Annotated in this window: 62 protein-coding genes and 1 tRNA gene (2 of these 63 cut by a window edge); 38 read left to right on the forward strand and 25 right to left on the reverse strand. The window is 62.3% G+C overall.

The genetic code is table 11. The features are described 5' to 3' along the window. Window positions 1-308, reverse strand: partial view of a M48 family metalloprotease gene (locus AC58X1_RS16240; protein ID WP_101317440.1) — the 5' end (the start) only. The gene continues 1,126 nt to the left of window position 1, outside the view; the window shows 308 of its 1,434 coding nt (coding positions 1-308); its start codon is at window positions 306-308; the stop codon falls past the left edge of the window. A gap of 121 nt (window positions 309-429) precedes the next feature. On the opposite strand from AC58X1_RS16240, the gene AC58X1_RS16245 reads away from it, so the two are divergent. Continuing rightward, on the forward strand, window positions 430-669 hold the full coding sequence (locus AC58X1_RS16245) for a sulfurtransferase TusA family protein (protein ID WP_150571996.1): 240 nt from the start codon (window positions 430-432) through the stop codon (window positions 667-669). A gap of 22 nt (window positions 670-691) precedes the next feature. Next, window positions 692-1,762 carry an AI-2E family transporter gene (locus AC58X1_RS16250; RefSeq protein WP_101317444.1) on the forward strand — a complete coding sequence of 357 codons (1,071 nt, stop codon included), beginning with the start codon at window positions 692-694 and terminating at the stop codon, window positions 1,760-1,762. 121 nt (window positions 1,763-1,883) lie between these two features. Here AC58X1_RS16250 and AC58X1_RS16255 read toward each other — a convergent pair whose 3' ends face one another. Continuing rightward, entirely contained in the window at window positions 1,884-2,357 is a 474-nt protein-coding gene (locus tag AC58X1_RS16255; RefSeq protein ID WP_101317446.1) for a peroxiredoxin, read from the reverse strand. 10 nt (window positions 2,358-2,367) lie between these two features. Continuing rightward, window positions 2,368-2,928 (reverse strand): glycine cleavage system transcriptional repressor, encoded by a 561-nt coding sequence (locus AC58X1_RS16260; RefSeq protein WP_101317448.1) that lies wholly within the window; start codon window positions 2,926-2,928, stop codon window positions 2,368-2,370. 260 nt (window positions 2,929-3,188) lie between these two features. On the opposite strand from AC58X1_RS16260, the gene dapA reads away from it, so the two are divergent. From dapA to mqo, 7 genes are all read left to right on the forward strand, one after another. Next, window positions 3,189-4,067, forward strand: coding sequence for a 4-hydroxy-tetrahydrodipicolinate synthase (dapA, locus tag AC58X1_RS16265; protein WP_101317450.1), 879 nt, complete (start codon window positions 3,189-3,191; stop codon window positions 4,065-4,067). Between the two features lie 17 nt (window positions 4,068-4,084). Then, the gene (gene bamC / locus AC58X1_RS16270; protein ID WP_101317452.1) at window positions 4,085-5,200 is read left to right on the forward strand and encodes an NlpB/DapX family lipoprotein; all 1,116 of its coding nucleotides are present in this window, start codon (window positions 4,085-4,087) and stop codon (window positions 5,198-5,200) included. Further along, entirely contained in the window at window positions 5,201-5,959 is a 759-nt protein-coding gene (locus AC58X1_RS16275; RefSeq protein WP_101317454.1) for an MBL fold metallo-hydrolase, read from the forward strand. It abuts the gene before it with no gap. A gap of 29 nt (window positions 5,960-5,988) precedes the next feature. Further along, window positions 5,989-6,699 (forward strand): phosphoribosylaminoimidazolesuccinocarboxamide synthase, encoded by a 711-nt coding sequence (gene purC, locus AC58X1_RS16280; RefSeq protein ID WP_103436385.1) that lies wholly within the window; start codon window positions 5,989-5,991, stop codon window positions 6,697-6,699. A 92-nt stretch (window positions 6,700-6,791) separates the two neighbouring features. Beyond that, window positions 6,792-6,881 (forward strand) — tRNA-Ser (locus AC58X1_RS16285). 573 nt (window positions 6,882-7,454) lie between these two features. Beyond that, a complete protein-coding gene (locus AC58X1_RS16290) occupies window positions 7,455-7,646 on the forward strand; it encodes a DUF4223 family protein (protein ID WP_101317458.1) in 192 nt (63 codons plus the stop codon). 348 nt (window positions 7,647-7,994) lie between these two features. Next, window positions 7,995-9,632: a malate dehydrogenase (quinone) gene (gene mqo, locus AC58X1_RS16295; protein WP_101317460.1), complete on the forward strand. Its 1,638-nt coding sequence runs from the start codon at window positions 7,995-7,997 to the stop codon at window positions 9,630-9,632. A gap of 317 nt (window positions 9,633-9,949) precedes the next feature. Here the strand turns inward: mqo and AC58X1_RS16300 are convergent, their stop codons facing one another. Then, window positions 9,950-10,285, reverse strand: a complete 336-nt coding sequence (locus AC58X1_RS16300; protein WP_101317462.1) for an ArsR/SmtB family transcription factor — start codon at window positions 10,283-10,285, stop codon at window positions 9,950-9,952. A 50-nt stretch (window positions 10,286-10,335) separates the two neighbouring features. Here AC58X1_RS16300 and xenA point away from each other — a divergent pair, with 50 nt between their 5' ends. Continuing rightward, window positions 10,336-11,427: a xenobiotic reductase XenA gene (gene xenA, locus AC58X1_RS16305; RefSeq protein ID WP_150571994.1), complete on the forward strand. Its 1,092-nt coding sequence runs from the start codon at window positions 10,336-10,338 to the stop codon at window positions 11,425-11,427. A gap of 97 nt (window positions 11,428-11,524) precedes the next feature. Here xenA and AC58X1_RS16310 read toward each other — a convergent pair whose 3' ends face one another. From AC58X1_RS16310 to AC58X1_RS16325, 4 genes are all read right to left on the reverse strand, one after another. Continuing rightward, window positions 11,525-12,409 (reverse strand): LysR family transcriptional regulator, encoded by an 885-nt coding sequence (locus AC58X1_RS16310; protein WP_181106050.1) that lies wholly within the window; start codon window positions 12,407-12,409, stop codon window positions 11,525-11,527. A gap of 81 nt (window positions 12,410-12,490) precedes the next feature. Then, on the reverse strand, window positions 12,491-13,390 hold the full coding sequence (locus AC58X1_RS16315) for a bestrophin family protein (protein ID WP_497429151.1): 900 nt from the start codon (window positions 13,388-13,390) through the stop codon (window positions 12,491-12,493). 21 nt (window positions 13,391-13,411) lie between these two features. Beyond that, window positions 13,412-14,416: a GTP 3',8-cyclase MoaA gene (gene moaA / locus AC58X1_RS16320; RefSeq protein ID WP_497429152.1), complete on the reverse strand. Its 1,005-nt coding sequence runs from the start codon at window positions 14,414-14,416 to the stop codon at window positions 13,412-13,414. Between the two features lie 147 nt (window positions 14,417-14,563). Further along, complete coding sequence (locus AC58X1_RS16325) at window positions 14,564-15,022, reverse strand: Lrp/AsnC family transcriptional regulator (RefSeq protein ID WP_101317474.1); 459 nt, start codon at window positions 15,020-15,022, stop codon at window positions 14,564-14,566. Between the two features lie 160 nt (window positions 15,023-15,182). Here AC58X1_RS16325 and AC58X1_RS16330 point away from each other — a divergent pair, with 160 nt between their 5' ends. Next, window positions 15,183-16,364: a trans-sulfuration enzyme family protein gene (locus AC58X1_RS16330; RefSeq protein WP_497429183.1), complete on the forward strand. Its 1,182-nt coding sequence runs from the start codon at window positions 15,183-15,185 to the stop codon at window positions 16,362-16,364. Window positions 16,365-16,428: 64 nt separating this feature from the next. Here AC58X1_RS16330 and AC58X1_RS16335 read toward each other — a convergent pair whose 3' ends face one another. Further along, window positions 16,429-16,665, reverse strand: a complete 237-nt coding sequence (locus AC58X1_RS16335) for an HP1242/YdcH family protein (protein WP_101317476.1) — start codon at window positions 16,663-16,665, stop codon at window positions 16,429-16,431. A gap of 262 nt (window positions 16,666-16,927) precedes the next feature. On the opposite strand from AC58X1_RS16335, the gene AC58X1_RS16340 reads away from it, so the two are divergent. The 4 genes from AC58X1_RS16340 to AC58X1_RS16355 all read left to right on the forward strand — a co-directional run bounded on the left by AC58X1_RS16340 (window position 16,928) and on the right by AC58X1_RS16355 (window position 21,091). After that, the gene (locus AC58X1_RS16340; protein ID WP_401179651.1) at window positions 16,928-18,568 is read left to right on the forward strand and encodes a phosphoethanolamine transferase; all 1,641 of its coding nucleotides are present in this window, start codon (window positions 16,928-16,930) and stop codon (window positions 18,566-18,568) included. A gap of 85 nt (window positions 18,569-18,653) precedes the next feature. After that, window positions 18,654-19,787 carry a ribonuclease D gene (gene rnd, locus AC58X1_RS16345; protein ID WP_188035562.1) on the forward strand — a complete coding sequence of 378 codons (1,134 nt, stop codon included), beginning with the start codon at window positions 18,654-18,656 and terminating at the stop codon, window positions 19,785-19,787. Continuing rightward, window positions 19,784-20,077, forward strand: coding sequence for a YcgL domain-containing protein (locus AC58X1_RS16350; protein ID WP_101317482.1), 294 nt, complete (start codon window positions 19,784-19,786; stop codon window positions 20,075-20,077). The genes rnd and AC58X1_RS16350 overlap by 4 nt, the downstream gene beginning before the upstream one ends. Window positions 20,078-20,158: 81 nt before the next feature. Continuing rightward, on the forward strand, window positions 20,159-21,091 hold the full coding sequence (locus AC58X1_RS16355; protein ID WP_150571990.1) for a D-2-hydroxyacid dehydrogenase: 933 nt from the start codon (window positions 20,159-20,161) through the stop codon (window positions 21,089-21,091). A 49-nt stretch (window positions 21,092-21,140) separates the two neighbouring features. Here the strand turns inward: AC58X1_RS16355 and AC58X1_RS16360 are convergent, their stop codons facing one another. Further along, complete coding sequence (locus AC58X1_RS16360) at window positions 21,141-21,734, reverse strand: nitroreductase family protein (RefSeq protein WP_150571483.1); 594 nt, start codon at window positions 21,732-21,734, stop codon at window positions 21,141-21,143. A 145-nt stretch (window positions 21,735-21,879) separates the two neighbouring features. Here AC58X1_RS16360 and AC58X1_RS16365 point away from each other — a divergent pair, with 145 nt between their 5' ends. Together AC58X1_RS16365 and AC58X1_RS16370 are read left to right on the forward strand one after the other, a co-directional pair. Further along, window positions 21,880-22,329 carry a YcgN family cysteine cluster protein gene (locus AC58X1_RS16365; protein ID WP_103436475.1) on the forward strand — a complete coding sequence of 150 codons (450 nt, stop codon included), beginning with the start codon at window positions 21,880-21,882 and terminating at the stop codon, window positions 22,327-22,329. Between the two features lie 41 nt (window positions 22,330-22,370). Beyond that, window positions 22,371-23,579 carry a M61 metallopeptidase family protein gene (locus tag AC58X1_RS16370; RefSeq protein WP_497429153.1) on the forward strand — a complete coding sequence of 403 codons (1,209 nt, stop codon included), beginning with the start codon at window positions 22,371-22,373 and terminating at the stop codon, window positions 23,577-23,579. A 148-nt stretch (window positions 23,580-23,727) separates the two neighbouring features. Here the strand turns inward: AC58X1_RS16370 and AC58X1_RS16375 are convergent, their stop codons facing one another. The 3 genes from AC58X1_RS16375 to AC58X1_RS16385 form a co-directional block, all read right to left on the reverse strand. Then, entirely contained in the window at window positions 23,728-24,075 is a 348-nt protein-coding gene (locus AC58X1_RS16375; protein WP_312388815.1) for a DUF2892 domain-containing protein, read from the reverse strand. A gap of 84 nt (window positions 24,076-24,159) precedes the next feature. Further along, window positions 24,160-24,630 carry an RNA methyltransferase gene (locus AC58X1_RS16380; protein ID WP_101317494.1) on the reverse strand — a complete coding sequence of 157 codons (471 nt, stop codon included), beginning with the start codon at window positions 24,628-24,630 and terminating at the stop codon, window positions 24,160-24,162. 59 nt (window positions 24,631-24,689) lie between these two features. Then, entirely contained in the window at window positions 24,690-25,055 is a 366-nt protein-coding gene (locus AC58X1_RS16385; protein WP_101317496.1) for a YajD family HNH nuclease, read from the reverse strand. A 132-nt stretch (window positions 25,056-25,187) separates the two neighbouring features. On the opposite strand from AC58X1_RS16385, the gene AC58X1_RS16390 reads away from it, so the two are divergent. Next, window positions 25,188-25,466, forward strand: coding sequence for a hypothetical protein (locus AC58X1_RS16390; protein WP_497429154.1), 279 nt, complete (start codon window positions 25,188-25,190; stop codon window positions 25,464-25,466). Here AC58X1_RS16390 and AC58X1_RS16395 read toward each other — a convergent pair. Further along, window positions 25,463-25,930, reverse strand: coding sequence for a cyclic nucleotide-binding domain-containing protein (locus AC58X1_RS16395; protein ID WP_101322960.1), 468 nt, complete (start codon window positions 25,928-25,930; stop codon window positions 25,463-25,465). The genes AC58X1_RS16390 and AC58X1_RS16395 overlap by 4 nt on opposite strands. Window positions 25,931-26,021: 91 nt before the next feature. Beyond that, window positions 26,022-28,061, reverse strand: coding sequence for a S9 family peptidase (locus tag AC58X1_RS16400; RefSeq protein WP_497429155.1), 2,040 nt, complete (start codon window positions 28,059-28,061; stop codon window positions 26,022-26,024). 124 nt (window positions 28,062-28,185) lie between these two features. On the opposite strand from AC58X1_RS16400, the gene AC58X1_RS16405 reads away from it, so the two are divergent. From AC58X1_RS16405 to AC58X1_RS16430, 6 genes are read left to right on the forward strand one after another with little or no spacing between them, the layout of a single operon-like run. Beyond that, on the forward strand, window positions 28,186-28,683 hold the full coding sequence (locus AC58X1_RS16405) for an MFS transporter (RefSeq protein ID WP_101317502.1): 498 nt from the start codon (window positions 28,186-28,188) through the stop codon (window positions 28,681-28,683). A 15-nt stretch (window positions 28,684-28,698) separates the two neighbouring features. Further along, window positions 28,699-29,472: a class II glutamine amidotransferase gene (locus tag AC58X1_RS16410; RefSeq protein WP_101317504.1), complete on the forward strand. Its 774-nt coding sequence runs from the start codon at window positions 28,699-28,701 to the stop codon at window positions 29,470-29,472. 9 nt (window positions 29,473-29,481) lie between these two features. Next, entirely contained in the window at window positions 29,482-30,003 is a 522-nt protein-coding gene (locus AC58X1_RS16415; protein WP_101317506.1) for a DUF2937 family protein, read from the forward strand. Window positions 30,004-30,062: 59 nt separating this feature from the next. Next, window positions 30,063-30,815 (forward strand): 5-oxoprolinase subunit PxpA, encoded by a 753-nt coding sequence (locus AC58X1_RS16420; protein ID WP_497429156.1) that lies wholly within the window; start codon window positions 30,063-30,065, stop codon window positions 30,813-30,815. Beyond that, complete coding sequence (gene pxpB, locus AC58X1_RS16425) at window positions 30,812-31,507, forward strand: 5-oxoprolinase subunit PxpB (protein WP_497429157.1); 696 nt, start codon at window positions 30,812-30,814, stop codon at window positions 31,505-31,507. Before AC58X1_RS16420 ends, pxpB begins: the two co-directional genes overlap by 4 nt. After that, complete coding sequence (locus AC58X1_RS16430) at window positions 31,504-32,418, forward strand: 5-oxoprolinase subunit C family protein (RefSeq protein ID WP_497429158.1); 915 nt, start codon at window positions 31,504-31,506, stop codon at window positions 32,416-32,418. Before pxpB ends, AC58X1_RS16430 begins: the two co-directional genes overlap by 4 nt. A 15-nt stretch (window positions 32,419-32,433) precedes the next feature. Here AC58X1_RS16430 and AC58X1_RS16435 read toward each other — a convergent pair whose 3' ends face one another. The 3 genes from AC58X1_RS16435 to AC58X1_RS16445 form a co-directional block, all read right to left on the reverse strand. Continuing rightward, a complete protein-coding gene (locus AC58X1_RS16435; protein WP_497429159.1) occupies window positions 32,434-33,612 on the reverse strand; it encodes a vWA domain-containing protein in 1,179 nt (392 codons plus the stop codon). Between the two features lie 12 nt (window positions 33,613-33,624). After that, window positions 33,625-34,470, reverse strand: coding sequence for an AAA family ATPase (locus tag AC58X1_RS16440; protein WP_101317515.1), 846 nt, complete (start codon window positions 34,468-34,470; stop codon window positions 33,625-33,627). A gap of 134 nt (window positions 34,471-34,604) precedes the next feature. Next, on the reverse strand, window positions 34,605-35,678 hold the full coding sequence (locus AC58X1_RS16445; protein WP_220633240.1) for a DUF748 domain-containing protein: 1,074 nt from the start codon (window positions 35,676-35,678) through the stop codon (window positions 34,605-34,607). A 124-nt stretch (window positions 35,679-35,802) separates the two neighbouring features. On the opposite strand from AC58X1_RS16445, the gene cysK reads away from it, so the two are divergent. Both cysK and AC58X1_RS16455 read left to right on the forward strand, forming a co-directional pair. Next, window positions 35,803-36,777 (forward strand): cysteine synthase A, encoded by a 975-nt coding sequence (cysK, locus tag AC58X1_RS16450; protein ID WP_103436487.1) that lies wholly within the window; start codon window positions 35,803-35,805, stop codon window positions 36,775-36,777. A 229-nt stretch (window positions 36,778-37,006) separates the two neighbouring features. Continuing rightward, a complete protein-coding gene (locus AC58X1_RS16455; protein ID WP_101317521.1) occupies window positions 37,007-37,942 on the forward strand; it encodes an aspartyl/asparaginyl beta-hydroxylase domain-containing protein in 936 nt (311 codons plus the stop codon). A 1-nt stretch (window position 37,943) separates the two neighbouring features. Here AC58X1_RS16455 and AC58X1_RS16460 read toward each other — a convergent pair whose 3' ends face one another. Further along, window positions 37,944-38,414 carry a DUF4265 domain-containing protein gene (locus AC58X1_RS16460; RefSeq protein ID WP_497429160.1) on the reverse strand — a complete coding sequence of 157 codons (471 nt, stop codon included), beginning with the start codon at window positions 38,412-38,414 and terminating at the stop codon, window positions 37,944-37,946. Beyond that, a complete protein-coding gene (locus AC58X1_RS16465; RefSeq protein WP_101317525.1) occupies window positions 38,411-39,307 on the reverse strand; it encodes a DMT family transporter in 897 nt (298 codons plus the stop codon). Before AC58X1_RS16465 ends, AC58X1_RS16460 begins: the two co-directional genes overlap by 4 nt. Before the next feature lie 114 nt (window positions 39,308-39,421). On the opposite strand from AC58X1_RS16465, the gene aceK reads away from it, so the two are divergent. After that, window positions 39,422-41,140, forward strand: a complete 1,719-nt coding sequence (gene aceK, locus AC58X1_RS16470) for a bifunctional isocitrate dehydrogenase kinase/phosphatase (protein ID WP_497429161.1) — start codon at window positions 39,422-39,424, stop codon at window positions 41,138-41,140. A 3-nt stretch (window positions 41,141-41,143) separates the two neighbouring features. Here aceK and AC58X1_RS16475 read toward each other — a convergent pair whose 3' ends face one another. Further along, window positions 41,144-42,013, reverse strand: a complete 870-nt coding sequence (locus AC58X1_RS16475) for a DUF6279 family lipoprotein (RefSeq protein WP_101317530.1) — start codon at window positions 42,011-42,013, stop codon at window positions 41,144-41,146. A 129-nt stretch (window positions 42,014-42,142) separates the two neighbouring features. Between AC58X1_RS16475 and AC58X1_RS16480 the strand changes: the two genes are divergently transcribed. After that, window positions 42,143-42,979, forward strand: coding sequence for a CvfB family protein (locus tag AC58X1_RS16480; protein WP_103436493.1), 837 nt, complete (start codon window positions 42,143-42,145; stop codon window positions 42,977-42,979). Here AC58X1_RS16480 and AC58X1_RS16485 read toward each other — a convergent pair whose 3' ends face one another. Beyond that, window positions 42,980-43,360 carry a hypothetical protein gene (locus tag AC58X1_RS16485; RefSeq protein ID WP_150571494.1) on the reverse strand — a complete coding sequence of 127 codons (381 nt, stop codon included), beginning with the start codon at window positions 43,358-43,360 and terminating at the stop codon, window positions 42,980-42,982. A gap of 255 nt (window positions 43,361-43,615) precedes the next feature. On the opposite strand from AC58X1_RS16485, the gene AC58X1_RS16490 reads away from it, so the two are divergent. The 3 genes from AC58X1_RS16490 (at window position 43,616) to def (ending at window position 45,600) form a co-directional block, all read left to right on the forward strand. Continuing rightward, entirely contained in the window at window positions 43,616-43,795 is a 180-nt protein-coding gene (locus AC58X1_RS16490; RefSeq protein WP_101317536.1) for a CsbD family protein, read from the forward strand. Between the two features lie 312 nt (window positions 43,796-44,107). Then, a complete protein-coding gene (locus AC58X1_RS16495) occupies window positions 44,108-45,064 on the forward strand; it encodes a YihY/virulence factor BrkB family protein (RefSeq protein WP_497429162.1) in 957 nt (318 codons plus the stop codon). Continuing rightward, window positions 45,064-45,600, forward strand: a complete 537-nt coding sequence (gene def, locus AC58X1_RS16500) for a peptide deformylase (protein ID WP_497429163.1) — start codon at window positions 45,064-45,066, stop codon at window positions 45,598-45,600. The genes AC58X1_RS16495 and def overlap by 1 nt, the downstream gene beginning before the upstream one ends. Here def and AC58X1_RS16505 read toward each other — a convergent pair. Then, window positions 45,555-45,923, reverse strand: a complete 369-nt coding sequence (locus AC58X1_RS16505; RefSeq protein WP_497429184.1) for a GNAT family N-acetyltransferase — start codon at window positions 45,921-45,923, stop codon at window positions 45,555-45,557. The genes def and AC58X1_RS16505 overlap by 46 nt on opposite strands. A 329-nt stretch (window positions 45,924-46,252) precedes the next feature. Between AC58X1_RS16505 and AC58X1_RS16510 the strand changes: the two genes are divergently transcribed. Beyond that, window positions 46,253-46,510 (forward strand): DUF2790 domain-containing protein, encoded by a 258-nt coding sequence (locus AC58X1_RS16510; protein ID WP_101317542.1) that lies wholly within the window; start codon window positions 46,253-46,255, stop codon window positions 46,508-46,510. Here the strand turns inward: AC58X1_RS16510 and AC58X1_RS16515 are convergent, their stop codons facing one another. After that, window positions 46,511-47,857, reverse strand: a complete 1,347-nt coding sequence (locus AC58X1_RS16515; RefSeq protein ID WP_497429185.1) for an aminotransferase-like domain-containing protein — start codon at window positions 47,855-47,857, stop codon at window positions 46,511-46,513. It abuts the gene before it with no gap. Between the two features lie 89 nt (window positions 47,858-47,946). Between AC58X1_RS16515 and AC58X1_RS16520 the strand changes: the two genes are divergently transcribed. After that, on the forward strand, window positions 47,947-48,900 hold the full coding sequence (locus AC58X1_RS16520; RefSeq protein ID WP_101317544.1) for a threonine dehydratase: 954 nt from the start codon (window positions 47,947-47,949) through the stop codon (window positions 48,898-48,900). A 140-nt stretch (window positions 48,901-49,040) separates the two neighbouring features. After that, the gene (locus tag AC58X1_RS16525; protein ID WP_101317546.1) at window positions 49,041-49,679 is read left to right on the forward strand and encodes a LysE family translocator; all 639 of its coding nucleotides are present in this window, start codon (window positions 49,041-49,043) and stop codon (window positions 49,677-49,679) included. Here AC58X1_RS16525 and AC58X1_RS16530 read toward each other — a convergent pair. After that, a complete protein-coding gene (locus AC58X1_RS16530) occupies window positions 49,649-50,440 on the reverse strand; it encodes an AraC family transcriptional regulator (protein WP_101322963.1) in 792 nt (263 codons plus the stop codon). The genes AC58X1_RS16525 and AC58X1_RS16530 overlap by 31 nt on opposite strands. Before the next feature lie 160 nt (window positions 50,441-50,600). Here AC58X1_RS16530 and AC58X1_RS16535 point away from each other — a divergent pair, with 160 nt between their 5' ends. The 4 genes in view from AC58X1_RS16535 to AC58X1_RS16550 are tightly spaced (at most 57 nt apart) and all read left to right on the forward strand, a layout consistent with a single transcriptional unit that may run on beyond the window. Beyond that, window positions 50,601-51,026 carry a YybH family protein gene (locus AC58X1_RS16535; RefSeq protein ID WP_220633246.1) on the forward strand — a complete coding sequence of 142 codons (426 nt, stop codon included), beginning with the start codon at window positions 50,601-50,603 and terminating at the stop codon, window positions 51,024-51,026. A 57-nt stretch (window positions 51,027-51,083) separates the two neighbouring features. Continuing rightward, window positions 51,084-51,428: a YciI family protein gene (locus AC58X1_RS16540; RefSeq protein WP_497429164.1), complete on the forward strand. Its 345-nt coding sequence runs from the start codon at window positions 51,084-51,086 to the stop codon at window positions 51,426-51,428. Between the two features lie 18 nt (window positions 51,429-51,446). Continuing rightward, window positions 51,447-51,938: an SRPBCC family protein gene (locus tag AC58X1_RS16545; protein ID WP_150571501.1), complete on the forward strand. Its 492-nt coding sequence runs from the start codon at window positions 51,447-51,449 to the stop codon at window positions 51,936-51,938. Continuing rightward, window positions 51,938-52,826, forward strand: the 5' portion of a protein-coding gene (locus tag AC58X1_RS16550) for an RNA polymerase sigma factor (protein WP_497429165.1). Its footprint extends 350 nt past the window's final position; the window shows 889 of its 1,239 coding nt (coding positions 1-889); it begins with the start codon at window positions 51,938-51,940; its stop codon lies beyond the right edge, outside the window. Before AC58X1_RS16545 ends, AC58X1_RS16550 begins: the two co-directional genes overlap by 1 nt.

The following is a 52,826-nucleotide window of genomic DNA, read 5'->3' on the forward strand; positions in this document are numbered from 1 at the left end:
CCCCCGGGAGCCGCGAAGGCGTTCAGCTCGCGGCTGTCGATAAGCACGAATTCCAATCGGCGGTCCTGCAGCTGGCTGGTCTCGGCCAGGCGATAGACGCTGGTTTCGACGTAGTCCTTGAGCTGCGGATCATTCAGCTGGCGCACTTGCCCGCGCAGCAGGCTGAGCCAGGCGCGGCCGAGTTCATGTTCTTGCTGCGGGGAAACGATTGCAGAACTGGCATCGCCCAGCGACGGCAGGTCATCGGCATGCCCGGGCAGGGCCATCAGGCAGGCCAGCGTCAGCAGGGTAGGGCGCAGTAGATTCATGCACGAAGCTCGCGTCGGATCAAAGACCCGTACTGTAGCCCGCTCACACCTTGACGACCAGTGGCGGTATCCTACCAGGCTTGTCTGCCATGCACCGTTGCCACCGCCAGGAGCCCCTTGGATGATCGATACCCTGACCTGCGACGCCGAACTCGACGCCAGCGGGCTTAACTGCCCATTGCCGCTGCTCAAGGCAAAAATGCAGCTTAACCAGATGGCAGCGGGCGCAGTGCTCAAGGTGATTTCCACCGACGCCGGCTCGCAGCGCGACTTCAGCACTTTCGCCCGTTTGTCCGGTCATAGCCTGCTGCAACAAAGCGCCGAAGCCGGCGTGTATACCTACTGGCTGCGCAAGGCCTGAGTTTTCCGCCCAAGGATCGTCAATGTTCAAAGTGCTTCGTGACTGGATGCAGCGCTACTTCTCCGATGAAGAAGCCGTAGTCCTGACAGTCCTGCTGGTTCTGGCCTTTACTGCCGTGCTCACCCTCGGCGGCATGCTCGCGCCGGTGCTGGCGGGGATGGTCCTGGCGTATCTGATGCAGGGCCTGGTCAACGCCTTGGAGCGGATGCGGGTGCCCAGTGGTGTTGCCGTGGGCGTGGTGTTCGCCTTGTTCATCGGCGCGCTGGGGGTATTTCTGCTGGTGCTGGTGCCGCTGCTCTGGCACCAGTTGATCACCCTGTTGAACGAGCTGCCGGGAATGCTCGGTAAATGGCAGTCGCTGCTGTTGCTGCTGCCTGAGCGCTATCCGCACCTGGTCTCTGACGAGCAGGTGCTGCGCGCCATCGAATCGGTGCGCGGTGAGATTGGCAAGTTTGGCCAATGGGCGCTGACCTTCTCGCTGTCGAGCCTGCCGCTGCTGGTCAGCGCCATGATCTACCTGGTGCTGGTGCCGATTCTGGTGTTCTTCTTTCTCAAGGACCGCGAGTTGATCGGGCGCTGGGTCAGCGGCTACTTGCCGCGTGAACGCAGGCTGCTGACCCGGGTCGGTGACGAGATGAACCGGCAGATCGCCAATTACATTCGCGGCAAGGGCATCGAGATTCTGATCTGCGGGATCGCCACCTACATCGCCTTCATCAGCCTGGGGCTCAACTACGCCGCGCTGCTGGCGCTGTTGGTCGGGCTGTCGGTGGTGGTGCCGTACGTGGGGGCGGTGGTGGTCACCGTGCCGGTCACCTTGATCGCGCTGTTCCAGTGGGGCTGGGGCGATCAGTTCATCTACCTGATGGCGGTATACGCGATCATTCAGGCGCTGGACGGCAACGTGCTAGTGCCGCTGCTGTTCTCTGAGGCGGTCAGCCTGCATCCAGTCGCGATCATCTGCGCGGTGCTGCTGTTTGGCGGGCTGTGGGGCTTCTGGGGGATCTTCTTCGCCATCCCGCTGGCGACCCTGTTCAAGGCCGTACTGGATGCCTGGCCCAGGCAAGAGCCGGCTGTAGCACCGTTGCTGTAAGAACTGGGGCCGCTTTGCGACCCTTCGCGGGTAAACCCGCTCCCACAGGTTTAGTCGGCGCTGCAGACCCTTGTGGGAGCGGGTTTACCCGCGAAGGGTCGCAGAGCGGCCCCATACAGTTTCAGGCCTGATTCAATGCCTGCGCCGCTGCAAGCACGGCATCGACATGTCCTGGCACTTTCACGCCGCGCCATTCCTGGCGCAGAACACCGTCCTTGTCGATCAGGAAGGTGCTGCGGTCAACACCCATGTATTCCTTGCCGTAGAGCTTCTTCAGCTTGATCACGTCGAACAGCTGGCAGAGCGCCTCGTCCTTGTCGCTGATCAGCTCGAAGGTGAAGCCTTGCTTGGCCTTGAAGTTCTCGTGCGACTTCAAGCCGTCACGCGAGACGCCGAACACCACGGTGTTGGCCGCGGCAAACGCGTCGAGTTGATCGCGAAAGCCCTGGCCTTGAGTGGTGCAGCCGGGGGTGCTGTCCTTGGGGTAGAAATACAGCACCACCTGCTTGCCCTTGAGCTCAGCCAGGCTGACGCTCTGGCCGCTGGTGGCCTGGGCCTGGAAGTCGGCGACAGGTTGATCGAGGGTTACCGCCATGTGAGGCTCCTTACACCGGGTTTTGAGGGCGCCATGGTTCGATCAGGGCATCCAGGTTCAGCGCATCGGCAAAGTCCAGGAACTGATCGCGCAGCCAGCTGATCTGGGTGCCAGCCGGCAACACCACGGTGAACTGGGCGTTGAGCATGCTGCTGCCGGTCTGCGGCGCCAGGTAGGTATCGCAGGTCATGGCTTCGAGCTCGACGTTGTGGTCGAGGAAGAACTGGCACAGCTCGTTGATGATGTCCGGGCGATAGGCGGCGCTGACATAGGCCACATAAGGCAGGGCCTGCGGGCGCACTTCCTGATCGGCGCTGCGCACCACATCAAGGGTCAGGCCGTGCTTCTTGCCCAGGCCCGGCAGGGTGGCTTCAAGGCGGGCAAGGGCATCCCAGCTGCCACCGACTTGCAACACCAGGGCGCTGGTTTCGCCGTGGCGCGACAGGCGCGAGGTGACTACCGCGCAACGATTGTCGACGGCGGCGCGGCTGAGAACGTTGGCCAGCTCCATGGGATTGGGGCCCAGGGCACTGATGACAAGGAATTGTTCGCGGACTGTGGGGGTGGACATGCAGCGTTCCTAAAACGATGAGCGGTCGGTGCAGGACCTGGGACAGCCTCCGTTACAGCAAGGTTCTGAGCCGATTGCAGCGGCTGTAGACACCCGCGGGAGGCACTGTCGACGGCCCGGCGGGCCGCTCTGCACTGATCAAAGGATCAAGGGTAGCGAAAAGCAGCGCCGAGGGGAATGCTCCGCCCGCCAGCTTTGCTTGTGCAAGGCCGATGGCGCCAGTACCATTACCGCTCTCTTTTTCCGGCAGGAGCAGTTACATGATTGCGGGCAGTATGGTGGCACTGGTCACTCCCATGGATGCACAAGGGCGTCTGGACTGGGACAGCCTCGGCAAGCTTGTAGACTTCCACCTGGAAAAAGGCACTCATGCGATCGTCGCCGTCGGTACCACCGGCGAGTCGGCCACCCTCGATGTCGAAGAGCACATCCAGGTCATCGAATTTGTAGTCAAGCGTGTCAACGGCCGTATTCCGGTTATCGCCGGCACCGGTGCCAACTCCACCTCCGAAGCCGTGCACCTGACCCAGAACGCCAAGAACGCCGGTGCCGACGCCTGCCTGCTGGTGGTGCCGTACTACAACAAGCCGACCCAGGAAGGCCTGTATCAGCACTTCAAGCTGATCGCCGAGTCGGTCGACATCCCGCAGATTCTGTACAACGTGCCCGGCCGCACCTCCTGCGACATGCAGGCCGAGACCGTGATCCGCCTGTCCACCGTGCCGAACATCATCGGTATCAAGGAAGCCACCGGCGACCTGGTCCGGGCCAAGGCCATCCTCGATGGCGTCAGCAGCGACTTCATCGTGCTGTCGGGTGATGATCCGACCGCGGTCGAGCTGATCCTGCTCGGCGGCAAGGGCAATATCTCCGTTACCGCCAACGTCGCCCCGCGCGAAATGGCCGATCTGTGCGAGGCCGCACTGGCCGGCGATGCCGACAAGGCCCGCGCAATCAACGAACAACTGATGCCGCTGCACAAAGACCTGTTCTGCGAAGCCAACCCGATTCCGGTGAAGTGGGCGCTCGTGGAAATGGGCCTGATGCACAAAGGCATTCGCCTGCCACTGACCTGGCTGAGCGAGAACTGTCACGAAAAAGTCCGTACTGCCTTGAGCAAGTCCGGCGTACTGGTTTAATCGAGGAAGTACACCGCATGAAGCGATTGGCTGGTCTATCCGCCCTTGCCCTGATCATTTCCAGCACCAGCGGCTGCGGCTGGCTGTGGGGCGACGAGGGTTATTTCCGCGACCGCGGTAGCGATTACCTGCAGGCGCAACCGACCGCGCCGATGCAGCTGCCGGCAGACGTGGCCAACGTCAAACGCCTCGATCCGCTGTTGCCGATCCCGCGTAACGTTGCCGACGACACCGCCACTGGCGAATACGAAGTGCCGCGTCCGCAGCCGCTGTCGGCTGCTGCCGACATCAGCGACTTTACCCTGCAGCGCAGCGGTAACAGCCGTTGGGTGCTGGCCCAGCGTTCGCCTGCCGAAGTCTGGCCGGTGGCGCATCAGTTCTTTGAAGACAACGGCTTCCGCATCGCTGAAGAGCGCCCGCAGACCGGCGAATTCACCACCACCTGGCAGCGCTTCGACGAACTGTCGGCTTCGCTTGGCCAGCGCCTGGCCAGCTCGGCCAGCAGCGCCGAGAGTGAAGTACGTGTTCGCGTACGCATGGAACCCGGCGTGCAGCGCAACACCTCCGAGGTGTTCGTAGTCAGCGTCGAGCGTCCGGCTGGCAGCACTGCCCAGACCGATTTCCCGAGCAACTCGACCAACACCGGCGTCGATGCGCTGCTGGTCGACGAGATGCTCGCCAGCATGAACCGCAGCGCCGAGAAGGGCGGTTCGGTTTCGCTGCTGGCTGAGCGCGACTTCGATGCCCCAAGCCGGGTCAGCCTGAGCGAAGACGGCAGCGGCAACCCGGTGCTCAACGTCGGTTCCGACCTCGACCGCGCCTGGTCTGGTGTCGGCCGTGCGCTGGAGCAGGGCGAATGGCGCGTTGAAGACATCAACCGCAGCCTGGGCCTGTACTACATCAACTTGTCCGAGAAACCCGAAGACAAGAACAACCAGCCCGGCTTCTTCAGCCGCCTGTTCGGCAGCGAGCCGACCCAGGAAGAGCGTGAAGAGCGCGCCGAGCGTTATCAGGTACGCCTGAGCAAGGTTGGCGAGAGCGTGCAGGTAACGGTCGAGAAAAACATCAACACCGTGGCCCCGGCCGATGTCGCCCGCCGCGTGCTGAGCGCCATTCAGGACCGTTTGGGTTAAGTGCGCTTCGCAGTACTTGGAAGCGGCAGCCAGGGCAACGGCACGCTGATCGCCAGTGGTGATACGTACATCCTGGTCGATTGCGGGTTTTCCCTGCGGGAAACCGAGCGGCGCCTGGCGCTGCTCGGGGTCTCGCCAGCACAGCTGAGCGCGGTGCTGGTCACCCACGAACATGCCGACCACGTGCATGGCGTGGGTTTGCTGTCGCGGCGCTACAATGTACCGGTCTACCTCAGCCAGGGCACCTTGCGCGGCTTGCGCAAGCCGGTCGAGGTCGCCGGTTTTCTCGGTTGTGGTGACAGCATCAGCATCGGCGCGCTGCAGGTCAGCGCGGCGCGGGTCGAGCACGACGCCCATGAGCCGCTGCAGTACGTGCTCAGCGATGGTCGCCGGCGCTTCGGCATGCTCACCGACCTGGGCTGCTACGACGCCCGGCTGCTGGAGCGCTATCAGGGGCTGGACGCCCTGCTGATCGAAGCCAACCATTGCCGCGACTTGCTTGCCCGCGGTCACTACCCGCACTTTTTGAAGTTGCGCGTAGGCGGCAGCCAAGGACATTTGAACAACCACCAGGCCGCCAACCTGGTGGCCGAGCTGGGCTGGCAGCACCTGCAACACCTGGTGCTGGCGCATCTCAGCAGCAAGAACAACCTGCCACAGCTGGCCCGTCAGTGCTTTGTCGACGCCCTAGGGTGCGACCCGGACTGGCTGCAAGTGGCGAATCAGGAACATGGGCTCGACTGGCGCGAAATCGCCTAGCCCACCAACTCAAGCAAGCGGAGCCCATCATGGAAAAACGCGACGAACTCTACCGCGGCAAGGCCAAATCGGTTTACAAGACCGATGACGCCGACCGCTTGATCCTGCTGTTTCGCAACGATACCTCGGCGTTCGACGGCAAGCGCATCGAACAGCTCGACCGCAAAGGCACGGTGAACAACAAGTTCAACGCCTTCATCATGCAAAAGCTTGAAGAAGCCGGCATCCCGACTCAGTTCGACAAGCTGCTTGGCGACAACGAGTGCCTGGTGAAGAAGCTCGACATGATCCCGGTTGAGTGCGTCGTGCGTAACTACGCCGCCGGCAGCCTGGTCAAGCGTCTGGGCGTGGAAGAGGGCATCAAGCTCGAACCATCGACCTTCGAACTGTTCCTCAAGAACGACGAAAAGGGCGACCCGTTCATCAACGAATCCCACGTTGTGGCTTTCGGCTGGGGCACCGCCGAGCAGCTGGTCGAGATGAAGAAGCTGTCGCTCAAGGTCAACGAAGTGCTGAACAAGCTGTTCGATGACGCCGGCCTGCTGCTGGTCGACTTCAAGCTCGAATTCGGCGTGTTCCACGGCCAGATCGTCCTCGGCGACGAGTTCAGCCCGGACGGCTGCCGCCTGTGGGACAAAGAAACCCGCAAGAAGATGGACAAGGACCGCTTCCGCCAGGGTCTGGGCGACGTGATCGAAGCCTACGAAGAAGTTGCCAAGCGTCTGGGCGTGCCGCTGTAAGGCCCGCTGTGACGCAAGCGTTTGATACCACGCGAATTTTTTTCAGATAAAGGTTTGCCTTTTACGAAATCGCTGGTATGATGCGCGCCATTGGAGAGATGCCGGAGTGGTCGAACGGGACGGATTCGAAATCCGTTGTACTGGCAACAGTACCTAGGGTTCAAATCCCTATCTCTCCGCCATACATCGAAAAGCCCCGCAGATTAAAGTCTGCGGGGCTTTTTGTTTTTTGCGTTATCTGAAATGTGCGCAGGCATGGTGTTACCGTACTTCCTGATTTCATTTTCATAAGTGGTATGAGAAGACCTTCGCTAATGAGCTCTACTTGCTCTCATGCACCAAACTAATATGCCGCGTATGCGTGACTTGAATCAGTAAATTTAGTTGCTTTTTTACTTGCATGAAAATCGCCGTTTGAACCACTGGCTTCCCCCCGTTGCATCAAAGACCGCGGTCATCTCTGCTGATGCTGGTCGGCACCGGCCGCTGCGCCGTCAACGGCTGGGCAGGTTCAAGATTACGGTTCGGAAAGGGATTACAAGAAATGCAAGCTCTGTGAGTTCGACATGTTGAGAGGTTTTGTTGGTGTGAAGAGTAGCGTCAGAAGCCTTATATTTTTTCGTTGGGTCGCCAGATGTATCGCTCAAGCATTACTAAGTTCACTAACACGGTATTTGACTTGGATCCAATGCGCAGAAACTGTATGATCCCGCCGCCGTCAGTACGATGGCGCATGATCATTTAAAGGACTTAGTATGAAAAAGCTGTTCAAAGCTACCGTCGCTGTAGCCGTCGTATCGGGTGTTGCGCTGCTGTCGGGTTGCACCGGCCAGGTCTACAACCAGCAAAAGAATTGCTCGTACGACTACCTGTTCCACCCTTCGGTTTCGGTCTCCAAGATCATTGGCGGTTGCGGCCCGATCGACAAGCTGCCACAGCAGCAGTAATTCCAGATCGTTGACGGGGCTGTTTGCGGCCCCGTCCAAGACCCTCGGTCATCCACGTGGCCGGGGGTTTTTGTTGTCTGGCGTTTACTCGGGCCACGGCCACCCCGCGACATTCGGCCACTGAGACATCCCGTCACCTTGCCTGCCACTTGCGAATTTGTTTGTGCTGGCATTTCGGTTACAATCGGAAAAACGTTTCAGCCCTGACCGGTCAATTCGACCTTAGGCTGGCGTCCCTGTTTCTCAAGCTGCTGACTCCAATGATCAATAAAAAGCGCGCGCTGAAGGACATGGATAAACGAGGCCCTGCCTAGGCCTTCCTTACGTGCTATCGATTGGAATTGATCAATGTTCAAGAAAGCTGGCAAGACCCTGCTGGGTCTGGCTGTCGCGGCGAGCCTGATGCAGGCGCACGCCGATGAAGCGAAGAAAGTAGACGTGCTGCTGGTTGGCGGCGGCATCATGAGTTCGACCCTGGCGGTCTGGCTCAATGAGCTGGAGCCGAGCTGGTCGATGGAGATGGTCGAGCGCCTGGATGGCGTCGCTGAAGAAAGCTCCAACGGCTGGAACAACGCCGGTACCGGTCACTCTGCGCTGGCCGAGCTGAACTACACGCCTATGGATAAAGACGGCACCGTCAACATCTCCAAGGCCATCGAGATCAACGAATCGTTCCAGATCTCCCGCCAGTTCTGGTCGTGGCAGGTCCGTCAGGGCGTGTTGAACAACCCGCGTTCGTTCATCAACACCACGCCGCACATGAGCTTCGTGTGGGGCGACGACAACATCAAGTTCCTCAAGAAGCGTTACGACGCGCTGCAGGCCAGCCCGCTGTTCCGTCCGATGCAGTACTCGGAAGACAACGCGCAGATCGCCAAGTGGGTCCCGCTGATGATGGAAGGGCGTGATCCTTCGCAGAAGCTGGCCGTGACCTGGACGCCGATCGGCACCGACGTCAACTTCGGCGAGATCACCCGTCAGTTCGTCAAGCACCTGCAAACCCGGGAAAACTTCGACCTGAAGCTGTCCACCGAAGTGCAGGACATCACGCGTAACGAAGATGGCTCGTGGCACGTTGAGTACAAGAACCTCAAGGACGGCAGCAAGTCGGCCACCGACGCCAAGTTCCTGTTCATCGGTGCTGGCGGCGGCGCGCTGAAGCTGCTGCAGAAGTCGGGCATCCCGGAAGCCAAGGAATACGCAGGCTTCCCGGTCGGCGGCTCGTTCCTGGTGACCGAGAACCCTACCGTGGCCATGCAGCATATGGCCAAGGCCTACGGCATCGCCTCCACCGGCGCGCCACCCATGTCGGTGCCGCACCTGGACACCCGCGTGCTGGATGGCAAGCGCGTGATTCTGTTTGGCCCATTCGCCACCTTCTCGACCAAGTTCCTCAAGAACGGTTCGTACCTCGACCTGCTGAGCAGCACCACGCTGCATAACGTCTGGCCGATGACCAAGGTAGGTGTTGATCAGTATCCGCTGGTCGAGTACCTCGCTGGCCAGCTGATGCTGTCTGACGATGATCGCTTCGCGGCGCTGCAGACCTACTTCCCGAACGCCAAGAAAGAAGACTGGCGCCTGTGGCAAGCTGGTCAGCGCGTGCAGATCATCAAGCGTGACGAAGAAAAAGGCGGCGTACTCAAGCTGGGTACCGAAGTCGTAACCTCGCAGGACCGCAGCATTGCCGGTCTGCTGGGCGCTTCGCCAGGCGCTTCGACCGCGGCACCGATCATGCTCACCGTGCTCGAAACCGTGTTCAAGGAAAAGGTCGCAACGCCTGAGTGGCAAGCCAAGCTGCACGAAATCGTGCCAAGCTACGGCACCAAGCTGAACGATTCGGCTGCTGCTGTGCAGAAAGAGTGGAACTACACCGCTGAAGTGCTGCAACTGGAAAAACCACCGGTTATCGATCAGAGCGTTGGCACTGATACAACCGTGAGCAAGCCAGTTGAAAGCAACCCTGCCAGCGACATGGCGCTGTAATCAGGCTTTAGCTGCGCGGTAACCATTTGCCGCTACGGCAACCAGCCCATAAAAAACCACGAGGTGCTGCCTCGTGGTTTTTTTATGCCTGCGGTTTGCGGTTCAGGCTTGAACTGAATTTGAGTCATGCGGAGTACCTTGTTTGGTGTCTGAATTCAAACCTGTGCGGTCGGCAGATCTGCGGCTTGCCACCAAGGCCCCGCTGGACGGCGCATGCTGTGCCTTGTGATCAGTAGAGAAGGGCGCTTCGAACGGCGTTCATTACGCCTGCTGCGCGAGCCGATGGGCTGCGCAGGGGGAGAGGATGCGGCGGTTACTCAGCGCTGGCGGAGGATGCACTCGAGCAGGCCGGGGAAGCGGCTGTCGAGCATTTCGCTGCGCAGCGAATTCATGTGCGTGGTGCCGACATTGCGCGTCTGCACCAGGCCCGCATCACGCAGCACGCGAAAATGATGAGACATGCTCGACTTGGGCCGGCCGCCATCCAGCTCGCCGCAAGTGGCTTCGGTGACACCCGCCAGATGGCGCACGATGGCCATGCGCACAGGGTCGCTCAAGGCGTACAGCACGCGTTCGAGGATGAGGTCTTCACAGCTTGGATGTTTGTAGGCTCGCATGGTCGACATGATAACGGGGCTTTCATTAATTGCCATAGTTCGATTATGATCGAACTATCGTATACCCAACCTGCTGGAGCTGGCTCATGTCTGCATTGTTCGATCCCTACACCCTCAAAGACGTCACTTTGCGCAACCGCATTGCCATTCCACCGATGTGCCAGTACATGGCTGAAGACGGCATGATCAACGACTGGCACCACGTGCATCTGGCGGGCATGGCCCGCGGCGGCGCCGCCTTGCTGGTGGTCGAAGCCACTGCTGTATCGCCAGAAGGACGCATCACCCCAGGCTGCGCCGGGATCTGGAGCGACGCCCACGCCGAAGCGTTCGTACCGGTGGTGAAGGCGATCAAGGCGGCCGGTTCCGTACCCGGCATCCAGATCGCCCACGCCGGGCGCAAGGCCAGCGCCAATCGCCCATGGGAAGGTGACGACCATATCGCCGCTGACGACGCCCGCGGCTGGGACACCCTGGCACCGTCGGCAATTGCCTTTGGCGCCAACCTGCCGAAAGTGCCAAAGGCCATGACCCTGGACGATATCGCTCGGGTCAAACAAGACTTTGTCGACGCTGCGCGCCGCGCCCGTGACGCCGGTTTCGAGTGGATCGAGCTGCACTTCGCCCACGGCTACCTCGGCCAGAGCTTCTTCTCCGAGCACTCCAACCAGCGTACCGATGCTTACGGCGGCAGCTTCGAAAACCGCAGCCGCTTCCTCCTCGAAACGCTGGCGGCCGTGCGTGAAGTCTGGCCTGAGCATTTGCCGCTGACCGCCCGCTTCGGTGTGCTGGAATATGATGGCCGCGACGAGCAGACCCTGGTCGAGTCGATCGAACTGGCCCGTCAGTTCAAGGCCGGTGGCCTCGACCTGTTGAGCGTCAGCGTTGGTTTCACCATCCCCGACACCAACATCCCGTGGGGCCCGGCCTTCATGGGCCCGATTGCCGAGCGCGTGCGCCGCGAAGCAGGCCTGCCGGTGACTTCGGCATGGGGCTTCGGCACGCCGCAGCTGGCTGAAGGCGCGCTGCAAGCGGGTCAGCTGGATCTGGTTTCGGTAGGCCGTGCGCACCTGGCTGACCCACACTGGGCCTACTTCGCCGCCAAAGAGTTGGGCGTGGACAAAGCCTCGTGGACCCTGCCAGCGCCGTATGCGCATTGGCTGGAGCGCTATCGTTAAGGCTCGCCCTAACGCCAGCCAGCACCGTTAACCACGCGGGGCCAGTCCGAGCAGCACAGCGCTGCGAGACTGGCCCCGCGTTTTTTGTGGCTAGCAGTTACTGGCCAAACACTATCCGTGCCTGGTTAAAGCACTGCTCGGCAATCGCCGACCTCGGCTCGCTGCGGCGCAGCAGCAGGCCGACCGGGCTGAGCACGCTGGCCTCGGTGATGGGGGTGATGCGCATGTGTTCGCTCAAATCCTCCAGCCCGCAGTTGAGCGGCATCACTGCGCAGCACATGCCGCTGGTGATGGCCTGGATCAGCTGGAAGGTCGAGTCGCTTTCCAGCACTGCCAGTGGCGCAAGGCCGCGGCTGCGAAAGCTCAGGTCCAGCGACTGGCGGTAGTGCATGCCCTTGCTGAGCAGCCCCAACGGCAGATCCCCCAGCTCATCCCAGGCCAGCTCGCTTTGCTCGAACTGATAATGGCGGGTGTCGTGCAGCAGGCCCATGGTGGTGGTGCCCAGTTCGATCACGTCGAAAAAGCTTGAGTTGACCTGATCCAGATAGCAGATCCCCAGGTCGAGCTGATTGCGGCTGAGGCCATCGACAATCTGCTCGGAGGTACTCGAGCTGAGCTGAAACTGCAGCTCGGGAAACTTCTCCCGCAGCGGCACCAGCAGCGCCATTGGATTGAAACTGGCCAACGGCACGCTGCCCAGGCGCAGGCTACCGACCACTTGGCCGCGGCAGCTGGCCGCTTCGGCCTGGAGGCCGTCATGTGCGGCCAGCAGTGTCCGCGCCCAAGCCAGAATGCGTTCGCCGGCCTCGGTGAAACCCTCGAAGCGCTGGCCACGTTCGACCAGCACCAGGTCAAGTTCTTCTTCCAGATTACGCAGGCGCATCGACAAGGTCGGCTGGGTGATATGGCACAGCGCAGCGGCCTGACCGAAGTGCCGGGTCTGGTCCAGGGCGATAAGAAACTTGAGCTGCTTGATGTCCATGGGGCGGCCTGCGCAATCGGAATGCGTTGACCTTAACCAAGTTGAGCGGGGCTAGCCATTGTTTAGTCGCCGCCGCCCGGTTCAGCTGAGCACGTGATCGACCGGCATCAGCGCCGGCGGCAACGGTTCGTGGCCAAGCGCCGCAAGCACGTCGCGCTCCAGGGTGCGCACCAGTGAGTCGGTGGGTAGGTCGTTTTCGTCGCGGCCGAACGGATCTTCCAGCTCGTTGCCGATCGCATCCAGGCCAAAGAACGTGTAGCTGACGATGGTGGTGAACAACGGCGCCAGCCAGCCCAACGGCTCAGCCAGGGCGAACGGCAGCAGCAGGCAGAAGATATAGATGGTCCGGTGCAACAGCAGGGTGTAAGGGAAGGGTAGCGGCGTGCCCTTGATCCGTTCACAGGTCGCCTGCACTTCGGCCAGGCCAACCAGACGCTGTTCGAGCAGGGTGTAGCGCCATTCGCTGATCTGTTGCGTCTGCGCCAGCTCCGAGCAGCGCTGGCCGATGTTACGCAGGATGCCGTCGCAGACGTTGTGCGGGCTGAGTGAATGCGCCGGGTTCAGCCACGGCCGCGCCGCGCCGAAGGCATCCTCACCGCGTAATCCAGCGTTCAAGGCATGGGCAAAGCCGCACAGGCTGCGCAGTAACTCGCGGCGCAGCTCGGGGTTGGCAATCGCCACGCTCTCGCGCACGAACGAGCGCACCTCGATGAGCATCCGCCCCCAGGCCTTGCGGCCCTCCCACCAGCGGTCATAACAGGCCGTGTTGCGAAAACTCATGAAGATCGACAGCGACAGGCCGAGCAAGGTGAAGGGCGTGGCGCTGACCGGCGAGAACATCTCTGGATAATGCCGCTCGACCAGCACGATCAACGCCGCCAGCAAGGTAACCAGCAGGCAACGCCAGGCAATGCGCTTGACGATCGAGCCTTTCAGGGTGAACAGCACACGCAGCACATCGGGCCGGGAATGGACGATCATGGGGATCCAGAGGCGGTTGGGTCAGCCGCCAGTCATGTTCATGAAGCGCAGGATCTGCACCTCGCCGCCTACTTCGAAGTGGTGGCGGTAAGGCTTGAGCTGCACCGCTTCGCGGATGGCATGCTCGAGGCGCTCGGCGTCGCCTGGGTGCGCACGCAGCACCTGTTTCAGGTCCAGCGAATGCTCGTTGCCCAAGCACAGCAGCAAGCGGCCCTCGACGGTCAGGCGGACACGGTTGCAGGTGGCGCAGAAGTTGTGGCTGTGCGGCGAGATGAAGCCGACCCGCGTCTGCGCTGCCTCGGCCAGGCGCCAGTAGCGCGCCGGGCCCTGCGATGATTCGGCAGATTCGATCAGGCTGAAGTGCGCCGCGAGGCGGTCGCGCACATCATCGCTGGAATAGAACGACTCGCCGCGCTGATGCTCGCTGATCACGCCCAGCGGCATCTCTTCGATGAAGGTGATGTCCAGCTCACGGTCGATGGCAAAGCGCACCAGATCGACCAGTTCGTCATCGTTGCGACCCTTGAGCACCACGCAGTTGAGCTTGATCCGCTTGAAGCCGGCGCGGCGCGCGGCGTCGATGCCGGCGATGACCTGGGCCAGATCGCCGGTGCGGGTCAGCTGGCGAAAGCGCTCCGGGTCGAGGCTGTCGAGGCTGATATTGAGGCGGCTGAGGCCGGCGTCGAACAGCGGCTGCGCCAGCCGCTCGAGCTGCGAGCCGTTACTGGTCATGCACAGTTCACGCAGGCCGGGCAGGGCGGCAATGCGCCGACATAGGTCGACGATGCCCTGGCGCACCAGTGGCTCGCCGCCGGTCAGGCGGATCTTGCGCGTGCCGAGGGCGACGAAGCGTTCGGCCACCTGATACAGCTCTTCAAGGCTGAGAATCTGTTGGCGCGGCAAGAACTGCATGTCTTCGGCCATGCAATAGACACAACGAAAATCACAGCGGTCGGTGACCGACATCCGCAGGTAGTCGATTTTTCGGTTGTAGCCGTCGATCAGGGCCTGGCCGTTGGGTTCCACAATCGCGCTCGCGTCTAAGGAGGGTCGGCCGGTTGGCCGCAGGGCAGTGAGTCCAAGCTATAACCTGTACCCGACGCCGTCAAATTGCTTTGTCCACTCGGTTGATCGGCGCGCTCTATCAGCCGTTCAAACCAATTGATCGACGCATCAGCGATGCACCGGATAGGCCGTGGTGTACTTCATCTGTTCCATGGCAAAGCTGGAGGTGATGTTCGACAGGCCATCGGTGCGGGTGATCAACTTCTTGTAGAAGCGGTCGTAGGCGGCAATATCGCTGACCACCACCCGCAGCATGTAATCCCAATCGCCAGACATGCGGTAGAACTCCATGACCTCCTCGAAGCCGCTGACAGTGGCGGCAAATTGCTCGAGCCAGGCATTGTCGTGGCGCTGGGTCTTGAGCTGGACGAACACGGTCAGACCCAGGCCCAGGCGTTGCGGATCAAGCAGCGCGACGCGGCCGAGAATGTAGCCATCATCCTGCAGGCGCTTGACCCGCTTCCAGCATGGGGTGGTGGTGAGGTTGACCGCTTCGGCCAGCTCCTTGAGCGAGGTGGAGGCGTCGCGTTGGAGTAGGGTGAGGATGTGCTGGTCGAAACTGTCCATGCCGGTGCGTCGCCTTGCCGAGAAAAATATGCTCCAGACTAGCCGTTAACGAGTACGAATAGAATGCTGGGGCCGGGGTATCGCGCGCATCCGCCTGCGCTCGGCCAATCGCGGCGGATATGCGATAGTGACGGCCATCAACCCCGCCTTCTACCAGTCACTGGGCCCGATCATGTCCGACAAACCGCGCAACTTCGCCACGCGTACCATTCACGCTGGCGAGCAATTCAGCGTTGCCGACAACGCCATCTTCCCGCCGATCTACACCGCCAGCTCGTACATCAAGCGCGGCCTAGACGATAACCCCGAGTACGCCTACAGCCGCGTTGCCAATCCGACCCGGCATGCCTACGAGAGCTGCGTTGCGGCGTTGGAAGAAGGGCTAGGTGCGGTCGCCTGTGCTTCCGGCGTCAGCGCCACTTCGACAGTGCTCGAGTTGCTCGACAAGAACGCTCACGTGGTGGTGATGAACGGCGTCTACGGCGGCACCTTCCGCCTGCTCGAAGACTACCGCAGCCGCACCTCCGGGCTGACCACCACGTATGTCGACCTGAATGACCTGGACGCCCTGGCAGCGGCGATTCGCCCGGACACGCAGCTGATCTGGATCGAGTCGCCGACCAATCCGCTGCTGCACCTGGTCGATATCGAAGCGGTGTGCAGCCTGGCCCGTGCCCGCAATATCCTCACCTGCATCGACAACACCTTCTGCTCGCCGTGGAATCAGCAGCCGATCACCCTCGGCGTGGACCTGGTGATGCACTCGGCGAGCAAGTACATCGGTGGCCACTCCGACCTCACCGGCGGAGTCGTGGTGGCGGCCAACGCCGAGTTGCTGGCGCGCCTGCGCAAGATCAGCATGGCCGTCGGTGCCGTGCAGGGGCCGTTCGATTGCTACCTGGCCCTGCGCGGACTGAAGACGCTGGACGTGCGCATGGAGCGCCAAAGTGCCAATGCCCTGCGGGTGGCGCAGTTCCTAGAGAGCCATCCGCTGGTCGATAAGGTGTTCTATCCAGGTCTGCCCAGCCACCCGCAGCATGAGCTGTGCAAGCGCCAGATGCGCACGGGCGGCGCGGTGGTGACCTTGCAGTTGAAGGGTGATCGCGAGGCGCTCAAGCGTTTTGTCGACGCGCTGTCGATCTTTGTCCTGGCCGATTCGCTGGGCGGCGTCGAGAGCATGATCAATCATTCCTGGAGCATGTCGCACAACTCGTTGAGCCCAGAGCAGAAAGGCGTGATGGGGATTACCGAGGGCCTGTTGCGGCTGTCGCTGGGGATCGAGGACTGCCGCGATCTGATCGATGATCTGCAAGGCGCCTTGCAGGCCAGCGCCGCAGTCTGAGGCTTTGTTGATCGCCATCGCAGGCTTGCCCCGCGATGGCGGTTTTACAGTTGTTGCAGCCGGGTCAGGACTTGGCTGGATGAATGATTCGTTCGATCTTGTCCTTGATCAGCAGCCGCTCCTTGCGCAATAGCGTGACGGTGTCATCGGTGGCGGCGGTGCGTTCAGCGACGTCCACCTCTTTGTCCTTGGCCTGGTAAGCCTTGTGTAGCTTGAGCAGCTCCGGGTCCTTGGCGCTCAGTGCGTGAAAGTCGTCAGGCTGGATGCTGAGGTCTGCGAACAGATCATGCGGTACGGGCATTTCTTCACCTCCGTCAGGGGTTGGACACTGGTGCAGAACCTTGAGGATAGCCGCGTTTGCCAAAGACGTGGGTGGGGGTGGTCCGGCAGCGGTTGGCTGAACGTCGGCTGAATGAAAGGTAAACACGTGTAATTGTTGCTGGATGTTAGAGTTTGTTGGCGGGTTTTTCACAAAAAAACGATGGTCTGCTTCCCACAATCCGCTTCGAATTGCCACGCGCTGAGTCGCGCCTGGGCCAACATCAAACTCGATAGCGAAGACCATGCTGAAACTCGACAATCTGCGGACCGAATGGGTCACGTTACTGGCCAGCCTGTACTTGTTGATTGGCTTCAACAGCCTGCTCTGGAGTCACCTCCAGACGGTGGTGCCGCCAGGGTTGACGGGGCTTTGGCTGATGCTGGCGTTTGCCCTGCTGATGCTGTTTGCGTTCAACCTGGTGTTGACCTTGATTGCCTTCAAGTATGTGTTGAAGCCGGTCTTGATGGTGCTGTTTGTCAGCGGTGCGGCAGTGGCTTACTTCATGAATCAGTACGGTGTGCTGATTGATGCAGGCATGTTCCGCAACGTTGCCGAGACCAACATCAGCGAAGTGCGTGATCTGCTCTCGTTGAAGTTCATCGGCTATATCGTGCTGCTGGGTTTGCTGCCGGCCGCACTGGTGTGGAAGGCGCCGATCGCCTATCGCCCGTGGCACCGCGAAGTGTTCGGCAAACTGCTGGTCGGGGGGGCCTGTACGGTGGCGTTGGGCGCGGTGGCCCTGGCTAACTATCAGGGCCTGTCTTCGCTGTTTCGCAACCACCACGAAATCCGCCTGATGCTCACCCCAAGCAACGTTGTTGGCGCCTCGTTTGGCTATGCCAGCGAGCGGTTGGGCAGTGCGGCCGCGCCGTTTCAGCGCTACGGCGAAGACGCCCGCCGCGATGCCGCTGCCTGGCAGCAGCACAAGCGCAAGTCGCTGACGGTGTTGGTAGTGGGTGAAAGCGCCCGCGCGGAAAACTTTGGCGTGCTCGGTTATAGCCGCGATACCACCCCGCGCCTGAGCAAGGAAGACGGCCTGCTGGGCTTCACCGATGTGCATTCGTGCGGCACCGAAACCGCTGTCTCGGTGCCGTGCATGTTCTCCGGCATGCCGCGCAGGGACTACGATGCCAGCGTCGCCCGTAACCGGGAGGGGCTGCTGGACGTGCTCCAGCGCGCCGGCCTGACGGTGCAGTGGCGTGACAATCAATCAGGCTGCAAGGGTACCTGCGACCGCGTGCAGTTCGTCGACGTCAGCAACCTCAAGGACCCCGCCCTGTGTGCCGGCGGTGAGTGCCACGACGAAATCCTCCTGCAAGGCCTGGCCGAGCTGCTCGACAGCCTCGACCAGGACACCGTGCTGGTCCTGCACCAGATGGGTAGCCACGGCCCTGATTACTACAAGCGTTATCCGCAAGCGTTCGAGCGATTCACCCCGGTGTGCCGCAGCAATGCCCTGAACCAGTGCGATCAGCAGGCAATCATCAATAGCTACGACAACACCCTGGGTTACACCGACCACGTGCTGGCCTCGCTGATCGACCTGCTGCGCAGCCGGCAGGACAAAGTCGACACCGCCATGCTGTACCTGTCCGACCACGGCGAATCGCTGGGTGAGTACAACCTCTATCTGCATGGCACGCCGTACATGCTGGCGCCCGAGCAGCAACGCCATGTGCCGATGCTGGCGTGGTTCTCCGACAGTTACCGGCAGGACTTTGGCCTCGACAACGACTGCCTGGCGCGCCTGCGTGATGCCCCGCTGAGCCAGGACAACCTGTTCCACTCGATGCTCGGCCTGCTGCAGGTGCACAGCGCGGTCTACCAGCAATCACTGGACTTGTTCGCCGGCTGCCGGCCGTGGCTGGCGGCTGGCCGCTGACAGCAGCGCCGGGCGATGGTCGCCATGTTTCGCGTGCGCGGCCCACGGCGTATATACTGCGCGCCACTGTTTGTGGGAGAGCCTCGTGGCCAACGAAATACACTGGATCTGTGACGACCAGAGCCTGGCCGAGCACTGCCGGACCTGGCGCGAATTGCCCTTCGTAGCGCTCGACACCGAATTCATGCGGGTAGACACCTTCTACCCCAAGGCCGGGCTGCTGCAGGTTGGCGACGGTCAAAAAGCCTTTCTTATCGACCCGTTGCGGGTTCGTGACTGGCAGCCTTTGGCTGACCTGCTCGAAGACCCGCAAGTGGTCAAAGTGGTGCATGCCTGCAGTGAGGACCTTGAAGTTCTCCTGCGCCTGACCGGCAAGCTGCCACAGCCGTTGTTCGACACCCAGTTGGCCGCAGGTTACCTCAACATCGGTTTCTCGATGGGTTACTCGCGCCTGGTGCAGGACGTGCTCGGGCTCGATCTGCCCAAGGGCGAAACCCGCTCTGATTGGCTGCAGCGGCCTCTGTCGGAAACCCAGGTCAGCTACGCCGCCGAAGACGCCGTGCACCTCGCCGAGCTGTTCATCGCGCTGCGCCCGCGGCTGTCCGATGACAAGTACGCCTGGGTGCTGGAAGACGGCGCCGAACTGGTTGCGCAGATGCGCCGTGAAGTCGAGCCGCAGCTGCTCTACCGTGAGGTCAAGCTGGCCTGGAAGCTGTCGCGTCAGCAGCTGGCAGTCCTGCGTGAGCTGTCGGCCTGGCGCGAGCTTGAAGCGCGCCGCCGCGACCTGCCGCGCAACCGCGTGCTGCGTGAGCATTCGCTGTGGCCGATCGCCAAGACCCAGCCAGATAGCCTCTCGGCCCTGGCCAAGATCGATGACATGCACCCGCGCACCCTGCGTCAGGACGGCGAGTTCCTCCTGCAATTGATCAAGCAGGCCGGCAGTGTGCCGGCTGAGCAGTATCCGCCAGCGCTGCCTGAGCCATTGCCGATCGAAGCCTCGGCCATCCTCAAGCGCCTGCGCGCCATCGGCCAGGCCGAAGGCGAGCGGCTGGGCATCGCCCCGGAGCTGATGCTGCGCAAGAAAACCCTCGAGGCGCTGCTCAAGAGCGGCTACCCCAATGGGCCCTATCAACTGCCCGATTCGCTGCGCGGCTGGCGTCGCGAGCGGATGGGCCAGGCGCTGCTGGATGATCTGGCCGCGCTCGGAGAATCCTCATGAAACGCATCTGCTCGATCTACAAGAGCCCGCGCAAAAACGAAATGTACCTTTACGTGCTCAAGGCTGACGGCCTGGAGCGGGTCCCAGCAGGTTTGCTGCCGGCCTTCGGTACGCCGATTCACGCCTTCGACCTGGTGCTGTCGCCGGAGCGCAAGCTGGCCCGGGAAGACATCGAACAGGTGCTGAACAACCTCGAGGCCCAGGGCTACCACCTGCAGATGCCGCCGCTCGAAGACGAGTACATCGAGCACCTGCCTGAAGAGCTGCTGCGCCGCAACGACCCGGTCTGATAGGCCCGCGCTGCCCATCGTTCGCCCAAGCGGCCCGCTACTCGGGCCGTTTTCCGTTATCTGCCAAGGTTGTCTTTTGAGATGCGCGTTCTGATCGCTGAACAGGATCATGCCAACTATGCCGGCCTGCTGGCCGCTGCCGCCCCCGACCTTGAAGTGCTGACCAGCGGTAACTCCGCCGAGTTGGCGCTATTGGCGCCGCAATGCCCGGTGTGGCTGGGTCAGCCAGACCTGCTGGCGACCCTGCTGCGCCAAGGCCATAAGCCAGAATGGGCGCAGTCGACCTGGGCGGGGATTACCCCGCTGCTGGCCGACGGCCTGACGCGTGACTACCGCCTGACCCGCGCTGTGGGCATCTTTGGCCAGGTCATGGCCGAATACATGCTGACCTACATGCTTGGCCACGAGCGCGAGGTTTTGTCGCGCCTGGTCAGCCAGGTCGAGCGGCGCTGGGATGAACGCCCTGGGCACAGCCTGCAAGGGCGCCAGGTGCTGATCGTTGGCACGGGCGATATCGGCCAGCGTGTGGCGGAGTTTCTCGTGCCATTTGGTGTGACTCTGTACGGCGTTGCCAGCAGCGCGCGTCAGCAGGCGCCGTTTGTTGAAGTGGCTGGGCTCGATCAATTGCCACAGCGAGTCGAGCAGGCTGATTACGTAATCAACCTGTTGCCTGATACCCCGGCCACCCATGACCTGTATAACGCCGCGCTGTTCAAACGCTTCAAGCCCAGTGCGCTGTTGATCAACGCTGGTCGCGGTGTTTCGGTGGTGGATGCCGACCTGGTCGCAGCGTTGAAGGAAGGTCATCTGGCCGGCGCCGTGATCGACGTATGCCGGCAGGAGCCGCTGCCGCAACAACATCCGTTCTGGACGGCGTGGGGTTTACTGCTGACCGGGCACAGCTCCGCGCCGACCTCGCCTACGGCGATGGTGCGTTTGTTTGTCGAGAATCTGCGGGACTATTTAGCGGGGCAGGCACTGCGCGGCGAGGTGGATTTCCAGCGCGGTTATTGATGTGTAGCGCGGGGCGTCTGGAGCAAGCGTCGCCTCGCGCTGCGGTAGATCAGAGGCTGAAATCGCCTTCTGCAGCCAGCTCGGCCAGTGGCTTGCGCGGGCTAGGTACTTCACGGGCCTGCAGGCCTTCGGCGAGCGTGGCCTTGTCGCCCAGCTTGCCGATCGCGACCATCGCCTGCAGCTCATAGCCTTCGGGGATCTTCAGTTGTTCGCGGGCCATCGCCTGGTCAAAGCCGGCCATGCCGTGGGTGTGCCAACCGCTGAGGCTCGCTTGCAGCGCCAGATGGCCCCAGGCCGAACCGGTATCAAATGCGTGCCACAATGCTGGCGACTCCTCGCTGGCACCGGGTGCGATAAAGCTGGTCTTGGAAATCACCAGCACCAGCGCCGAGGCGTGCTGGGCCCAGCTGCGGTTGAACGGCACCAGCAGCTCCAGGTAGCGCTGCCAGTTTGGCGTGTCGCGACGGGCATAAAGGAACCGCCACGGCTGCGAGTTATAGGCCGAAGGCGCCCAGCGCGCCGCTTCGAAGAAGCTCAGCAGGGTTTCTTCGCTGATCGGCTCGGGGTTGAATGCGCGGGGCGACCAGCGATTGATGAACTGTTCGTTGATGGCGTAATCGGCAACACGTGGGTTGGCGCTCATGACAGCTCCTGCAAGACACAAGGGGAAGCCGGCACGCTACTGCGTCTGGACACCCCTGACAAGCGGTCTGGCTTTGCCCAAGGCCAGGCTCTAGACTGGCGCCGCCGCCTGCTGCGGCCCAAGAACAACTGCGAGAAACCGTGTGATGATGGCCCAGACTGCGCCCTTCTGGCAGCGCAAGACGCTCGATCAACTCGACCCGCAAGAGTGGGAATCACTCTGCGATGGCTGCGGCATGTGCTGCCTGCAGAAACTCGAGGACGAGGACGACAACAGCGTCTACTACACCCGCATTGCCTGCAAACTGCTCGATCTGAACAGTTGCCAGTGCAGCGACTACCCTAATCGCTTCAAACACGTGCCCGACTGCATCCAGCTCACCCCGGGCAAGGCCGATCAGTTCAAATGGTTGCCGCCGACCTGTGGCTATCGGCTGGTCAGCGAAGGCAAGGACCTGCCCGCCTGGCATCATCTGGTCTGTGGCGACCGCAGTCAGGTGCATGAGCAACGTATTTCGCAGTCCGGGCGCATGCTCAGCGAGAACGATGTGGCTGAAGACGACTGGGAAGACCATTTGATTTTCCGCGCCGGCTGAGCGCCGCGGTGATTGGCCTGTTCCGAACAAGGAGTTTGTCTATGCGTTGCCCTTTGCTACTTGTTCTGGCGCTGGCGGCTTGCTCGCCAGCCTGGGCCAAGAAGGTCGATCTGGATTACCAGGTGCGCCTGCTGCCCAACAGTGGCCAGGCCGAAGTACGCCTGACCCTGGCTGATGGCAGCGCGGTGCGTAGCCTGGATTTTGCCTTGGGCAAGGCCAATGCCTACAGCGGTTTTCAGGCCGATGGCCAGTGGTCACAGCAGGGTGAGCGTGGCGTGTGGCGCCCGGCTGCGGGCAAGACCAGCCTCAGTTACCGCGTCCGGCTCGACAGTGCTGTGTCGGGTGGTGCCTTCGAGAGCCGCATGACCGCGCATTGGGCGGTGTTCCGTGGCGATCAGTTGGTGCCGCCTGCACGTCTTGATCAACAGGACGGCACCGAGTTGGTAGCGCGCCTGGCAGTCGAGCTGCCGCCCGGCTGGAAGAGCGTGGAAACCGCCTGGCCGCGGATCGGCCAGCACAAGTTTCGTATCGATGATGTCTCGCGCCTGTTCGATCGGCCGACTGGCTGGATGCTCGCCGGTAACCTCGGCAGCCGCCGCGCGCGCCTAGGCGAAACCGACGTCACCGTGGCGGCGCCGCAAGGGCAGGGCATGCGCCGGATGGACACGCTGACGTTGCTGACGTTCGTCTGGCCTCAGTTGCAAGCGGTGTTCCCGCGCAATCCGCCCAAGTTGTTGCTGGTTGGCGCACGCGATCAGATGTGGCGGGGCGTGCTTGGCGAGCACAACTCATTGTTCATCCACAGCAACCGCGCCTTGATCAGCGAGAACGGCAGCAGCCCACTGCTGCGTGAGCTGGTCCAGCTGTTTGCGCAGATCAAGGTGCGCGATGACAGCGACTGGATCAGTGAAAGCCTGACGGACTACTACGCCACCGAACTGCTACGCCGGGCCGGCGGCATCAGTGATGATCGCTATGATGCCTGGCAGGCACGCCTGCACAAACAGGGCGCCAAGGTCACTCGGCTGGTGGCCAGGCAGGCTAACGCCGGGCAGATCGCGCGAGGCGTGCAGGTGTTGCAGGCATTGGATCGGGAGATCCGCCTGCACACTCAGAATAAACGCTCACTGGACGACGTCACCCAGGCGTTGATGCGCATGCCGAGTGTGAATACGGCAGAATTCATCCAGATCAGCGAGAGCGTGCTTGGGCGCAGCTCAGACGTGCTACAGAGCAAGCTACTACGCTAACCCTGCTTGCACGCAGTTGGTGTAGGAGCGGCCTTGTGTCGCGAAAGGGTCGCATAGCGACCCCGGCAACCTAGCGTCAAACGACAGATCGAGGGGCCGCTGCGCAGCCCTTTCGCGACACAAGGCCGCTCCTACAAAGGGCGCGGTGTTAGAGCTTCGGGGTGTGGACGCCGTCGTCACCGGTGATAGTTACGCCGCGGGTAGCAGCGTCGGCACTGGCGCGAAGCACTTCCAGCTCGGCGGCGCCACGGTCAATGTCACCCTTCAGACGCTGGTATTCCTGACGATGACGCAGCCACCAGGCCTTGGTCGCACAACGGCCCTTGACCCCGCGTGCCAGCGCCAGGCCGCCAACGGCAACCTGCAGCAGGCCGATCACGCCGCCATGGCGCATACCTTTGCTGATCATGAGGGCGCCACCGGCCAAGGAACTGGCGCGTTCCCAGCCATGCACGTTCTTTTCCTCGGTATGGGCATTGGAATCTAGATCAAGCATGAGCAGAGCCTCCAGGTAGGTTGGTAAATAACTGACCCTGGCGGTTGTCGCGCCGTTCATTTCATATGCCCAGCGGCCTGCCTGTTACTTGAATTTAGGCCCCGAGCGGGTGTTCAGGCCCTTGGCCAGGCGGTCGTAAAGCACCACGTTGACGGTTGCCGCAAGGTTCATGCAGCCTTCGGTGGGGATATAGATGGTTTCTTCGCACCAGGCGCGCACGTTCTCGTCGAGGCTGCCGTCTTCCGGGCCGAAGATATAGATGGCGCGGTCAGGGTGGGTGTATTCAGGCAGGGGACGGGCGCCGTCGACCAGCTCCACCGCCACCGGCGTGCAGCCCAGCGGGATGATGCGTTGCAGGTCGTCGATGCCGATCAGCGGAATGTCGTAATGCACCCGCTTGGTGTCGGTGACGAAATCACGCGCGCGCTCATACCGCTTGCCGGTGTAGAACACCGAACTGACGCCGTAACAACCCGCAGCGCGCATCACCGAACCGACGTTCTCTGCAGACTTGGGGTTGAACAGGCCGATGCAACTGTACCGTTTGTTCGCCACGTGCCGGGGCCCTTCGCAAAAAAAACGCGATTATACGGGGTTGCCCGGCCGCTGTGGGCTCAGTCTTTCTTGAGCAGACCGGCCAGCCCGGCGAACGGGTTGTGCGTAGCCTTGGCGATGCTCGGGGTGGCCGTCGAGCCTTCGCTGAAGTACTGCTGATCGGTGTAGCGCGAGTGCTCGTTGTCGTGGCAGTACAGGCACAACAGCTCCCAGTTGGAGCCGTCCTGGGGGTTGTTGTCGTGGTTGTGGTCGCGGTGGTGCACGGTCAGTTCGCTCAGGCGCTTGCCTGCGAACTCACGGGCGCAGCGGCCGCAGACGTGCGGGTACATCTTCAGGGCCTTGTCGCGGTAGCCCATTTCCTTGTCGCGCTTGGCGTCGGCGATGATGCGGTCCAGGCGGGCGGTGGCGGAGAGGGTGGAACTCATGGTGTGACCTTTCTTGTAATCAGGCTGATGACGGTTATGGCGTTGAGTCTAGCGTGGTTACAGGCCAGGCGGACAGGCAAAAACCCGCAGATGGGCGTAGCCTGTAGATGAATTTTCGACAGGAGGTTGCCGATGCTCCACGCGATCCTCAGCGCACTGATCCTGCTGGCCGCGCCGCTGGCCGACGCTGCCGGGCAACAGCCACGCATTAGTACGCCGGTGCCCGGTGCTCCGGGTACCGCCACACCCACGCCGTATCCGCAGATCACCCCGAGCGCGCCACCCAAAGCCTACGACAATCAACCCGGTGGGCCGCTGTTGCCACCGATGCCGCTGCCTAGCCCGCGCCGGGACGAGCCGCTGCCCGGCTTGGAGCAGGACGCGCCCAGGCCGCAGGGCAAAGACGACTAGACCTGCGCCAGGCGCTGGCCGTCCTGCATGCGCAGGCGTTTGGACAGCGCCACGGCGAGTGCGCGAATGATCCGCGCAGCAATCCGCGGCGCTTCGTTGAGCATCTTCTCCAGCGAATCCTTGCCCAGCGTCAGCAGCTGGCATTCGCTGGCGGCCACGCAACTGGCCGAGCGCCGCTCGCCGTCGAGCACCGCCATTTCGCCAAAGGCGCCACGGCGCAATACGGCGATTTCGACGGCCTGGCCACTGCTGTCGGTCTTGCGCACCGACACCTGGCCGCGGTGCAGAATGCACATGAACGTGCCGGCGTCGCCCTCGGCAAAGATAGTCTCGCCGGCGCTCATGTTGCTCAGGCTGAAATAGCCGGCAGCGGCAGCAAATTCGCTGGCCTGCAAGGTGTCGAACAGGCCGCAGTCCATGAGCATGTCGCGGATTTCGGCATTGAGGTGGGAATGGTCGGACATGGTCTGGTCTTCTGCGCTTGGCGTGGCAACGTTGATCACGCGGCCACGCAAGATTGTTCACGGTTGTGCATAGGACAACAGCAAAGCCGGTTTACACCACGCCGAGCTCATTGAGTACGAACGCATATTCCAGCGCCACATCGCGCAGCCCCTGATAGCGGCCGCTCATGCCACCATGGCCTGCACCCATCTCGGTCTTGAGCAGCAGCAGGTTGTTATCGGTCTTGAGCGTGCGCAGGCGTGCTACCCACTTGGCTGCTTCCCAATACTGCACACGGCTATCGTTGTAGCCGGCCACTACCAGCATCGCCGGGTAGGCCTGAGCCTTGACGTTTTCATAGGGCGCGTAAGCCTTGATTCTTGCATGCACCTCGGGTTGTTCAGGGTTGCCCCACTCATCGTACTCGGTCACGGTCAGCGGCAGTTCAGGGTCGAGCATGGTGTTGAGCACATCGACGAACGGCACCTCGGCAATCGCGCAGCGGAACAGCTGCGGGCGCAGGTTGAGCACCGCGCCGATCAGCAATCCACCGGCGCTGCCGCCGCTGATCGCCAGTTGTTCCGGGCGGCTGACACCGGTTGCGATCAGGTGCTCGGCGCAGGCGATGAAGTCGTCAAAGGTGTTCTGCTTGTGTTCTTGCTTGCCAGCGCGGTACCAGGCCTCACCCAGCTCGCCGCCGCCGCGCACATGGGCAATGGCAAAGGCCACGCCGCGCTCGAGCAGGCTCAGCCGCGCATGGGAGAACCACGGGTCGAGGCTTTCGCCATAGGCACCGTAGCCATACAGATAGAGTGGCACCGTCTTGCCGACGTCGTCGCGGCGGCGTACCAGGCTGATCGGGACTTGGGTGCCGTCGTTGGCGGTGGCCCACAGGCGTTCGCTGACGTAGGCGTCGGCGTCAAAGGCACCGAGCACCGGGGTCTGCTTGAGCACTGACTGCGCGCCGTTGGCCAGTTCCAGCTGGCGCACCTGGGCCGGGCGATTGAGTGCCTCGTAGCGCAGGCGGATGCGCGTGCTGGCAAATTCCAGGCTGTCTTGCACGTATAGGCTGTAGGCCGCATCCGGCAGCTCGACGCGGTAAGGCGCCTGGCCTTGCGGGCGTACTTCAATGATGGGCAGGCCGCCTTCACGCAGGCTCAGCGCCAAGGCACTGGCATTCAGGCTGAGGCCTTCGAGCATGATGTTGTCGCGGTGGGCTACCAGCACCTGCCACTGTGCACGGCTGGGCACTGCCGCAGAGGGCGCCTGGTACAGGGCGAAGTTGATACCGTCCTGGTTGCTGCGGATAAACCAGCGCCAGTCGCCATCGAGCTGGCCGTGATCGGGGAAGTATTCATGGCCTTCTTCGCGTGCAGCCAGGCAGGTGAACTCGGCCAACGGCGTCTCGGCATCCAGCACCCAGGCTTCGCTGGTGGTCTTGCTGTTGAGCAGCAGGATCAGCTGGCGCTCGGAGCTGGCTCGGTAGCAGTGCAGAAAGAAGCGCCCGTCGTCTTCTTCGAACACCGTATGCGCATCAGCCTCGCCCAGGCTGAACCGGCGCAGGCGGCAGGGGCGATGGGTGTCGTCGAGTTCGGCGAAGAACAGCGTGCGGCTGTCGTTGGCCCAGGTCATGCTGCCGTCGCAGTCCTCGAAGGGCAGGGTGGTGATGGCGCCAGTGGCCAGGTCCTTGACATACAGCGTGTAGGTTTCTTCGCCATTGGTGTCGAGGCTGTAGGCCAGCAGCTGGTGGTCGGGGCTTACATTGAACGCGCCAAGCGACAGGAAGCCGCCGGCCGCCAGCTCGTTCGGGTCAAGCAACAGCTGTTCGGCGCTGGCGTCGACTGTGTTGGAATCATCTGCCGGGCGTGGGCAGCGGTAGTGCCGCGGGTACTCATCGCCAGCAGTGGTGCGGGTGTAGTACAGCCATGGCCCCCACGGCGAGGGCAGCGACAGGTCGGTTTCCAGAATGCGCCCTTTGATTTCCTCGAACAGCTGCTCGCGCAACGGCGCCTGATCGGCCAGGCAGGCCTCCTGATAAGCGTTTTCGGCCTGCAGGTAGGCGAGCACTTCGGCGCTGTCGCGCTGCTGCAGCCAGGCGTAAGGGTCGTTACCGGGGGCTTGCTGGGCGATCGGGGCAGTAATAGCGGGCATGTATGGTCTCTGGCGAAAGCGAATAGGGCCGGGCGACAGTGGCACCGGTGATCACGGGCAGACAGGCACCTGTGCCTAAAAGTGTTTATCATAGGCATCTCTTCGCCTGGCTTGCACGAACACCATGACCGAGAACGACTATACCCTTGCCTGGGGCCTGTATGCGGTGGCCGCCATCGGCTGCCTGCTGGTGACCTTCAAGCTGACTGGCTGGATGTGGCGCTGGCTGCGCGAACCGCTGCGGGTGCTGGTTGCGGTGCTGCTGCTGACGCCGACGATTGTCGACCCGGTCAAGGAAAGCTTCGCCCCGGCCATTGCCATCAGCGCGCTGGATATCGCCTTCAAGGTTGGCAACAACGCCTGGCGCGCGGCGTCCGATCTGGCCATGTACGGCATGATCGCCTTTGCTTTGTATCTGTTGTTCGTGCTGTTGCGCTGGCCGCTGGAAAAACGCGCCCGTGAGCGCCGCGAGCAAGCTGATGCAGCTGCCAAGCGGCAAGCCGCAGAAGACAGCGAAGTGCTGGTCGAGGCGCCGGTTGCCGCCGATCGCCACGACCGTTACCGCAATGATCCGCCGGCACCGGCCGCGCCTGGCCGTGGCCGGGTCGAGCCACGTCTCTGAGGGGAGCTGCAAGGCATGTGCGAACTGCTCGGCATGAGTGCCAACGTCCCCACTGATATCGTTTTCAGTTTTTCCGGGCTGATGCAGCGCGGCGGCCGCACCGGGCCGCACCGCGATGGCTGGGGCATCGGCTTTTACGAAGGGCGCGGCCTGCGCGTGTTTCAGGACCCGGCAGCGAGCAGCGAGTCGGAAGTCGCCAAGCTGGTGCAGCGCTACCCGATCAAGAGCGAAGTGGTTATCGGCCACATCCGCCAGGCCAACGTCGGCAAGGTCTGCCTGAGCAACACCCACCCGTTCGTGCGTGAGTTGTGGGGGCATAACTGGTGCTTCGCACACAACGGCCAGTTGCCGCAGTTCAGCGGCCAGCGCACCTTCTACCGGCCGGTCGGTGATACCGACAGCGAAGCGGCCTTCTGCGACCTGCTCAACCGCGTGCGTGATGCCTTCCCCGAGCCGGTCGAGGTCGAGCAACTGCTGCCGGTGCTGGTCGAGGCCTGCGCCGAGCACCGCAGCAAGGGCGTGTTCAACTGCCTGCTGAGCAACGGCGACTGGCTGTTCTGCTTCTGCTCGACCAAGCTGGTGCACATTACCCGCCGCGCGCCGTTTGGCCCGGCGCGGCTCAAGGACGTCGACATGATCGTCGACTTCCAGGCCGAAACCACGCCCAATGATGTGGTCACGGTGATCGCCACCGAGGCCCTGACCGAGAACGAAACCTGGAACCGCTACGAACCCGGACAATGGGCGTTGTGGCGGCATGGCGAATGTATCGCCCACGGGCAAAGCTAAGGACGCGGCATGTTCAGAAGTTATCTGCGGTTGCTGTTGTTCACCTGCGGCCTGCTGGCGGGCATTCAGGTCCCTGGCCTGGTCAAGGATTACGGCCAGCGCGTCGAGGCCCGTGTGCTGGAGTCGCGCGAGGCCTTGTCCGGCTTCCAGGAAACCGCCCAGCGCTTCTTCAAAGGCGACCTGCAAGCGCTGCTGCAGCATTACCGCACCAGCGAGGATCCGGTATTCATCAGCGATGCCAACAGCATCGAGAGCCTGCTGGTCCGCAACCAGTTGCTGGAAAACGAGTGGCAGGCCATGCAGGGCTCGTGGCTGAGCCAGAGCTGGCACGTGCTGGCGCAGGCTGACCCGCAATTGCGCGAAGAGACCTTGAACAGCTACAGCTACCAGATTCTGCTGGTGCCCGAAGCCATCGGCTGGGGCCTGAGCGCAGGCTTTGTGCTGGCGTTCGTGGTCGAAAGCGTGCTGGTGCTGCTGGGCTGGGTCATCCTTGGCGGGCGGCGCAAGGTGGTCAAGGAAAGCTGGCGCTAAGCCGGCTGGCCGCCTCGGCGCCGCCGTACTCTGTTCTAGTCGATTCAGGAGTCCGCCAGATGCAAACCCTGCTTCTCAACTGCGACATGGGTGAAAGTTACGGCAGCTGGCGCATGGGTCTGGATGCCGAGGTCATGCCCTACATCGACTGCGCCAATATCGCCTGTGGTTATCACGCGGGCGACCCGAGCATCATGCGCCGCACCGTGGCCCTGGCCCTGCAGCATGGTGTGACCATTGGCGCGCATCCGGCCTATCCGGATCTGGTCGGCTTTGGTCGTCGCTCGATGGCCTGCAGCAATGAAGAAATCCGTGATCTGCTGCACTACCAGATCGGTGCACTGGACGGCATCTGCAAGGTCCAGGGCGGGCGTGTGGCCTACGTCAAACCGCACGGCGCGTTGTACAACGACATGATGGCCGACCCAGTGAAGTTGCGCGCTGTGCTCGAAGCCGTAGCCGCCTACGACAGCAGCCTGCCGCTGATGCTGATGGCTACTGCTGATGACCGTGCGGCGCAGCAGCTGGGCGAGGAGCTGGGTGTCACCTTGTGGTTCGAGGCATTTGCCGATCGTGGCTACACGGCCAGCGGCCACCTGCTGTCGCGGCGGCTGCCGGGGGCAGTGCACCATGAGCCGGCGTTGATCATCGAGCAGGCGCTGCGCCTGGCCCGTGGCGAGACGTTGCTGGCAGACGACGGCAGCGCGCTGCGACTGAACGCCAGCACTTTGTGCGTGCACGGCGACAACGACAGCTCGCTGGCGGCGCTACGGCAGATTCGCCAGGCCCTGGATGCGCTGGTGCAGCCATGAACCTGCGCATCGAGGCGGTGGCCATCGACAGCCTGATGGTGCGCTTGTTCGATCGCATAGATGAAGCCAACATGCCGTGGATCCTCGCTGCCAGCCAGCGCCTGAGCAGTGCCCTGGGCGCCGATCTGGTTGACCTGGTGCCGTCCTATACCACCGTGATGGTGCAGTTTCGGCAGTCACCGACTGCGGCGCGAGGGCTGATTATCGAAGCGCTGCAAAATCTGCAGCCGGATGCAGGCGCGGCGGGGCGCAAGCACGAAATTGCCGTGTGGTATGACCCCAGTGTCGGCCCCGAGTTGCCATTGCTGGCAGCGCGCAGTGGGCTGTCCGAGGCCGATGTGGTGCGCCTGCACAGTGAGCGTGAATACCCGGTATTTGCCCTTGGCTTTGCCCCAGGGTTCGGCTTCATGGGGCTGGTCGATGAACGCCTGGCCACGCCACGGCTGAGCACTCCGCGCAAGCGCGTGGCCGCTGGCAGCGTCGGCATTGCCGAGCGCCAGACGGCGGCCTACCCAGCAGTGTCGCCGGGCGGCTGGAACCTCATCGGGCGCACGCCGGTACGTTTGTTTGACCGCGAGCGCGAGGGCTACAGCTTGTTGCAGCCGGGTGACCGTGTGCGTTTCGTCGCGGTGGACCACGCCGAATTCATCAGGCTGGGTGGCGACGACAGCCCGCTGGAGGGCCAGGCATGAGTCTGTTGATCGAGGCCAGCACGCCGCTGTGTCAGCTGCAGGATGGCGGGCGCTTTGGCGTGCGCCATCTCGGCGTGACCCAGGGCGGGGCGCTGGATTGGGTGGCGCTGCACTGGGCCAACTGGCTGCTGGATAACGCCTTGCAGGAGCCGGTGGTGGAAATCCCCCTGGGAGGTTTCAGCGTGCTCGCCCAGCGCGACTGCTGCCTGGCCTTGGCGGGCGCTGATCTGGATGCACGAATCGATGACCAGCCGCTCAAGCCCTGGCGCAGTTTTCATCTGCGTGCGGGGCAGCGGCTGAGCTTTACCCAGCCTCTGCACGGTGCTCGTGCTTATCTGGCCGCGCTTGGTGGTTTTCAGGCCGAGGCGGTAATGGGCAGTTGCGCCACGGTTGTACGCGAACAGCTGGGCGGGCTTGATGGCCAAGGTTCGGCGCTGATCAAGGGGCAGTTGCTGGCATGCGCCGATGCCCTGCCGGCCGAGCGCGAGGTGCCAGCACAATCAAGGCCGGTGTACGCCGCCAAGCCTGCGCTGGATCTGGTAATGGGCGCACAACTGGGGCAGTTCAGCGGCACCAGCCTGTTCGAGGCGTTCAACCGGAACTGGACCCTGGACAGCCGCGCCGACCGCATGGGCATGCGCCTGCTCGGGCCGCAACTGGTGTACCAAGGCGAGCCGATGATCTCGGAGGGTATCCCGTTGGGCGCCGTGCAGGTGCCACCGGATGGCCAGCCAATCGTGTTGTTGAACGACCGGCAGACCATTGGCGGCTACCCGCGGCTAGGTGCATTGACGCCCTTGGCGCTGGCCCAGTTGGCCCAGTGCCTGCCGGGGGGGCAGTTGCGCTTCAGAGCGGTGCTGCAGGAGTTCGCCTGGCAGGAGCAGCAAGCTTACCTGCAACGCTGGAGCTGATCTGAACGGCCGGGGTTACTTGGCCAGGTACTTCATGGCGTCTTCCAGGCCCTGCAAGGTCAGCGGGTACATCTTGTCTTCGATCAGCTCGCGGATCAGGTGAGTCGACGTGGTGTGCTCCCAGGCCTGTTTGGGGTACGGATTGATCCACACCACCTTCTTGAATTTTTCCTTGATCCGCCGCACCCAGACATACCCGGCTTCCTCGTTCCAGTGCTCGACACTGCCGCCGGGCTGGGTAATTTCATACGGCGCCATGGCCGCGTCGCCGACGAACACCACCTTGTAATCATCGCCGTACTTGTGCAGCAGGTCGAAGGTGGCGAAGCGCTCGGCGTTGCGCCGCAGGTTGTTCTTCCACACCGACTCATACACGCAGTTATGGAAGTAGTAATACTCCAGGTGCTTGAACTCGGTCTTGCACGCTGAAAACAACTCCTCGCAAATGCGCACGTGGGCATCCATCGAGCCGCCTATGTCGAACAGCAATAGCAGCTTCACCGTATTGCGCCGCTCCGGGCGCATCTGGATATTGAGCAGGCCGGCATCGCGGGCGGTGTGGTCGATGGTGCCGTCGATGTCGAGCTCTTCGGCCGCGCCCTGGCGAGCGAACTTGCGCAGGCGGCGCAGGGCCAGCTTGATGTTGCGCGTGCCCAACTCGACCTGATCATCGAGGTTCCTGTACTCGCGCTGCTCCCAGACCTTGACCGCCTTGCCGCGGCGCTCACCGGCGTCGCCAACGCGAATGCCTTCAGGGTTGTAGCCGCCTGAGCCGAACGGGCTGGTGCCGCCGGTGCCGATCCACTTGTTGCCACCGGCATGGCGTTTTTTCTGTTCTTCGAGGCGTTTCTTGAATTCTTCGATGAGCTTGTCCAAACCGCCCAACGACTGGATCTGCGCGCGTTCCTCATCGGTCAGCGAACGCTCGAACTCCTTGCGTAGCCAGTCTTCAGGGATCAGCGCCTCAAGGTGCCGGTCGAGGTTTTCCAGGCCTTGGAAGTACACTGAAAAAGCCCGGTCGAACTTGTCGAAGTGGCGTTCATCCTTGACCAGAATGGTCCGCGCCAGAAAGTAGAACTCGTCCATGTCGGCGAATACCACCCGCTGCTGCAGGGCATTGAGCAGGTCGAGCAGTTCACGCACCGACACCGGCACCTTGGCCGCGCGCATTTCGTTGAACAGGTTGAGCAGCATGACTGGCTCCTGTCAGCGATTACCGCGCCGGCTCATGAACGCCAGGCGCTCGAGCAACTGCACGTCCTGCTCGTTCTTGACCAAGGCGCCGGCCAGCGGCGGGATGGCCTTGGTCGGATCACGCTCGCGCAGGACCGCTTCGCCGATGTTGTCGGCCATCAGCAGCTTGAGCCAATCGACCAGCTCGGAGGTCGAGGGTTTTTTCTTCAGGCCCGGTACCTTGCGCACATCAAAGAACACATCCAGCGCCTCGCTGACCAGCGACTGCTTGATGTTCGGGTAGTGCACATCGACGATCTTCTGCAGGGTGTCGCGATCAGGGAAGGCGATGTAGTGGAAGAAGCAGCGGCGCAGAAACGCATCCGGCAGCTCTTTTTCGTTGTTGGAGGTAATAATGATGATCGGGCGCTGCTTGGCCTTGATGGTCTCGTCGATTTCGTAGACGTAGAACTCCATCTTGTCGAGTTCTTGCAGCAGGTCATTGGGAAACTCGATGTCGGCCTTGTCGATCTCGTCGATCAGCAGAATAACCCGCTCTTCAGCCTCGAAGGCTTCCCACAATTTGCCCTTTTTAAGGTAGTTGCGCACATCGTGGACCTTGTCCACACCCAGCTGCGAGTCGCGCAGGCGGCTGACCGCATCGTACTCGTAGAGGCCTTGATGGGCTTTGGTGGTGGATTTGATGTGCCAGGTGATCAGCTTCGCGCCAAACGATGCCGCCAGTTGCTCGGCGAGCATGGTCTTGCCGGTGCCGGGCTCGCCTTTGATCAGTAGCGGGCGTTCGAGGGTAACTGCCGCATTGACCGCCAGTTTCAGATCATCGGTGGCGACGTAGTCGCGGGTGCCTTCGAACTTCATCAACCAATCCTCTGCAAGTGTCTGGGCCGGCCCAGGCAAGGCTATCTAAATGTGTACTGGACTATACGCCGCACCTGGGCAGCTGCAAACGCAGACCGGGTATTCAGTCTCTGAATGGTGCGTCGCGCCGCCTTTCAGTCAGTGTCAGGCGCGGGCCTTTCATAGCGCGCACTGAACGCCTGGATGAAGCCATTGCGCAGGATCTGCAGAAACGCCTCGAAGCCATTGATGTTCTGCTGATGCACACTGCCGCTGAGCTCGACGCGGGTGGCGAACTGGTTTTCCGGCTGGTTTTTCAGCACGGTTTCGGTAGTGCCGACCACCGCTTCCCAGATCGAACGGAAAAAGCTTTTGTCTTTGTTCTCGACGTCTTGCTGCCAGTTGAATACTTCCACATTGCGCAGCAGCGGTTTGATGTAGCCCTTTAGTCGGCCTTTTTCGGCCTGAGCCTCGATCACCACGTCGCCATTGCCGGCATTGAAGTCGAACTTGCCATAGGCACTGGCGAAGTCATTCATCTTGCGCAGTTCAATGCCAGTAGCGCGCAGGCGGAACTCGAAATCATCGAAGTCGCTGAACGGGTCAAAGGTCGCCTTGCTCTCGACCTTGGCATCGCCGAGCAGGCGCGCGGTGCCTTCGAAGCTGGCGTCGCGGCGGCCCTCGGCATCGCGCACATTGGTCAGGTTGCGGATGCTCGCCTGCAACTGCGTGGCCTTGAGCGTTACCGGCGGCTTGGAGTTGAAGTTGCGGAAGGTCAGCGTACCGTCATCGATGCGCACTTCGTTGAGGGTGATCGGCAGCAGTTTTTCCAGCTGCTGGCGCCAGTCGGTGCCTTGACCGGTCTGCGAGTTCTGCTTGTTGCCACCGTCGACGAAGTTAAGCTCCGGGCGCAGGAAGGTCACCTCGGCCACCACTGCGTGGTCGTACCACAGCGAATGCCAGCTCACCGAAAAGTCGACTTTCGGCGCATCGACAAACGGCACCGGTACCTTGCCAGTGGTCTTGACGATCTTAAGGCCGTTGATCTGGTAGGCGCCGCGCCACCACGCCAGGTCGACGTCGCTGACTTGGCCGCGGTAATCACCCATGTCGGCCAGTTTTTCGTTCAAGTAGTCGCGCATCAGGTAGGGCAGGGCCAGGTGCACGGCAAGCAGTATCACAAGCAGGCTGACCAGGGCGACCAGTGGCCGGCGATAGCGGGCTGTCATGAGGGCTCTCCAAAGCAGGTTGAGCGGTTGACCGCAGGCATCGCCGGGGAGTTCGACCGGGCTTTACGCTGCTGGCGGGCAGGCTTACCCTTGAGGCTTTCCCGCTCGGTTAAGGACCCTGCCAATGAGCCGTATCTACGCAGACAACGCCCATTCCATCGGCAACACGCCGCTGGTGCAGATCAACCGCATCGCCCCGCGCGGGGTGACCATCCTGGCCAAGATCGAGGGGCGTAACCCCGGTTACTCGGTCAAATGCCGGATCGGCGCGAACATGGTCTGGGACGCCGAAGGCAGTGGCAAACTCAAACCGGGCATGACCCTGGTCGAGCCGACTTCGGGCAACACCGGTATCGGCCTGGCCTTCGTTGCCGCCGCCCGTGGCTACAAGCTGCTGCTGACCATGCCCGCTTCGATGAGCCTGGAGCGGCGCAAGGTGCTCAAGGCGCTGGGCGCCGAGCTGGTGCTGACCGAGCCTGCGCTGGGCATGAAAGGCGCCATCGACAAGGCCAACGAAATCGTTGCTTCGGACCCGCAGATGTATTTCCAGCCTGGCCAGTTCGACAACCCGGCCAACCCGGCTATCCATGAAAAAACCACCGGCCCGGAAATCTGGAACGACACCGACGGCGCGGTTGATGTGCTGGTTGCAGGCGTCGGCACGGGCGGCACCATCACCGGTATTTCCCGTTACATCAAGCACACCCAGGGCAAGCCGATCCTGTCAGTTGCGGTCGAGCCGGTGGCCTCGCCCCTGATCACCCAGGCGCTGGCCGGCCAGGAGCTCAAGCCCAGCCCGCACAAGATTCAGGGCATTGGCGCCGGGTTCATCCCGAAGAACCTTGATCTGTCGATTGTCGACCAGGTCGAGACGGTCAGCGATGACGAAGCCAAGGCCATGGCCCTGCGCCTGATGCAGGAGGAGGGCATTCTCTGCGGTATCTCCTGTGGTGCAGCGATGGCTGCGGCCGTGCGCCTGGCCGAAAAACCAGAGATGACCGGCAAGACCATTGTGGTGATCCTGCCCGACTCGGGCGAGCGCTATCTGTCGAGCATGCTCTTCTCTGACCTGTTTACCGAGCAGGAAAACCAGCAGTAAAATCCTGTGTCATGGCGGCTCTTGAGCAAACCGAGAGCCGCCTTGGAGTCCCGGCGCAGGGCGTGTACCGCGCAATTGCCTGACCCCGCGCAATACCCCGCGAAAGCCTTTATTACAAAATCTTCAACATTGCTATCCGGCGCAACCTGTTTTTACTGCGGGCGGATGGGTTTATGATGTTCGGCTATCTGCAAGTGATGGCCTGATTTCCTACTCCAAGGAGTGTTGCATGAGCTTTTCCTTTGTCGCCAAGGCGGGTGTCCTGCTGGTGTTCTTCGGCAGCGTGCTGTACGTCCATTTGCGCGGCAAGGCGCGCTTGCCCGTGCTGCGCCAGTTCGTCAACCATTCGGCGCTGTTCGCCCCCTACAACAGCCTGATGTACCTGTTCTCCGGCGTGCCGTCCAAGCCATACCTGGATCGCCAGCGCTTCCCTGAGCTGGATGTGCTCAAGGACAACTGGCCGGTGATCCGTGAAGAGGCCATGCGCCTGTTCGACGAGGGCTACATCCGCGCCGCCGAAAAAGACAATGACGCAGGCTTTGGCTCGTTCTTCAAGAAGGGCTGGAAGCGCTTCTACCTGAAGTGGTACGACAAACCGCTGCCGTCGGCCGAGGCGCTGTGCCCGAAGACCGTCGAGCTGGTCAGCAGCATCCCCAGCGTCAAGGGCGCGATGTTTGCCCTGCTGCCAGGTGGTAGCCACCTGAACCCACACCGCGACCCGTTCGCCGGTTCGTTGCGCTATCACCTCGGGCTGTCCACACCCAACTCCGACAACTGCCGCATCTACGTCGACGGCGAGCCGTATGCCTGGCGTGACGGGGAAGACGTGATGTTCGACGAGACCTTTGTGCACTGGGTCAAGAACGAGACCGACGTCACTCGGGTGATCCTGTTCTGTGACATCGAGCGGCCGCTGACCAGCCCGCTGATGACCCGCATCAACCGTAAGGTCAGTGCCTTCCTCGGCCGTGCTACTGCACCGCAGAACACCGATGACGAGCGCGTCGGCGGGATCAACCAGGCCTATGCCTGGAGCAAGCGCTTCAGCAACAAGCTCAGCACCCGGGTCAAACAGTTCAAGCGCGCCAACCCGAAGGCCTACCGCATTCTGCGGCCGATCCTGGCCGTACTGGTGGCTTACCTGCTGTATCGCTGGTTGTTCTGACTCAGCGAAACTCTGCGGGGATGGCGTGGCGCAACACGCCTTCCTCGAACTCCAGCGTTCCAGCTTCGCGCTGGGTCAGCAAGTAATAGAGCAAGGTGTCGAGCGACTGCGTCGGCGGCACCTGCACGGCCAGCATCTTCACCGCCTGCTCCACTTCGCTGGGGCAACCGAACTCGCTCAGCGCTGCGCGCACCGGCTCCAACGCCCCAGTTAACTTGACCAGCACGCGAAACACGCTGGCGCCGCCACTGTTGCTCAACGCCGCAAACCACACCTCGCCATCGGCTTCGCTGACGCTGATCAGGTCGCCTGGGGCGATGCCGTAGGCGTAGAACGGGATGCTGTCGATCAGGTAGCCAGCCTCTGTCTGCTGCGCCCACAGCCCTTCCACAGAAGCCGGAGGGTAGCCTTGCGCATCCTGCTCCAGGCGGAACAGGACCTTTTTGAACACCGGCGAGTGCTCCGTGCTCATGAGCGCGCCTGCGCCAGCGCGCGCGGTGCAGGCCTGAGTACCAGCCACAGCGCGACGCCGATCAGCAGCCCGCCGTACAGGTGGCCCATCGACAGCGACTCATCCAGCAACCAGGCGCCCCACAGCACGCCGAAGACCGGGATCAGGAAGGTCACGGTACTGGCCTTGACCGGGCCGATCTCGGCCAGCAGGCGGAAGTACAGGATGTAGGCAAAAGCCGTGCATAGCAGGCCCAGCCCGAGCAACGATAACCACACCTGCCAGCCGCCCCAACTGGCAGGTGGCTGGCTGAGGGCGCTCCAGGCGAACAGGGGGCTCAACAGCAAGGTTGCGCCGAGCATGCTGCCCAGGGCCGACAGGCGGCTGTCCAGGCCGCTGATCCAGCGCCGCGCGAGGTAGCCGGCAAAGCCGTAGCAGGTGGTCGCGGCCAGGCACGCCAGCGCGCCTTGCACCAGGGCCAGGTCCAGTGCCACCGGGCCGGCGCCACTGAGGATGCCGACGCCGAGCAGGCCAAGAAAAATCCCCGCCAGCTTGCTGACTGTCATTGGCTCGTGGAAGAACAGCGCGCCGATCAGCACGCCCATCAGCGGCGTGGTGGCGTTGAAGATCGCCGAGTAACCCGCAGGCAGCACCTGCGCGGCCACCGAGTAGAACGTCGCCGGGATGCCCGAGTTGATCATGCCCAGCAGCAGGCAGGCGCCGAGCTTGCCGTTGAACTGCCATGGCACCCGCGCCACGGCCAGGATCGCGATCAAGCCCAGGCACGCGATCGAGACCCGGAAAAACGCCGTCGGTACCGTACCGAGCTCCGGGGCGATGATGCGCATGAACAGGAAACTGGCCCCCCAGACAGCGGCAAGGGTCAGCAGGCGGGCGAGGGCGATGGGGCTCACGGGGGTCTCCAGAGTCAGGGCAGGGTGGGAGTGTACGTGAGTGCGCTGGACAGGTTCTTGTCCTTTCTTGCTGCGCTACTAAGCTGAGCGCTTGAACCCTGCAGAGGCATCGGTATGTCCCAGCACTGGCCCGCCAGCGAAATCGCCCGCAGGGTACTCGATGGCTTCGATAACTACCGCGAGCACTTCCGGCAGATAACCCTGGGTGCGCGCGAGCGATTCGAGCACGCTGACTGGCACGACAGCCAGCGGGCGGCAGCAGCGCGGATCAGCTTGTATGAGGAGAAGGTCGTCGAGGTCAACGGCTGGCTGCACAAGGGATTTGCCGAGGCGCTATTGCTCGATGTCGCACAATGGCCGTTGGTCAAAAGCGCCTACGTTGGGCTGATCAACCCGCGGCTGGACGATGAGTTGGCCGAGACCTGGTACAACTCGCTGTTTTGCAGCCTGTTCAGCCATGACCTGATCAGCGACAGCTGCATGTTTATCCACACCACCCGGCCGGCCCTGCGCGACCATCAGCGCGCTGCGCAGACGCGCATTTATCAGGCCGACGGTAGCTTGAGCGGGTTGTTGCACCGGGTGTTTGCCGATTACCCGTTCAGTGTCGACTATGCGGACTTGCCCAGCGACGTCAGCCGCCTTGAACAGCAATTGCGCAGCAGCTTGCCCGACTGGGTGTGCAAGGACCCGAGCCTGGCACTGGAGCTGTTTGCGCCGGTGCTGTACCGCAACAAAGGTGCGTATCTGGTAGGCCGTTTGTACACCCGGGATGAGCAGTGGCCACTGGTGATCCCACTGCTGCACCGCGAAGGTCATGGCCTCGAGGCGGACGCGGTGATCACCGACGAAGCCGAGGTGTCGATCATCTTCTCTTTCACCCGCTCCTATTTCATGGTCGATGTGCCGGCGCCGGCGGAGTTCGTCAGCTTTCTCAAACGTATTCTGCCCGGCAAACATGTGGCCGAGCTGTATACCTCGATTGGCTTCTACAAGCATGGCAAGTCGGAGTTCTATCGGGCGCTGATCAATCATCTGGCCAGCAGCGACGACCGCTTCGTCATGGCGCCGGGTGTGCGCGGCATGGTCATGAGCGTGTTTACCCTGCCGGGCTTCAGTACGGTGTTCAAGATCATCAAGGACCGTTTCGCACCGTCAAAAACAGTCGACCGCGCTACCGTGATCGACAAATACCGCCTGGTAAAAAGCGTCGATCGGGTCGGGCGCATGGCCGACACCCAGGAGTTCGCCGACTTTCGCTTCCCGCGGAAAAAGTTCGAGGCCGCGTGCCTGGCCGAGTTGCTGGAAGTGGCCCCGTCCACCGTGGTGCTGGAGGGCGACACGGTGCTGATCCGCCACTGCTGGACCGAACGGCGGATGACGCCGCTGAATCTGTATCTGGAACAGGCCAGCGACGCCCAGGTGCTGGAGGCGTTGGAAGATTACGGCCTGGCGATCAAGCAGCTGGCGGCGGCCAATATCTTCCCCGGTGACATGCTGCTGAAGAACTTCGGCGTAACCCGCCATGGGCGGGTGGTGTTTTACGATTACGACGAAATCTGCTTTCTCGATGAGGTCAACTTTCGCCATATCCCGCCGCCGCGCTATCCCGAAGACGAGATGTCAGGCGAGCCGTGGTATTCGATCGGCATCCATGATGTGTTCCCGGAAGAATTCCCACCGTTTCTGTTCGCCGATATCGGCCAGCGCCGCCTGTTCAGCAAGCTGCACGGGGAGCTATACGACGCCGATTACTGGAAAGGGCTGCAGGCGGCCATTGCCGGCGGCAAGGTCATCGATGTGTTCCCTTATCGACGTCAGCCGCGCGAATGACCGTCAGCCCTTGAGGCATTTCAGTTCACTGAAGCTGGTGCGCACCTTGCTCAGGCGCTCTTGCAGAAACTGACGCTGGGCGGGTGTGCTGTCCTTGATCAGGTCTACCAGCAGGCCGCGCGCCTGGAGCTCGGTGTTGTTGAACGCCTTGCGATAGTCCTGCGTCCACAGGCTTTCTTTGTGCTGCAGCAGCTGTGCGACGCGCGGTTCGAAGCTGGGCGTCGCACGTTGCTGCATGGCCAGCAGCAACTGTTGCTGCCAGTGCGCGCGGTTGGCGATCCACTGGCGGTTCTGGTCGCCCAAGGCTTGCGACCAGTTCTGCACGCGCAGGCGCTGGGCGGCGTTGAGCTCGCCGAGCCAGGGCTTGATGCGTTTCTCCATACGTTCGGCGCGTTTGCTGATTTGCTTGGCCAGCGGCGTGTCGACGTAGGTGCGCTGGCGCTCGCGGATGTCATCCGCGAATGCCTGGCGCATCTCTTCGACCTGCTGATCATCCATGCCGCGCAGCAGTTCGACTGCGGACGGAGTGATTGCTTCGGTGACCCGGGCAATCGCCTCGCGGGCCTCTGCTGTGCGCTGCTGCAAGGCCTGATCGGTGACTTGATCCTCGGCAACCATCGCACGCATGCGGTCGAGCCAGTCGAGGTAGCCGGGCAGCTGTGTGGTGCAGTGCCACGCCAGATGCGCCTGCAAGCGCTGGTCGAGCCAGTTTTTCTGCTCGCGGTTCATGTCCAGATAATCGCCCAGCGACCACGGCACCAGCGTGTCGAGGTTGCGATAGGCAAGGTCGATGCGGCTGCAGCCGAGCAGGGTGGCGGCGCAGAGCAGGGCGACAAGGCTGAAGCGCAGGGCGTTGGTCAGGCAGACAGGCATGAGCGAATCCTTGCAAGAGCGTGCCAGCAATAGACGCAGCGGCGGGTTTGCAGTTCAGTCGAACCAGCGGTCGGGCGAGGCGGCGGGTTCAGGTGTAGAATAGCCGCCTTGTCTTGAGGAACATCGGAAATGGCTCTACTTGGGCGTTACAACAGTTTGCAAATCGTCAAGCACGTCGAATTCGGCCTGTACCTGGATGGCGGCGCCGACGGCGAAATCCTCCTGCCGCGGCGTTACATCCCCAAGGATACGCCCACCGAGCTCGATGACTGGCTCAACGTGTTCATCTACCTGGACAGCGAAGACCAACTGATCGCCACCACCGAGAAGCCCAAGGTGCAGGTCGGCGAGTTCGCCAGCCTGAAGGTAAAAGATATCAATGGGGCTGGTATCTTCCTCGACTGGGGCCTGAGCAAAGACTTGCTGATGCCCTACTCGGAAGAGAAGCGCTCGCTGAAGATCGGCGATTACTGTGTTGTCCACGTCTACCTGGACAAACGCACCCGCCGCATCACCGCCACCGCGCGGCTGGACCGCTACCTCGACCTGACCCCGGCCGCGTACACCGCAGGCCAGCCGGTTGAGCTGCTGGTGGCCGATGAAACCGATCTCGGCTTCAAGGCGATCATCAACAACCGCCATTGGGGATTGATTCACAAGAACGAGATATTCAAGTTCCTGCGTTCGGGCATGCACGAGAAGGGCTTTATCAAGGAAGTGCGCCAGGACGGCAAGATCGCCCTGAGCCTGCAGCCGGTTGGTCAGGCCCTGGCCGATGGCCTGCAAGAGCAGATCATGGCCAAGCTGGAAGCTGCTGGCGGCACTCTGGCAGTGTGTGACAAGAGTGATCCGCAGGTGATCAGCGGCCTGTTCAACGTCAGCAAGGGCAACTTCAAGAAAGCCATTGGCGCGTTGTTCAAGGCCGGCCGTATCGTCATCCTTGACGATCGCATCGAGCGGGTCTGATCAGTCCTGGACGAAGGTGCGGAAGTCCAGCTGCTCGCCGCCCGGCCGGGTGTCGCGCAGCAGCGAATCGCGGTCAGCGCTGAGGGCCAGACTGATGGTCGAGCGGCGCTTGCCGGCGTTGCGCACTTCCAGTTGCTCCTGGTGCGCACGCAGGTAGTTGATCGGCACTTTCAAGTGCTGCAGCTCGTCTGACTCCGGGCTGTGCAGCAGCAGGTTGACCCAGTCAGGCTGGCCTTTGACCAGCAGCCGCATCGGGATGTCGAACCACCACAGGTTGCGCTTGGGGTCGAGGATGGCGAACAGGCAGTTGTCGCTGGTCAGCACCGGCCGGGCCAGCGCTTGGTTGCGCCGGGCGATGGCGGCGGGTTTGTCGAGTTTCATGCAGGTTCCTGCGGGTTGACGCTTGAGATGACCTGACATTGTGCGGGGTGGCGCGCGGGCGAGCAAGGCTTGCACACGCTGATGTCGCTTTACCCGGCTGCCTGCAATGGGCGGCTGTTTGCCGATGTTTCAGCGCCTGATGGTTTTGCGCGCAAGGCAATGATCGAGAAAAAAATGAAACTCTCGGCAAAAGCCACCGGTCGATTCGTATGTCGACGCGGTTATCTCGCGTCTTTGCCTAAAAGGAACTTCCCCATGAGTGGCACCAAAGACAAAGCGAAAGGCTTGGCCAACGAAGCGGTAGGTAACATCAAGCAAGGTGTCGGCAAGGTCACCGACAATGACAAGCTGCGTGCAGAAGGCAAGGCGCAGGAAGTCAAAGGCGAAGCACAGCAGAAAGTCGGCGATGTCAAAGACGCGGTTAAAAAGCCATAAGCGCTCATTCTTAGGAAAACGGCTACCCAAGGGTCGATGCCGGTAAGTTAAGGTTTGAATGCTGATTTTGGGGCTGCTCTGCAGCCCTTCGCGGGCAAGCCCGCTCCCACAGGATCGCGCACAGTCTGACTCCAGCACTGTACCTGTGGGAGCGGGCTTGCCCGCGAAGGGCCGTAGAGCGGCCCCAATTGCCTTTGATGAGCAATGAACAGCAACGCGCCTGACGTGGTCTATTAGACTTGCATGCATACCATAAGGCCTGTCGCATCGTCGGCCGGCAGCCAAGATGATCGAGCGGCGAAAGGAGACGCTATGATTTTTAACGCCTTGCAGGGCCTCCCCCTGCACCGTGTGCTGGTGCGCACCGTCAGTGAGTTTCTCGATGACGAGATGTCCACCTACGCGTCGGCTCTGGCCTACCAGATGCTGTTTTCGCTGTTCCCGTTCCTGCTGTTCCTGATTGCCCTGATCGGTTTCCTGCACCTGCCTGACTTCTTCTCCTGGCTGCGCTTGCAGTCCGAGCTGGTGCTGCCGCCGCAGGCACTGGAACAGGTCAATCCGGTGATCGACCAATTGCAGCAGTCCAAGGGTGGCCTGCTCTCGGTGGGTATCGTGATTGCCCTGTGGACCGCCTCGGCCGGTGTGCGCTTGATGATGAGTGCGATGAACGCCGCTTACGACGTTCCGGAAGGGCGCCCGGTGTGGAAGCGCATCCCGCTGTCGATCTTCTACACCATCGGCATCGCCGGCATGCTCCTGGCAGCGGCGGCGTTGATGGTATTGGGCCCACAGGTAATGGAGTGGATTGCGGCGCAGGTGGGCATGCAGGAGTTCATCGTTACTCTATGGACGATCGTGCGCTGGCCGGCAATCGTGGTGCTGATGATGGTCGCGGTGGCGTTGATCTACTACGTCATGCCGGACGTGAAACAGAAATTCAAGTTCATTACCCCAGGCTCGGTGCTGGCGGTGGTGGTGTGGATCATCGCCTCGCTGGGCTTTGGTTATTACGTCAAGACCTTCGCCGACTACAACGCCATGTACGGCAGCATCGGGGCAATTATCGTGCTGCTGCTGTACTTCTATATTTCAGCCGCCGTACTCTTGCTTGGCGCCGAGATGAACGCGGTGATCGAGCACATGTCCGCCGAGGGTAAAGACCCAGGCGAGAAGGACTTTGACGGCAACAAGCCGAAGGAGACCGTGTCTGTGCTGGGTCATGAGCGTCCGGTGGCGACCGAACCCCCGAGCCCAGAGCCGAACCGCTGATGATCCGTGACATCCTGAAAATGGGCGATGAGCGCCTGCTGCGCATCGCCCCGCCTGTTCCCGAACACCTGCTTGGCAGCGCCGAACTACAGCAGTTGATCACCGATATGTTCGAGACCATGCACCATGTCGGTGGCGTTGGCCTGGCCGCGCCGCAGATTGGCGTCGACCTGCAACTGGTGATCTTCGGCTTCGAGCACAGCGAGCGCTACCCGGACGCCGAGGCAGTGCCGCAGACCATTCTGCTAAACCCGGTCATTACACCGCTGTCGAGTGAGACCGAGGAGGGCTGGGAGGGCTGTCTGTCGGTGCCGGGCTTGCGCGGTGTGGTGCCGCGGTTCACGCGCATCAGCTACAGCGGCATCGACCCTGATGGAAACTTTATCGAGCGCGTCGCTGAAGGCTTCCATGCGCGGGTCGTGCAGCATGAGTGTGATCATCTGATCGGTCGCCTGTATCCATCGCGGATCCAGGACTTCTCCCGGTTTGGCTACACCGAGGTGTTGTTCCCTGGGCTGGACATCGGCGACGACTGATCACGACCGAGCGCGACCAGGTTTTTGCTGCGCTGATAGCGCGCCAGACGCATGCTCAGCGCCTCGGGCAGATCATGCGCGGGGCCAAAGCCCGATCGCTGATAGAACGGCAGTAGCTCCGGGTGGCAGAACAGCCACACGGGGCCCGATGCAGTTGCCAGCGAGGCCTCGATCAACTGCCCAGCGATGCCACGCCTACGCCACTGTGGGTCGACCAGCAGCCCGGTCAGCCATTGACCGTGGCCCACCGGGCTCAAGCTCATCCCCGCAACGATTGCGCCCGCACGCGCTACCCACAGCGCGCCGCCGGCTGCCGAGCGCATGCGCGAGCCTTGCTGGCGATAGAAGTGATCAAGCAGGCGTTGCTCCAGTCCGCAGAGGGGCGCGTAGGTCAGGGCAGTCATCGTGTGTTCCAGTTCAGCGGTAGCGGGCGCCCGGGGGGGCAGACTGTTGCACATTGCGCAAGGCTGTATGTCCTACCGTGGGGTTCAAGTATTGCGTAACAGGCGTAAAATTGTCTCATCCCCTCAGCAGTACGACAAAGCGGGACCGGTACTTCGTGCCATCGGTGCACTCGATGACAACTTCTCCGCGCCAATGACGGCGGACTGAAGTCAATCGCTCAGCTTGATCGCCTCAAAGGCCAACTCTCATGAAAGCTCTACTGATTCTTGCACTCTTCGGTGTGTCCTCGTTCGCCTTCGCAAAAGAGGCTCAACCGGTGTCCAGCCCACCTGTGGCGGTGCAATATGAATACGGCACCAACCTCGACATCAAACGTGTGATCAGCCTGTCGACCCTGCCCAATGTCTGCGATGTGGTGCCTGCCACCATGACTTACGAGGACCATCAGGGCCAGGTCCATACTCTGCAGTACCGGGCGATGGGTGAGGGTTGCAGCCAGGGCTGATCAGGCCTCGGCCAGTGCCTGACGGACGGCCTCCAGGCCTTGTTTGAGCTGTGCTCGGCTGGTGGCTGCCGACAGGCTGATCCGCACGGCCTTGACCTCATCCACACCAATCGCGAAAACGTTGCCGGGAACGACCTCGACCCCGCGCTTGCGGCAATCAGCGGCCAGCGCCTCGGCGCCGGCCGGTGCCGCTACCCATATGTGCGGTGAGGCCTGCCGGTCGTCGAGCAACGCCGCGCCCAATACACTGCGGGCCAGTCGCCAGCGCTCGGCGGTCTCCTGGCGGTTCCAGGCCAAGCGGCGGGCGGCAGTACCGTCGGCGATCCACTGGCAGGCGATATGCAGATCCAGCGGCGAGACCGACCAGTGACTTGCCTGGCTGTGCGGCTCGATCTGCGCGAGCAGGGACGGCTGGGCCACGATCCAACCCACGCGCAAGCCGGCGGCAACCGTTTTCGAAAGGCTGCTTACCAGAATCCCGCGCCCCTCAAGCAGGGGGTACAGCGGTGGCTGCTCGCTCAGTGCGCCGTACACATCATCTTCGATCACCAACAGCTGATGGCGTTTGACCACCTCGGCGATGGCCTGGCGGCGTGCCGCGTCCATGCAGGTTGAGGTCGGGTTGTGCAGGGTTGGGGTGATCACCAGCACGCGAGCGCCGCTGGCACGCGTGACGCGGTCCAGCTCATCCGGACGCAGGCCGTGCTCATCCAGCGCCACGCCGTGCACTGGCAAACGCAATTGCCGGCACGCCGCCTTGATCCCAGGCGCCGTCAGCGCCTCGACCATCACCGCTTCACCGTCCTCGCACACTGACTGCAACACGCAGTTCAGCGCGTATTGCGCGCCGGCACACAGCAGCAGCTCGTCGGTCGCGAGAGTCAAGCCGCGTTCGGCCAGCCAGCGTGCCCCGTGTACGCGCCCCGCCAGCAGTTGCTCAGGCCCCAGGTAATGCTCGAGCAAGCCAGGCTGCTCGAGTTCTAGCAGCCTGTGCAGGCTGGCCTGCAGATCTCGGTTGTCGGGTTCGACCACTGGCACGTTGGTCGACAGGTCGATCACCGCTTGTTCTGCATCGTGGCGCTTGAGCCGGAACAGGGTGGCCTCCTTGCTGCCCGCCAGCACATAGGTACCACGCCCCACCGCGCCAGCGACCAGATGACGGGCAGCGGCTTCGCGGTAGGCTTGCTGGGTGGTGCTTGGGTTGAGCCCGAGCGCCCAGGCCAGGCGCCGCTGCGGCGGCAGGCGCTGGCCAACCTTGAGCTCACCGCGCTCGATGGCGTCGGCAATGGCATCGACCAGCGCCAGATAACGCGGCTGATCGCTGGCAGTCAGCGTCGGGATCCACATGAAATTGCCACCCATGCAATATATCGATTTACCCATACAATGCCCCGCGCCTAGGATCAGGGCAACTCACACGATGAAGGAAGATCGTCATGTTCGACCTGGCCGCACTGCGCGAAGCTGCTGATTTCGTCCACCAACACCTGCCCGCAACGCCGCAGCACGTCTGGCCGCTGCTGGCCGAGCGGGCCGGCTGCGAAGTGTGGGTCAAACACGAAAATCACGCCCCGACCGGCGCGTTCAAGGTGCGCGGTGGCCTGGTCTACGTGCGTTCGTTGTTGGCGCACGGGCAGCCGCCGAAAGGGCTGGTCACGGCCACACGCGGCAACCACGGCCAGAGCATGGCGTTGGCCGCGCGCCAGGCGGGTATCCCGCTGGTGATCGTCGTGCCGCAAGGCAACTCGCGGGAGAAAAACGCCGCCATGCGGGCCTTGGGCGCCGAGCTGATCGAGCATGGTGCCGACTTCGATCTGGCCCGCGAAGAAGCCGCGCGGTTGGCCAACGAGCTGGGCTACCAGATGGTGCCGTCGTTCCACCCGGAGCTGGTGCGCGGCGTAGCGACCTATGCCTTGGAGCTGTTCGATGCGGTCGCCGCGCTGGACTGCGTGTACGTGCCGATCGGCATGGGCTCGGGCATCTGCGGGTTGATCCAGGCGCGCAACCTGCTTGGGCTCAAGACCGAAATCGTCGGCGTGGTCTCGACTGCCGCCGACGCCTACGCGCAGAGCTTTGAACAGGGCCGCATCGTCACCACCGCCACGGCCAACACCTTTGCCGATGGCATGGCCTGTCGGATGCCGCACCCGGATGCCTTTGCCTTGATTCATCAGCATGCTGCGCGGATCGTGCGGGTGACCGATGACGAGATCGCCGAGGCCATGCGCATTTACCACGAAACCACTCACAACACTGCTGAGGGAGCTGGCGCTGCAGGTTTGGCTGCGCTGTTGCAGGAACGTGAGCGGCAGAAGGGCAAGCGCGTTGCGGTGGTGCTCAGTGGCGCGAATATTGATCGTCAACGTTATGCGCAGGTCTTGAGCGGCTGAATACCCAGACGGCGCTGGCGTACTCTTAAACGGGTAAGTGAAGATCGGCGCAGCCGGGGAGCAGGCAATTTCTTCCAATACCGGCGCCGTTGGCCTGTGGCTTAATCAGCGCCACCTGATCTGTCGCGTAGCCACTACCCATGCCTTTTTCCAACGGATTTCTGCTGAGCCTGTCGCTGTGTCTGGACATCGGCATCGCCAATATCGCCATGATCACCCTGGCCATGCAGCGTGGTTTCCTTCAGGGGTTCTGGTTGGGTCTGGGCACCTGCGTGGGTGACTTGATCTACGCCATCGCAGCATTGGCCGGGATGACCGTGCTGCTGCAGTTCGAGAGTGTGCGCTGGGTGCTGTGGCTTGGTGGTTCGGCGTTGTTGATCTGGTTTGCGCTGAAGATGCTGCTGGCCGCCTGGCGCGGCGGGCATCTGGATGCGCGCGCCGAGGTGGTGCTCGAGTCGGGTTGGCGCGAGTTTGCGCGAGGGGTGTTTCTGGCGATGTCGTCGCCGAGCGCGATCCTCTGGTTCGCTGCGGTCGGCGGTGTGCTGATCTCCCGCTCAGGCGCTGGCAGCTTGCTCGACGCGGTTGTGTTTCTCGGCGGTTTCTTCGCGGCCGGTCTGCTCTGGTGCGTGAGCTTGTGCGGTATTGCCAGCCACGGCGGGCGCTTGCTCGGTGACCGCTTGCTGACCTGGTCTTACCTGCTGTCGGCAGCGATTTTCTGCTACTTCGCGGTGTATGTGATCGTTTCAGGCTACCGCGAATTCATTCTTGCCGCCGCGTAATGTTGCGGCGTCACGCCATGTACCCGGCGAAACGCTGTGATGAAGTGGCTCTGGTCGTAGAAACCCAGGTCCAGCGCCACGTCCTGTGCGTGTTGGCCAAGACGTAACCGGCGCCGCGCTTCGATCAGGCGCAGTTGCATGTGGTACTGCAACGGGCCCAGGCCGGTGGCCTTTTTGAAGCAGCGTACGAAGTGATATTTGCTCAAGCCGGCGACCTGCGCCAGCTGCTCAAGAGGCAGCCGTTGCTGCAGATGCTCACGCATGAATGCCTGGCTGGTAGCGACGGCCGCTGACTGCTCATGGGCGGCGCTGGCGGGTTGCTCCAGCAATTGCGCGAGCAACAACAGCTCGGCCTGTTCGCGTTGCTCGTCACTGGCCCGGGCCAGCTCCAGCAACGCAGCAAACAGCTGCGGCCGCTGCAGCACGCCTTGCTGCAAACGTGGCGCAGTAGCGGTCGAGCGCAGATTGTCGGCGCTGATCAGTTGCGTGATCGCCGCTGGCGCCAGGTGCAGGCTGATGTATTCCACACCTGTCGTGGCAAATTCCGAACCCTGCACGGCCAGCGGGTTGTACAAGGTGATCTGGCCTGGCGCCACCTCCAGCTCGCGGCCATCGAGCCAAATCCGCTCCTGGCCACTGAGATTGGCGCCGATCACGTATTCGTCATGGGTATGCCGCGGGAAGCTGGCACCGCCTTGCGCGCGCACCCAGCTCAGCTCGAAATGCGGGCTGGCAGGCAGGGTTTCGCTGGTCAAAGGCATGGCTATACCCGTAGGCGGCAGCAGGAGTGCAGTGGCCAATGGTACCCGTCGACCAGGCTCAAAAAAATATTTTTCAGTGCCTGTCGATTTCGCCTCTCGCAATTCGACTAGTCATGAAGGCGCTGGATGATCCTGCGCTGCCCTGGTCGAGAGCCCAATAATGACTACCTCAACCGAATCGCTACTGCGTCAACAGATCGACAGCTGGATGCAGTCCGTGCGCGAGCGTGACATCGATGCAATCGTTGCTCCCTACGCCGAAGACGTCGTCGCCTTTGACGCCATCCAGGCCCTGCACTTCAAGGGCAAGGCCGCCTACCGTGCGCACTGGGAAATGTGCATGGGCATGTGCTCGGGCGAGATGGTGTTCGAGATCCATCAACTGACCCTGCATGTCGACGACAACCTCGCCCTGGCCCACTGGCTCAATCGCTGCGGGCCTGCAGATGACGACAGCCAATGCGGCTTCATGCGCGTTACGGTCGGCTATCGTCGCAGTGGCGCGCAGTGGCAGGTCATCCACGAGCACTGGTCGGCGCCGTTCGACATGCAAACCCAGAAGGCGCTGTTCAACCTGCAACCTTGAGCTGAGCACGCCTGCTGTTATCGCCAAACGCACTGTCCACTGACGTTGGAGGCAATCATGAAATACCTGTGCCTGGTCTATTGTGACGAGGAGCTGCTGCACAGCTTGCCCGACAGCCCCGCCGATGCCGAATGCCAGGCTTATGCGCAGGCACTGGAGGGCAGCGGCCGCGTGCTCGCCGCGCAGGCGCTGCAGTCTGTCCAGGCCGCGACCACGGTGCGCGTGCGCAATGGCCAGATGAGCCTGACCGACGGGCCATTCGCTGACACCAAGGAACAGCTCGCCGGTTTCTATCTGGTCGAAGCGCGCGACCTCAATGAAGCGTTGAGCATCGCCAAAGGCATCCCCGCCGCCCGAGTCGGCAGCGTCGAGGTCCGCCCGGTGCGCGAACTACAACCCTGAACGTGGAGCACAATAACAATGACGCACGCACACGCAGGCTCTGCAGTGGCCGAACATGAACTGTCCATCACTCGCCTGATCGACGCCCCACCGGCGAAGGTATTCCGCGCCTGGAGCGAACCGCAATGGCTGATGAAGTGGTGGGGCCCGCACGGCATGACCACCCCGGAATGCGAGATGCAACTGTGGGTTGGCGGCTTGTTCCGGACCTTGATGCGCACCGCGGACGGCACCGAATACGATAACCAGGGTGTCTTCCTGGAAATCGTGGCGCCACGTCGGCTGGTCTTCACCGATGCGTTTCGGCCGGGCTGGGTCCCCGCCGCCAAGGCCTTCATGACCGCAGTGGTGACCTTCGATGATGAACACGGCAAGACCCGCTATACCGCCCGCGCGCTGCACTGGAATGCCGAGGATTGCCGCGCCCACGAAGAAATGGGCTTTCACCAGGGGTGGGGACAAAGCCTGGACCGCCTGGTGGAGGTAGTCACTCAGCAGATGCCTGACTGATGCTCGGCGAGCAGCTGCGTGAGGTGGTAGATGAGCTCTACCGACGAGACTCGCGGCGCATTCTAGCCACCTTGATTCGCCTGCTGGGTGATTTCGACCTGGCCGAGGAGGCCATGCACGAGGCGTTCTTCATCGCGGTCGAGCGCTGGCAGCGTGATGGTATCCCCAGCAATCCACGGGCCTGGCTGGTGTCGACCGGGCGCTTCAAGGCCATCGATCTGTTGCGCAGACATGCCCGTTTCGATCATGCCCAGGCGGATCTGATCATGCTTGTGCCCAGCGATGACGACCCCGCTGATGAAGCGCTACTCGGCGATGACCGCTTGCGCCTGATCTTCACCTGCTGCCACCCCGCGCTGGCTGCGGATGTCCAGGTGCCGCTGACCCTGCGTGAAGTCTGTGGCCTCAGCACCGAGCAGATTGCCAGTGCCTTTGTCCAGCGTCCGGCAACCATTGCCCAGCGCATCGTCCGCGCCAAGGCGAAGATCCGCGATGCCGGTATCGCCTATCAGGTCCCCGAGCAGGCCGAGCTGCCAGAGCGTCTGGACAGTGTCCTGCGGGTGATTTACCTGGTCTTCAACGAAGGCTATTCAGCCAGCTCGGGTGAAGCGGTGGTGCGCCGTGAGCTGTGTGATGAGGCGATTCGGCTTGGTCGACTGCTGCTGCAACTGTTGCCGGCCCCGCAGGTGACAGGCCTGTTGGCACTGATGCTGCTGCAAGCTTCACGGCAGGCAGCGCGCAGTGACCTTGACGGTAACCTGGTGCTGCTCGATCAACAGGATCGCCGCCTGTGGGATCACCAGCAGATCGCCGAAGGCTGCCAGTTGGCCGAACGGGCGCTGCGCGCTGGCCCGGCCGGTATCTACAGCCTGCAAGCGGCGATCGCGG

This window comes from Pseudomonas sp. PGPR N4, from assembly GCF_059693665.1.

What these genes read in the sequence shown, in the direction of transcription:
- AC58X1_RS16455 (WP_101317521.1), top strand. Translation starts at nt 37,007, where the DNA reads ATGAGCTTTTCCTTTGTCGCCAAGGCGGGTGTCCTGCTGGTGTTCTTC.
- AC58X1_RS16360 (WP_150571483.1), bottom strand. Translation starts at nt 21,734, where the DNA reads ATGAGCGCCAACCCACGTGTTGCCGATTACGCCATCAACGAACAGTTC.
- AC58X1_RS16445 (WP_220633240.1), bottom strand. Translation starts at nt 35,678, where the DNA reads ATGACAGCCCGCTATCGCCGGCCACTGGTCGCCCTGGTCAGCCTGCTT.
- AC58X1_RS16260 (WP_101317448.1), bottom strand. Translation starts at nt 2,928, where the DNA reads ATGTCCACCCCCACAGTCCGCGAACAATTCCTTGTCATCAGTGCCCTG.
- AC58X1_RS16485 (WP_150571494.1), bottom strand. Translation starts at nt 43,360, where the DNA reads ATGAAACTCGACAAACCCGCCGCCATCGCCCGGCGCAACCAAGCGCTG.
- mqo (WP_101317460.1), top strand. Translation starts at nt 7,995, where the DNA reads ATGTTCAAGAAAGCTGGCAAGACCCTGCTGGGTCTGGCTGTCGCGGCG.
- AC58X1_RS16340 (WP_401179651.1), top strand. Translation starts at nt 16,928, where the DNA reads ATGCTGAAACTCGACAATCTGCGGACCGAATGGGTCACGTTACTGGCC.
- AC58X1_RS16410 (WP_101317504.1), top strand. Translation starts at nt 28,699, where the DNA reads ATGTGCGAACTGCTCGGCATGAGTGCCAACGTCCCCACTGATATCGTT.
- AC58X1_RS16535 (WP_220633246.1), top strand. Translation starts at nt 50,601, where the DNA reads ATGACTACCTCAACCGAATCGCTACTGCGTCAACAGATCGACAGCTGG.
- pxpB (WP_497429157.1), top strand. Translation starts at nt 30,812, where the DNA reads ATGAACCTGCGCATCGAGGCGGTGGCCATCGACAGCCTGATGGTGCGC.
- AC58X1_RS16385 (WP_101317496.1), bottom strand. Translation starts at nt 25,055, where the DNA reads ATGAGTTCCACCCTCTCCGCCACCGCCCGCCTGGACCGCATCATCGCC.
- AC58X1_RS16400 (WP_497429155.1), bottom strand. Translation starts at nt 28,061, where the DNA reads ATGCCCGCTATTACTGCCCCGATCGCCCAGCAAGCCCCCGGTAACGAC.
- AC58X1_RS16505 (WP_497429184.1), bottom strand. Translation starts at nt 45,923, where the DNA reads ATGCGCTCGGCAGCCGGCGGCGCGCTGTGGGTAGCGCGTGCGGGCGCA.
- AC58X1_RS16370 (WP_497429153.1), top strand. Translation starts at nt 22,371, where the DNA reads ATGCGTTGCCCTTTGCTACTTGTTCTGGCGCTGGCGGCTTGCTCGCCA.
- AC58X1_RS16440 (WP_101317515.1), bottom strand. Translation starts at nt 34,470, where the DNA reads ATGAAGTTCGAAGGCACCCGCGACTACGTCGCCACCGATGATCTGAAA.
- AC58X1_RS16390 (WP_497429154.1), top strand. Translation starts at nt 25,188, where the DNA reads ATGCTCCACGCGATCCTCAGCGCACTGATCCTGCTGGCCGCGCCGCTG.
- AC58X1_RS16395 (WP_101322960.1), bottom strand. Translation starts at nt 25,930, where the DNA reads ATGTCCGACCATTCCCACCTCAATGCCGAAATCCGCGACATGCTCATG.
- AC58X1_RS16540 (WP_497429164.1), top strand. Translation starts at nt 51,084, where the DNA reads ATGAAATACCTGTGCCTGGTCTATTGTGACGAGGAGCTGCTGCACAGC.
- AC58X1_RS16245 (WP_150571996.1), top strand. Translation starts at nt 430, where the DNA reads ATGATCGATACCCTGACCTGCGACGCCGAACTCGACGCCAGCGGGCTT.
- AC58X1_RS16355 (WP_150571990.1), top strand. Translation starts at nt 20,159, where the DNA reads ATGCGCGTTCTGATCGCTGAACAGGATCATGCCAACTATGCCGGCCTG.
- AC58X1_RS16430 (WP_497429158.1), top strand. Translation starts at nt 31,504, where the DNA reads ATGAGTCTGTTGATCGAGGCCAGCACGCCGCTGTGTCAGCTGCAGGAT.
- AC58X1_RS16415 (WP_101317506.1), top strand. Translation starts at nt 29,482, where the DNA reads ATGTTCAGAAGTTATCTGCGGTTGCTGTTGTTCACCTGCGGCCTGCTG.
- AC58X1_RS16365 (WP_103436475.1), top strand. Translation starts at nt 21,880, where the DNA reads ATGATGGCCCAGACTGCGCCCTTCTGGCAGCGCAAGACGCTCGATCAA.
- def (WP_497429163.1), top strand. Translation starts at nt 45,064, where the DNA reads ATGATCCGTGACATCCTGAAAATGGGCGATGAGCGCCTGCTGCGCATC.
- AC58X1_RS16335 (WP_101317476.1), bottom strand. Translation starts at nt 16,665, where the DNA reads ATGCCCGTACCGCATGATCTGTTCGCAGACCTCAGCATCCAGCCTGAC.
- AC58X1_RS16460 (WP_497429160.1), bottom strand. Translation starts at nt 38,414, where the DNA reads ATGAGCACGGAGCACTCGCCGGTGTTCAAAAAGGTCCTGTTCCGCCTG.
- AC58X1_RS16255 (WP_101317446.1), bottom strand. Translation starts at nt 2,357, where the DNA reads ATGGCGGTAACCCTCGATCAACCTGTCGCCGACTTCCAGGCCCAGGCC.
- AC58X1_RS16310 (WP_181106050.1), bottom strand. Translation starts at nt 12,409, where the DNA reads ATGGACATCAAGCAGCTCAAGTTTCTTATCGCCCTGGACCAGACCCGG.
- AC58X1_RS16525 (WP_101317546.1), top strand. Translation starts at nt 49,041, where the DNA reads ATGCCTTTTTCCAACGGATTTCTGCTGAGCCTGTCGCTGTGTCTGGAC.
- AC58X1_RS16325 (WP_101317474.1), bottom strand. Translation starts at nt 15,022, where the DNA reads ATGGACAGTTTCGACCAGCACATCCTCACCCTACTCCAACGCGACGCC.
- AC58X1_RS16520 (WP_101317544.1), top strand. Translation starts at nt 47,947, where the DNA reads ATGTTCGACCTGGCCGCACTGCGCGAAGCTGCTGATTTCGTCCACCAA.
- AC58X1_RS16250 (WP_101317444.1), top strand. Translation starts at nt 692, where the DNA reads ATGTTCAAAGTGCTTCGTGACTGGATGCAGCGCTACTTCTCCGATGAA.
- AC58X1_RS16420 (WP_497429156.1), top strand. Translation starts at nt 30,063, where the DNA reads ATGCAAACCCTGCTTCTCAACTGCGACATGGGTGAAAGTTACGGCAGC.
- dapA (WP_101317450.1), top strand. Translation starts at nt 3,189, where the DNA reads ATGATTGCGGGCAGTATGGTGGCACTGGTCACTCCCATGGATGCACAA.
- AC58X1_RS16350 (WP_101317482.1), top strand. Translation starts at nt 19,784, where the DNA reads ATGAAACGCATCTGCTCGATCTACAAGAGCCCGCGCAAAAACGAAATG.
- AC58X1_RS16495 (WP_497429162.1), top strand. Translation starts at nt 44,108, where the DNA reads ATGATTTTTAACGCCTTGCAGGGCCTCCCCCTGCACCGTGTGCTGGTG.
- xenA (WP_150571994.1), top strand. Translation starts at nt 10,336, where the DNA reads ATGTCTGCATTGTTCGATCCCTACACCCTCAAAGACGTCACTTTGCGC.
- purC (WP_103436385.1), top strand. Translation starts at nt 5,989, where the DNA reads ATGGAAAAACGCGACGAACTCTACCGCGGCAAGGCCAAATCGGTTTAC.
- AC58X1_RS16315 (WP_497429151.1), bottom strand. Translation starts at nt 13,390, where the DNA reads ATGATCGTCCATTCCCGGCCCGATGTGCTGCGTGTGCTGTTCACCCTG.
- AC58X1_RS16290 (WP_101317458.1), top strand. Translation starts at nt 7,455, where the DNA reads ATGAAAAAGCTGTTCAAAGCTACCGTCGCTGTAGCCGTCGTATCGGGT.
- AC58X1_RS16300 (WP_101317462.1), bottom strand. Translation starts at nt 10,285, where the DNA reads ATGGCAATTAATGAAAGCCCCGTTATCATGTCGACCATGCGAGCCTAC.
- AC58X1_RS16530 (WP_101322963.1), bottom strand. Translation starts at nt 50,440, where the DNA reads ATGCCTTTGACCAGCGAAACCCTGCCTGCCAGCCCGCATTTCGAGCTG.
- AC58X1_RS16510 (WP_101317542.1), top strand. Translation starts at nt 46,253, where the DNA reads ATGAAAGCTCTACTGATTCTTGCACTCTTCGGTGTGTCCTCGTTCGCC.
- cysK (WP_103436487.1), top strand. Translation starts at nt 35,803, where the DNA reads ATGAGCCGTATCTACGCAGACAACGCCCATTCCATCGGCAACACGCCG.
- AC58X1_RS16545 (WP_150571501.1), top strand. Translation starts at nt 51,447, where the DNA reads ATGACGCACGCACACGCAGGCTCTGCAGTGGCCGAACATGAACTGTCC.
- AC58X1_RS16490 (WP_101317536.1), top strand. Translation starts at nt 43,616, where the DNA reads ATGAGTGGCACCAAAGACAAAGCGAAAGGCTTGGCCAACGAAGCGGTA.
- AC58X1_RS16475 (WP_101317530.1), bottom strand. Translation starts at nt 42,013, where the DNA reads ATGCCTGTCTGCCTGACCAACGCCCTGCGCTTCAGCCTTGTCGCCCTG.
- AC58X1_RS16480 (WP_103436493.1), top strand. Translation starts at nt 42,143, where the DNA reads ATGGCTCTACTTGGGCGTTACAACAGTTTGCAAATCGTCAAGCACGTC.
- AC58X1_RS16405 (WP_101317502.1), top strand. Translation starts at nt 28,186, where the DNA reads ATGACCGAGAACGACTATACCCTTGCCTGGGGCCTGTATGCGGTGGCC.
- AC58X1_RS16435 (WP_497429159.1), bottom strand. Translation starts at nt 33,612, where the DNA reads ATGCTGCTCAACCTGTTCAACGAAATGCGCGCGGCCAAGGTGCCGGTG.
- aceK (WP_497429161.1), top strand. Translation starts at nt 39,422, where the DNA reads ATGTCCCAGCACTGGCCCGCCAGCGAAATCGCCCGCAGGGTACTCGAT.
- bamC (WP_101317452.1), top strand. Translation starts at nt 4,085, where the DNA reads ATGAAGCGATTGGCTGGTCTATCCGCCCTTGCCCTGATCATTTCCAGC.
- AC58X1_RS16375 (WP_312388815.1), bottom strand. Translation starts at nt 24,075, where the DNA reads ATGCTTGATCTAGATTCCAATGCCCATACCGAGGAAAAGAACGTGCAT.
- AC58X1_RS16515 (WP_497429185.1), bottom strand. Translation starts at nt 47,857, where the DNA reads ATGTGGATCCCGACGCTGACTGCCAGCGATCAGCCGCGTTATCTGGCG.